Source organism: Paracoccus albus (assembly GCF_027913035.1).
GTDB classification, from domain to species: domain Bacteria; phylum Pseudomonadota; class Alphaproteobacteria; order Rhodobacterales; family Rhodobacteraceae; genus Paracoccus; species Paracoccus albus.
The window spans coordinates 114,177-168,463 of the sequence record NZ_CP115775.1; the positions used below are offsets into that span (position 1 = coordinate 114,177).

At 60.4% G+C, this 54,287-nt stretch carries 57 protein-coding genes, 3 tRNA genes and 1 riboswitch (2 of these 61 cut by a window edge); of the genes, 23 read left to right on the forward strand and 37 right to left on the reverse strand.

Annotated features, from left to right (window positions below):
* The 3 genes in view from PAF20_RS00540 to PAF20_RS00550 are tightly spaced (each overlapping or abutting the next) and all read right to left on the reverse strand, a layout consistent with a single transcriptional unit that may run on beyond the window.
* On the reverse strand, positions 1-619 hold the 5' portion of the coding sequence (locus PAF20_RS00540) for a lysophospholipid acyltransferase family protein (protein WP_271071818.1). Its footprint begins 197 nt before the window's first position; 619 of the gene's 816 nt are visible here — the first part of the coding sequence; it begins with the start codon at positions 617-619; its stop codon lies off the left edge, out of view.
* Positions 616-1,542 carry a cell division protein FtsX gene (locus PAF20_RS00545; protein ID WP_271071819.1) on the reverse strand — a complete coding sequence of 309 codons (927 nt, stop codon included), beginning with the start codon at positions 1,540-1,542 and terminating at the stop codon, positions 616-618. The genes PAF20_RS00540 and PAF20_RS00545 overlap by 4 nt, the downstream gene beginning before the upstream one ends.
* Complete coding sequence (locus PAF20_RS00550; protein ID WP_271073221.1) at positions 1,539-2,216, reverse strand: cell division ATP-binding protein FtsE; 678 nt, start codon at positions 2,214-2,216, stop codon at positions 1,539-1,541. The genes PAF20_RS00545 and PAF20_RS00550 overlap by 4 nt, the downstream gene beginning before the upstream one ends.
* A 111-nt stretch (positions 2,217-2,327) precedes the next feature.
* Here PAF20_RS00550 and PAF20_RS00555 point away from each other — a divergent pair, with 111 nt between their 5' ends.
* The 3 genes from PAF20_RS00555 to pheS all read left to right on the forward strand — a co-directional run bounded on the left by PAF20_RS00555 (position 2,328) and on the right by pheS (position 5,624).
* Positions 2,328-3,377 carry a zinc-ribbon domain-containing protein gene (locus PAF20_RS00555; RefSeq protein ID WP_271071820.1) on the forward strand — a complete coding sequence of 350 codons (1,050 nt, stop codon included), beginning with the start codon at positions 2,328-2,330 and terminating at the stop codon, positions 3,375-3,377.
* Entirely contained in the window at positions 3,377-4,474 is a 1,098-nt protein-coding gene (locus PAF20_RS00560) for a pyridoxal phosphate-dependent aminotransferase (protein ID WP_271071821.1), read from the forward strand. The genes PAF20_RS00555 and PAF20_RS00560 overlap by 1 nt, the downstream gene beginning before the upstream one ends.
* 67 nt (positions 4,475-4,541) lie before the next feature.
* Entirely contained in the window at positions 4,542-5,624 is a 1,083-nt protein-coding gene (gene pheS / locus PAF20_RS00565) for a phenylalanine--tRNA ligase subunit alpha (protein ID WP_271071822.1), read from the forward strand.
* A gap of 293 nt (positions 5,625-5,917) precedes the next feature.
* On the opposite strand, the gene PAF20_RS00570 is transcribed toward pheS, so the two are convergent.
* The 3 genes from PAF20_RS00570 to leuB all read right to left on the reverse strand — a co-directional run bounded on the left by PAF20_RS00570 (position 5,918) and on the right by leuB (position 8,158).
* Positions 5,918-5,994 (reverse strand) — tRNA-Pro (locus PAF20_RS00570).
* A gap of 67 nt (positions 5,995-6,061) precedes the next feature.
* Positions 6,062-7,036 carry a DMT family transporter gene (locus PAF20_RS00575; RefSeq protein WP_271071823.1) on the reverse strand — a complete coding sequence of 325 codons (975 nt, stop codon included), beginning with the start codon at positions 7,034-7,036 and terminating at the stop codon, positions 6,062-6,064.
* Positions 7,037-8,158 (reverse strand): 3-isopropylmalate dehydrogenase, encoded by a 1,122-nt coding sequence (gene leuB / locus PAF20_RS00580; RefSeq protein WP_271071824.1) that lies wholly within the window; start codon positions 8,156-8,158, stop codon positions 7,037-7,039.
* A 139-nt stretch (positions 8,159-8,297) separates the two neighbouring features.
* Between leuB and PAF20_RS00585 the strand changes: the two genes are divergently transcribed.
* Positions 8,298-8,702 carry a hypothetical protein gene (locus PAF20_RS00585; protein ID WP_271071825.1) on the forward strand — a complete coding sequence of 135 codons (405 nt, stop codon included), beginning with the start codon at positions 8,298-8,300 and terminating at the stop codon, positions 8,700-8,702.
* Between the two features lie 3 nt (positions 8,703-8,705).
* Here PAF20_RS00585 and PAF20_RS00590 read toward each other — a convergent pair whose 3' ends face one another.
* From PAF20_RS00590 to leuC, 3 genes are all read right to left on the reverse strand, one after another.
* A complete protein-coding gene (locus PAF20_RS00590) occupies positions 8,706-9,746 on the reverse strand; it encodes an endonuclease/exonuclease/phosphatase family protein (protein ID WP_271071826.1) in 1,041 nt (346 codons plus the stop codon).
* Complete coding sequence (gene leuD, locus PAF20_RS00595) at positions 9,737-10,342, reverse strand: 3-isopropylmalate dehydratase small subunit (protein ID WP_271071827.1); 606 nt, start codon at positions 10,340-10,342, stop codon at positions 9,737-9,739. Before leuD ends, PAF20_RS00590 begins: the two co-directional genes overlap by 10 nt.
* An 89-nt stretch (positions 10,343-10,431) precedes the next feature.
* Positions 10,432-11,877, reverse strand: a complete 1,446-nt coding sequence (gene leuC / locus PAF20_RS00600) for a 3-isopropylmalate dehydratase large subunit (RefSeq protein ID WP_271071828.1) — start codon at positions 11,875-11,877, stop codon at positions 10,432-10,434.
* A 424-nt stretch (positions 11,878-12,301) separates the two neighbouring features.
* Here leuC and PAF20_RS00605 point away from each other — a divergent pair, with 424 nt between their 5' ends.
* The 3 genes from PAF20_RS00605 (at position 12,302) to rpsO (ending at position 14,200) form a co-directional block, all read left to right on the forward strand.
* Positions 12,302-12,844, forward strand: coding sequence for a pseudouridine synthase (locus PAF20_RS00605; protein WP_271071829.1), 543 nt, complete (start codon positions 12,302-12,304; stop codon positions 12,842-12,844).
* Positions 12,845-12,916: 72 nt separating this feature from the next.
* A complete protein-coding gene (locus PAF20_RS00610; protein WP_271071830.1) occupies positions 12,917-13,786 on the forward strand; it encodes a calcium-binding protein in 870 nt (289 codons plus the stop codon).
* A 144-nt stretch (positions 13,787-13,930) separates the two neighbouring features.
* A complete protein-coding gene (gene rpsO, locus PAF20_RS00615; protein ID WP_271071831.1) occupies positions 13,931-14,200 on the forward strand; it encodes a 30S ribosomal protein S15 in 270 nt (89 codons plus the stop codon).
* Positions 14,201-14,310: 110 nt separating this feature from the next.
* Here rpsO and PAF20_RS00620 read toward each other — a convergent pair whose 3' ends face one another.
* Entirely contained in the window at positions 14,311-15,762 is a 1,452-nt protein-coding gene (locus PAF20_RS00620; protein ID WP_271071832.1) for an aldehyde dehydrogenase family protein, read from the reverse strand.
* A gap of 148 nt (positions 15,763-15,910) precedes the next feature.
* Here PAF20_RS00620 and PAF20_RS00625 point away from each other — a divergent pair, with 148 nt between their 5' ends.
* Positions 15,911-16,573, forward strand: a complete 663-nt coding sequence (locus PAF20_RS00625) for a peroxiredoxin (protein ID WP_271071833.1) — start codon at positions 15,911-15,913, stop codon at positions 16,571-16,573.
* 138 nt (positions 16,574-16,711) lie between these two features.
* Here the strand turns inward: PAF20_RS00625 and PAF20_RS00630 are convergent, their stop codons facing one another.
* The 3 genes from PAF20_RS00630 to pnp all read right to left on the reverse strand — a co-directional run bounded on the left by PAF20_RS00630 (position 16,712) and on the right by pnp (position 20,178).
* Positions 16,712-17,077 (reverse strand): cupin domain-containing protein, encoded by a 366-nt coding sequence (locus PAF20_RS00630; RefSeq protein WP_271071834.1) that lies wholly within the window; start codon positions 17,075-17,077, stop codon positions 16,712-16,714.
* 89 nt (positions 17,078-17,166) lie between these two features.
* Positions 17,167-17,964, reverse strand: coding sequence for a hypothetical protein (locus PAF20_RS00635; RefSeq protein ID WP_271071835.1), 798 nt, complete (start codon positions 17,962-17,964; stop codon positions 17,167-17,169).
* A 72-nt stretch (positions 17,965-18,036) separates the two neighbouring features.
* Positions 18,037-20,178, reverse strand: coding sequence for a polyribonucleotide nucleotidyltransferase (gene pnp, locus PAF20_RS00640; protein ID WP_271071836.1), 2,142 nt, complete (start codon positions 20,176-20,178; stop codon positions 18,037-18,039).
* A gap of 275 nt (positions 20,179-20,453) precedes the next feature.
* On the opposite strand from pnp, the gene PAF20_RS00645 reads away from it, so the two are divergent.
* Together PAF20_RS00645 and PAF20_RS00650 are read left to right on the forward strand one after the other, a co-directional pair.
* Positions 20,454-21,068: a YdeI/OmpD-associated family protein gene (locus tag PAF20_RS00645; RefSeq protein WP_271071837.1), complete on the forward strand. Its 615-nt coding sequence runs from the start codon at positions 20,454-20,456 to the stop codon at positions 21,066-21,068.
* 44 nt (positions 21,069-21,112) lie between these two features.
* Positions 21,113-21,484: a winged helix-turn-helix domain-containing protein gene (locus PAF20_RS00650; protein WP_271071838.1), complete on the forward strand. Its 372-nt coding sequence runs from the start codon at positions 21,113-21,115 to the stop codon at positions 21,482-21,484.
* Between the two features lie 383 nt (positions 21,485-21,867).
* On the opposite strand, the gene mutT is transcribed toward PAF20_RS00650, so the two are convergent.
* From mutT to PAF20_RS00665, 3 genes are all read right to left on the reverse strand, one after another.
* A complete protein-coding gene (mutT, locus tag PAF20_RS00655; RefSeq protein ID WP_271071839.1) occupies positions 21,868-22,266 on the reverse strand; it encodes an 8-oxo-dGTP diphosphatase MutT in 399 nt (132 codons plus the stop codon).
* Positions 22,267-22,309: 43 nt separating this feature from the next.
* Positions 22,310-23,545 (reverse strand): bifunctional glutamate N-acetyltransferase/amino-acid acetyltransferase ArgJ, encoded by a 1,236-nt coding sequence (gene argJ / locus PAF20_RS00660; RefSeq protein WP_271073222.1) that lies wholly within the window; start codon positions 23,543-23,545, stop codon positions 22,310-22,312.
* 113 nt (positions 23,546-23,658) lie between these two features.
* A complete protein-coding gene (locus tag PAF20_RS00665; RefSeq protein WP_271071840.1) occupies positions 23,659-24,513 on the reverse strand; it encodes a peptidylprolyl isomerase in 855 nt (284 codons plus the stop codon).
* A 202-nt stretch (positions 24,514-24,715) separates the two neighbouring features.
* Here PAF20_RS00665 and secA point away from each other — a divergent pair, with 202 nt between their 5' ends.
* Entirely contained in the window at positions 24,716-27,421 is a 2,706-nt protein-coding gene (secA, locus tag PAF20_RS00670) for a preprotein translocase subunit SecA (protein WP_271071841.1), read from the forward strand.
* Between the two features lie 21 nt (positions 27,422-27,442).
* On the opposite strand, the gene rimI is transcribed toward secA, so the two are convergent.
* The 4 genes from rimI to PAF20_RS00690 form a co-directional block, all read right to left on the reverse strand.
* Entirely contained in the window at positions 27,443-27,841 is a 399-nt protein-coding gene (rimI, locus tag PAF20_RS00675; RefSeq protein ID WP_271071842.1) for a ribosomal protein S18-alanine N-acetyltransferase, read from the reverse strand.
* Positions 27,838-28,413, reverse strand: a complete 576-nt coding sequence (tsaB, locus tag PAF20_RS00680) for a tRNA (adenosine(37)-N6)-threonylcarbamoyltransferase complex dimerization subunit type 1 TsaB (protein ID WP_271071843.1) — start codon at positions 28,411-28,413, stop codon at positions 27,838-27,840. The genes rimI and tsaB overlap by 4 nt, the downstream gene beginning before the upstream one ends.
* A gap of 7 nt (positions 28,414-28,420) precedes the next feature.
* The gene (locus PAF20_RS00685; protein ID WP_271071844.1) at positions 28,421-28,975 is read right to left on the reverse strand and encodes a NifU family protein; all 555 of its coding nucleotides are present in this window, start codon (positions 28,973-28,975) and stop codon (positions 28,421-28,423) included.
* Positions 28,976-29,059: 84 nt separating this feature from the next.
* Positions 29,060-29,515 (reverse strand): universal stress protein, encoded by a 456-nt coding sequence (locus tag PAF20_RS00690; RefSeq protein WP_271071845.1) that lies wholly within the window; start codon positions 29,513-29,515, stop codon positions 29,060-29,062.
* 158 nt (positions 29,516-29,673) lie between these two features.
* Here PAF20_RS00690 and PAF20_RS00695 point away from each other — a divergent pair, with 158 nt between their 5' ends.
* Positions 29,674-30,417 (forward strand): sugar transferase, encoded by a 744-nt coding sequence (locus tag PAF20_RS00695; RefSeq protein ID WP_271071846.1) that lies wholly within the window; start codon positions 29,674-29,676, stop codon positions 30,415-30,417.
* Between the two features lie 33 nt (positions 30,418-30,450).
* Here the strand turns inward: PAF20_RS00695 and PAF20_RS00700 are convergent, their stop codons facing one another.
* The 5 genes from PAF20_RS00700 to PAF20_RS00720 all read right to left on the reverse strand — a co-directional run bounded on the left by PAF20_RS00700 (position 30,451) and on the right by PAF20_RS00720 (position 35,178).
* Positions 30,451-30,912 (reverse strand): CreA family protein, encoded by a 462-nt coding sequence (locus PAF20_RS00700; protein WP_271071847.1) that lies wholly within the window; start codon positions 30,910-30,912, stop codon positions 30,451-30,453.
* Positions 30,913-30,923: 11 nt separating this feature from the next.
* On the reverse strand, positions 30,924-31,475 hold the full coding sequence (locus PAF20_RS00705; RefSeq protein ID WP_271071848.1) for a DUF2585 family protein: 552 nt from the start codon (positions 31,473-31,475) through the stop codon (positions 30,924-30,926).
* Positions 31,472-32,233 carry a metallophosphoesterase gene (locus PAF20_RS00710; protein ID WP_271071849.1) on the reverse strand — a complete coding sequence of 254 codons (762 nt, stop codon included), beginning with the start codon at positions 32,231-32,233 and terminating at the stop codon, positions 31,472-31,474. The genes PAF20_RS00705 and PAF20_RS00710 overlap by 4 nt, the downstream gene beginning before the upstream one ends.
* A gap of 106 nt (positions 32,234-32,339) precedes the next feature.
* Positions 32,340-33,929, reverse strand: coding sequence for a phosphoglycerate dehydrogenase (serA, locus tag PAF20_RS00715; protein WP_271071850.1), 1,590 nt, complete (start codon positions 33,927-33,929; stop codon positions 32,340-32,342).
* Positions 33,930-34,032: 103 nt separating this feature from the next.
* Positions 34,033-35,178 (reverse strand): phosphoserine transaminase, encoded by a 1,146-nt coding sequence (locus tag PAF20_RS00720; RefSeq protein ID WP_271071851.1) that lies wholly within the window; start codon positions 35,176-35,178, stop codon positions 34,033-34,035.
* Between the two features lie 186 nt (positions 35,179-35,364).
* Here PAF20_RS00720 and PAF20_RS00725 point away from each other — a divergent pair, with 186 nt between their 5' ends.
* Positions 35,365-35,706 carry a hypothetical protein gene (locus tag PAF20_RS00725; RefSeq protein ID WP_271071852.1) on the forward strand — a complete coding sequence of 114 codons (342 nt, stop codon included), beginning with the start codon at positions 35,365-35,367 and terminating at the stop codon, positions 35,704-35,706.
* Here PAF20_RS00725 and PAF20_RS00730 read toward each other — a convergent pair.
* The 8 genes from PAF20_RS00730 to PAF20_RS00765 form a co-directional block, all read right to left on the reverse strand.
* On the reverse strand, positions 35,703-37,514 hold the full coding sequence (locus PAF20_RS00730) for an ABC transporter transmembrane domain-containing protein (protein WP_271071853.1): 1,812 nt from the start codon (positions 37,512-37,514) through the stop codon (positions 35,703-35,705). The two genes, PAF20_RS00725 and PAF20_RS00730, sit on opposite strands and share 4 nt — an antisense overlap.
* A gap of 58 nt (positions 37,515-37,572) precedes the next feature.
* Positions 37,573-38,202, reverse strand: a complete 630-nt coding sequence (locus PAF20_RS00735; RefSeq protein ID WP_271071854.1) for a 5'-methylthioadenosine/S-adenosylhomocysteine nucleosidase — start codon at positions 38,200-38,202, stop codon at positions 37,573-37,575.
* A gap of 37 nt (positions 38,203-38,239) precedes the next feature.
* A tRNA-Leu gene (locus PAF20_RS00740) sits at positions 38,240-38,325 on the reverse strand.
* A gap of 105 nt (positions 38,326-38,430) precedes the next feature.
* Positions 38,431-39,414 (reverse strand): ABC transporter substrate-binding protein, encoded by a 984-nt coding sequence (locus PAF20_RS00745; protein WP_271071855.1) that lies wholly within the window; start codon positions 39,412-39,414, stop codon positions 38,431-38,433.
* Positions 39,415-39,417: 3 nt separating this feature from the next.
* Positions 39,418-40,158: an ABC transporter ATP-binding protein gene (locus PAF20_RS00750; protein WP_271071856.1), complete on the reverse strand. Its 741-nt coding sequence runs from the start codon at positions 40,156-40,158 to the stop codon at positions 39,418-39,420.
* Positions 40,151-40,942, reverse strand: coding sequence for an ABC transporter permease (locus PAF20_RS00755; protein WP_271071857.1), 792 nt, complete (start codon positions 40,940-40,942; stop codon positions 40,151-40,153). The genes PAF20_RS00750 and PAF20_RS00755 overlap by 8 nt, the downstream gene beginning before the upstream one ends.
* A 3-nt stretch (positions 40,943-40,945) precedes the next feature.
* Positions 40,946-41,557: a YkoF family thiamine/hydroxymethylpyrimidine-binding protein gene (locus PAF20_RS00760; RefSeq protein ID WP_271071858.1), complete on the reverse strand. Its 612-nt coding sequence runs from the start codon at positions 41,555-41,557 to the stop codon at positions 40,946-40,948.
* Positions 41,550-41,661: riboswitch (TPP riboswitch) on the reverse strand. (Overlaps the previous gene by 8 nt.)
* An 84-nt stretch (positions 41,662-41,745) precedes the next feature.
* Positions 41,746-43,362 (reverse strand): FGGY-family carbohydrate kinase, encoded by a 1,617-nt coding sequence (locus PAF20_RS00765; RefSeq protein ID WP_271071859.1) that lies wholly within the window; start codon positions 43,360-43,362, stop codon positions 41,746-41,748.
* Positions 43,363-43,536: 174 nt separating this feature from the next.
* On the opposite strand from PAF20_RS00765, the gene PAF20_RS00770 reads away from it, so the two are divergent.
* From PAF20_RS00770 to PAF20_RS00795, 6 genes are read left to right on the forward strand one after another with little or no spacing between them, the layout of a single operon-like run.
* Positions 43,537-45,021 (forward strand): ABC transporter substrate-binding protein, encoded by a 1,485-nt coding sequence (locus PAF20_RS00770; RefSeq protein ID WP_271071860.1) that lies wholly within the window; start codon positions 43,537-43,539, stop codon positions 45,019-45,021.
* 6 nt (positions 45,022-45,027) lie between these two features.
* Positions 45,028-45,990: an ABC transporter permease gene (locus PAF20_RS00775; RefSeq protein ID WP_271071861.1), complete on the forward strand. Its 963-nt coding sequence runs from the start codon at positions 45,028-45,030 to the stop codon at positions 45,988-45,990.
* Positions 45,987-46,820: an ABC transporter permease gene (locus PAF20_RS00780; protein ID WP_271071862.1), complete on the forward strand. Its 834-nt coding sequence runs from the start codon at positions 45,987-45,989 to the stop codon at positions 46,818-46,820. The genes PAF20_RS00775 and PAF20_RS00780 overlap by 4 nt, the downstream gene beginning before the upstream one ends.
* Positions 46,817-47,632 carry an ABC transporter ATP-binding protein gene (locus PAF20_RS00785; RefSeq protein ID WP_271071863.1) on the forward strand — a complete coding sequence of 272 codons (816 nt, stop codon included), beginning with the start codon at positions 46,817-46,819 and terminating at the stop codon, positions 47,630-47,632. The genes PAF20_RS00780 and PAF20_RS00785 overlap by 4 nt, the downstream gene beginning before the upstream one ends.
* Positions 47,629-48,393, forward strand: a complete 765-nt coding sequence (locus PAF20_RS00790) for an ABC transporter ATP-binding protein (protein ID WP_271071864.1) — start codon at positions 47,629-47,631, stop codon at positions 48,391-48,393. The genes PAF20_RS00785 and PAF20_RS00790 overlap by 4 nt, the downstream gene beginning before the upstream one ends.
* On the forward strand, positions 48,390-49,172 hold the full coding sequence (locus tag PAF20_RS00795) for a DUF1684 domain-containing protein (RefSeq protein WP_271071865.1): 783 nt from the start codon (positions 48,390-48,392) through the stop codon (positions 49,170-49,172). Before PAF20_RS00790 ends, PAF20_RS00795 begins: the two co-directional genes overlap by 4 nt.
* A gap of 86 nt (positions 49,173-49,258) precedes the next feature.
* Here the strand turns inward: PAF20_RS00795 and PAF20_RS00800 are convergent.
* The 4 genes from PAF20_RS00800 to def (PAF20_RS00815) form a co-directional block, all read right to left on the reverse strand.
* Positions 49,259-49,332 (reverse strand) — tRNA-Gly (locus PAF20_RS00800).
* Between the two features lie 52 nt (positions 49,333-49,384).
* The gene (fmt, locus tag PAF20_RS00805) at positions 49,385-50,278 is read right to left on the reverse strand and encodes a methionyl-tRNA formyltransferase (RefSeq protein ID WP_271071866.1); all 894 of its coding nucleotides are present in this window, start codon (positions 50,276-50,278) and stop codon (positions 49,385-49,387) included.
* A gap of 10 nt (positions 50,279-50,288) precedes the next feature.
* Positions 50,289-50,792, reverse strand: a complete 504-nt coding sequence (gene def / locus PAF20_RS00810) for a peptide deformylase (protein WP_271071867.1) — start codon at positions 50,790-50,792, stop codon at positions 50,289-50,291.
* A 50-nt stretch (positions 50,793-50,842) separates the two neighbouring features.
* On the reverse strand, positions 50,843-51,370 hold the full coding sequence (gene def / locus PAF20_RS00815; RefSeq protein ID WP_271071868.1) for a peptide deformylase: 528 nt from the start codon (positions 51,368-51,370) through the stop codon (positions 50,843-50,845).
* 71 nt (positions 51,371-51,441) lie between these two features.
* Here def (PAF20_RS00815) and PAF20_RS00820 point away from each other — a divergent pair, with 71 nt between their 5' ends.
* The 4 genes in view from PAF20_RS00820 to pgsA are tightly spaced (at most 39 nt apart) and all read left to right on the forward strand, a layout consistent with a single transcriptional unit that may run on beyond the window.
* Positions 51,442-52,623: a MalY/PatB family protein gene (locus PAF20_RS00820; protein WP_271071869.1), complete on the forward strand. Its 1,182-nt coding sequence runs from the start codon at positions 51,442-51,444 to the stop codon at positions 52,621-52,623.
* Between the two features lie 21 nt (positions 52,624-52,644).
* The gene (locus tag PAF20_RS00825; RefSeq protein WP_271071870.1) at positions 52,645-53,187 is read left to right on the forward strand and encodes a L,D-transpeptidase family protein; all 543 of its coding nucleotides are present in this window, start codon (positions 52,645-52,647) and stop codon (positions 53,185-53,187) included.
* 16 nt (positions 53,188-53,203) lie between these two features.
* Positions 53,204-53,668, forward strand: a complete 465-nt coding sequence (locus tag PAF20_RS00830; RefSeq protein WP_271071871.1) for a GNAT family N-acetyltransferase — start codon at positions 53,204-53,206, stop codon at positions 53,666-53,668.
* 39 nt (positions 53,669-53,707) lie between these two features.
* Positions 53,708-54,287: the 5' portion of a CDP-diacylglycerol--glycerol-3-phosphate 3-phosphatidyltransferase gene (gene pgsA / locus PAF20_RS00835; RefSeq protein WP_271071872.1), read on the forward strand. Its footprint extends 44 nt past the window's final position; the window shows 580 of its 624 coding nt (coding positions 1-580); the start codon lies at positions 53,708-53,710; the stop codon falls past the right edge of the window.

The window sequence follows — 54,287 nt, forward strand, 5'->3', positions numbered from 1 at the left end:
CTGGATAGACCGGAAGCCCGGTTTCAAGATGAATGGTCCCGACGCCATGTTTGTAGGGACGGTGTTCACCCGGCCGGGTCCGGGTCCCTTCGGGGTAGATAATCAGGTGGCCAAGCCCGTCATCCGTAGCCATGCGCGACCGAGCAGCACTGACGATCTGGCCCATTGCGTCGCGGCCCTTGCTGCGGTCGATCGGAATGGAACCGACCTCGCGCGCATACCAACCCATGATCGGCACACGCATGATTTCGCGTTTCATGACAAAGGCCCGCCGCTCGGCCGCGCAGGCAATGGCAAGGATGTCAAGAAAGCTTTGATGCTTTGCGGCAATCAGCACATCCTCACCGGCGCGGGGCGGGGTGCCGCGGACCTCGACCGCGACGCCCATATGCCAGCGGGCGGCGCGCAGGATGTAGGACACCCAGACCGATGCGACATGATTCGCCCCATGAAGTCCCTTGCGCAGCTGTGTCAGCAGGCCCCAAAGCCCCAACACGACAGTCGCAAGCGCAATGTGGATGTAATAGCTGATCGTTCTCAGATAGCTGAAGAATCCGCTCCTGCCGGGCTTGGGCGACAGGCTGAGGCCCTCTCCCGGCTTCAGCAGCGGCCCCTTCATGGAACTGCCTTCAGCATACGAAGCGCGGCCCAACGCGTTGCGAAAAAGCCGACTGCGGCTGCTATCAGCGGGATCAGCATTGGCCAAAGCCACCCCCAGCCCTGAAAGCCCAGACCAGTCAGAAATCCGCCCGCCTCTGTCATGTCAGGCAGAAGCGCAATCGCGATCATGCCGATCAGCGTTCCTGCCAATGCGCCGGTTGCCGCCCTTCGCGTGAAACGCCGGACGAAGGCCTGGGCAATCGTAACATCTCTTGCGCCGATCAGGCGCAACACGCGGATGACCTGACCATTTGCCGCCAGCGATGACTGGGCGGCAAGGATCATCATGGCCGTTCCCGCAGCGCCGATCAGTCCCAAAGAAATCACGCCCAGCATTTTCAGCCGGTTCGCTGCCGTCACCAGCGGTTGGCGCCAGCGGGTATGGTCGTCCAGAACAGCGCCGGGGACCTCTGCCTCCAGCCGCAATCGCAGGCTATCGGCGTCGAATTCGTCACCATCTTCGCGAATTTCCACAAGACGGGGAACGGGCAGAGCCTCGACCGGGACATCGGGCCCGAACCACGGGGTCAGAAGATCCTCTATCTCTTCCTCTGGCAGCATCCGGGCATCCGCAATTCCCGGTGTCTGATCCAGTATCGCCATGACTTTCGCGGTCTCACCCTCGATCTCGTCCAGCGGAGCCGCGACGCGCACCGTCACCGTTTGCGCCAGCGATGACGACCAACGCTCGGCCAGCCGACCGGTTGCGAGGCTGAGCGCCAGTGCGAATACGGCCAGAAAGGCCATTGCACCCGCCGTCAGCAGCGTCAGCTGCGCTGTGAAGCCGGTCGAAGGCACGATCCGGCCAGCCACACTGCCATCGCGTCCGATCAGGCCGCGCCAAAGGCTGCGCCAGTCCACATTGCGAAGATCGCGCTTCATAGGTCCGCCCCCGCCAGTTGCACACGTTTGCCTGAAATCCGCAGCACCCGCGCCTGCACATCCATCTGACGCGCGGCGCGGATCAGGTCCATGTCATGGGTGGCGATGAGGATCGTTTTGCCAGAGCGGTTCAACTCTACCAGCAACTGCAGAAGGCGCAGTGACATTTCCCAGTCAAGATTGCCCGTCGGTTCATCAGCCAACACGAAATCGGGTGACATGATGACGGCACGGGCAAGTGCGGCACGCTGCCTTTCACCACCCGACAGAGAGGGCGGCAACGCTCGGGCGTGGCTGCTCATCGCGACCCAGCCCAGCAATTCCTTCAGCGCCTTCATGTCGATGGGCTGGCCCGCCATCGTCAGCGGCATTGCGACGTTTTCGGCCACGGGCAGGTGGTCAAGAAACTGCGCATCCTGATGCAGCACGCCAATCTTGCGGCGCAGCATTGCGATACCGTCGCGCGACAGGCTGCCGACGTCATGGCCGAATGCATTCAGCTGGCCAGAGCTTGGCAGCAGATCGGCATAACACAGCCGCAGAAAACTCGTCTTGCCAGAGCCAGAGGGTCCGGTCAGGAAATGGAATGACCCGGCGGGCAGGCTGAGTGTCATGCCCGATAAAAGCGCTCCGCCTTCGCGATAGCCGAAGGTCACGTCCTGCATCTCGATCAAATCGGCCTCCATGGCATTCATGCTGCGCGGCGCTTGGAAGCCGGGCGTTGCGTTGATAGAACAGCCCGCGAAGGATTGCCAGAAACGGCGCAGCTTTTGACAGGACGACCCATGCGTCTGATTTGCCCGAAATGCAACGCACAGTACGAGATTGACCGTACAATGATCCCTGAGGAGGGGCGAGAGGTCGAATGTTCGGCCTGTGGCCATGTGTGGCTGCAGGCACCGTTGGCTGAGCCGAAAGAAGAGCCGCCTGCGATTCAGCCAGCAGCGGTCGCCACACAAGAACCGGCGAGAATCCGCTCTGCCACGCCGCGTGGTCTGTCTGGTGATCTGCTTGCCGCTGCAAAGGGTCGGCAGACAGAGGCGCCGGATCTGGGAGATGCGCCCATCCTGCAGCGTCCTTTGCCCGATGACGTCCTGTCCATTCTGCGCGAGGAAACAGCAAGAGAGCTTGGCGCGCGCAAACAGGCGAAAGTTGGCGCGACCAACGACGAGCCAGCCGCGGCGAAGCCGGCCCACGTTACCGAGGAAAAATCGGTCGCCAGCGATGAGGCTGCCCCCAACCCAGGCAAAGAGGTCGCAGCCGATCCATCCCCCGACTGGCCAGCAACCACCGTGACCCAGCCGGATCCAGTGTCTACAACAAAGAAGCATAAGGAGCCGGAGTCCGTTGCGCCTGCCTTCAGCCATGATGTGTCGGATACCGAGCCAGTTGAAAGGGTTTCAGCTGAAAGCGAGGCGCCCGCAAGTCCTGTCGTCACCCCCGTAGCCGCTGCGTCGGCGAATGTTGCGACGCCAGAGACGAAGCCTGCGGCTGGCACGTCCTTGCCCCGGCGACGCGTGACGCCCGGCCTTCCCGATGCAGAGAAGCTGGCCGGAACCATTCAAACCGCACAACTCGCGCCCCCTCCGATAGTACAGGAGCGGGAGCGTGAGGCCACCGCACCGCAGCCGCCATCCAGATCGGGCTATCGCTCTGGGCTGATACGCGGGCTGTCGGTCGCTGCGGCTTTGCTGCTGGCCTATGTCGCGGGCGCAGGCTGGGTTCAGACCGGGCAGGCCCCTGACGCCGTCGTTTCGTTGATCGGCGGCGTCGACAACGCCCGTGCAGGGCTGAGGGACGCGGTTGACTCGGTCCTCGGGCAAGGGGGGCAGTGATGCGCTTTGCCCCGATTCCTGAATCGCTGCCCGCAAGCGTTCCCTTTACCGGGCCCGAAACGCTGGAGCGGCGTCGTGGTTCGGCCTATGTGGCGCGGCTTGGTGCCAATGAAAATGGCTTCGGCCCGTCGCCGCTCGCCGTCGAGGCGATGGCAAAGGCCGCGGCTGAGTCGTGGAAATACGGCGATGCGGACAGCTACGACCTACGTCAGGCTCTGGCGGCGCATCACGGCATATCGCCGGATCATATCATGGTCGGCGAAGGGATAGATGGCCTGTTGGGCTTGTTGGTCCGCCTGATCGTCGGGCCGGGTGACGCCGTGGTCACATCAGACGGCGCATATCCGACATTCAACTATCACGTGGCGGGCTTTGGCGGGGTTCTTCACAAGGTGCCCTATCGCGATGATTGCGAGGACCCGGAGGCATTGCTGACCCGCGCCACAGAAACAGGCGCACGGCTGATCTATCTCGCCAACCCGGATAACCCGATGGGAAGCTGGCACGACGGTGCGGTGATCGAGGAGATGCTGAACCGTCTGCCGGATGATGCTTTGCTGGTTCTGGATGAGGCTTATGCCGAATTCGCCCCGCCCTCTGCCATACCGCGCATTGACCCTGCCGATCCGCGTGTCATCCGGATGCGCACATTTTCAAAGGCGTATGGGCTTGCCGGCGCAAGGATCGGCTATGCGATCGGTGCGACGGAGCTGATCGCGGGCTTCGACCGCATCCGAAACCATTTTGGTGTTAACCGGATTGCGCAGGCTGGTGCGCTCGCGGCACTGGCGGATAAGGACTGGCTGTCTGGTGTTCAGGCGAAAGTGGTCGCCGCGCGCCAACGCATCACGGAAATCGCGCAGGATAATGGTCTGACGGCATTGCCCTCGGCCACCAACTTCGTTGCGATTGATTGCGGGCGTGATGGCGAATTCGCGCGCGCGGTGCTGAGCGGGCTGGACCGTTCTGGCATCTTCGTCCGGATGCCGGGTGTCGCGCCGATGGATCGCTGCATCCGCGTGTCCTGCGGGCCAGAGGATGAACTGACCGCCTTTGCCGCCATGCTGCCAGAAGCCTTGTCCGCAGCGCGTGGCTAGGCGCGCCTGCCACTTTTCCCCCTGTCATTCCCGTGCTAAGCCGCGCGGATAACGCAGGATGACGCCGATGAACGATCTCGACACACTTCGCTCCACCTATCTGGCCCGAGTGGCCGATGCCTCCGATACCAATACGCTGGAGGAGGTCCGCCTGGCCGCGCTTGGCAAGAAGGGAGAGATCAGCCTGAAGATGCGCGAGCTGGGCAAGATGACCCCGGAGGAGCGTCAGACCACGGGCGCCGCGCTCAACCGTCTGCGCGATGAGATCGACACCGCCCTGCGCGCCAAGAAAACCCAGCTAGAGGATGAGGCGCTGAATGCCCGCCTGCGCGATGAATGGCTGGACGTCACGCTGCCGGGCCGTCCGCGCCCTGCCGGCACGATTCATCCCGTCAGTCAGGTGACGGAAGAAGTCACCGCAATCTTCGCCGATATGGGTTTTTCCGTTGCCGAAGGTCCGCAGATCGAAAGCGACTGGTTCAACTTTGACGCGCTGAACATCGCGCCTGAACATCCTGCCCGGCAAGAACACGACACCTTCTTCATGCATCGAGCCGAGGGCGACGACCGCCCGCCGCATGTGCTGCGCACCCATACCTCGCCCGTCCAGATCCGTGCCATGCAGGAACAGGGCGCCCCAATCCGCGTGATCGCACCCGGTCGCGTGTATCGTATGGACATGGACCAGACCCACGCACCGATGTTCCATCAGGTCGAAGGGCTGGCGATTGGCCGCGATATTTCGATGGCCAACCTGAAATGGACCCTTGAAGAGTTCTGCCGCGCGTTCTTCGAAGTGGACAATGTCGAACTGCGCTTCCGCGCCAGCCATTTCCCCTTCACGGAGCCTTCGGCAGAGGTCGATATCCGCTGCTCATGGGAAGGCGGCAAACTGCAGATCGGCGCAGGCGATTCATGGATGGAGATCCTCGGCTCTGGCATGGTTCACCCCAAGGTGCTGGAGGCCGCAGGCGTCGACCCGACCGAATGGCAGGGCTTTGCCTTTGGCATGGGCATCGACCGGCTCGCCATGCTGAAATACGGTATCCCCGACCTGCGCGCCTTTTTCGACAGCGACCTTCGCTGGCTGCGCCATTACGGCTTTGCGGCAGGCGATGTGCCGAGCGTGAGCGGCGGGTTGAGCCGGTAGTCGGGCTTAATCGCCGTTTACTTCCGATTGAGGCTGCGATTTCCATTCTCGTCGGGATAAATCGGCGACTGTATTGTGAAGCACGCTCTGGATCGCCTTCCCAGACTTCGAGTCGGGCCTGCTTCAGCACGGGTCAGTGCTTGGCGGGCAGTAGCGAAGTTTCTCGGGACGGAAAACGGATTGTGGAATCCGGAAAAAGGATGGTGGGGCAGAATCAGAAATTACCCAATGAAATCAAAGGTAAATTTTCCCGATTTGGAAATGCGGTGCTGTGACCTACAATATCGGGAAATTGGTCGGAGCGAGAGGATTCGAACCTCCGACCCCCTGCTCCCGAAGCAGGTGCGCTACCAGGCTGCGCTACGCTCCGACCGTAGGAGGGGCAGGTAGCGCGACCCGCGTGGGAATGCAAGGGGGATTGCTCGGGAATTCAGCTGTCAGTGCCGTGAATTGCTGCGGCCGGTGAGGATCCTGTTCAGCAATGTCGCCTTGGGTGTGGTGACGGTATCAACGCGCAAACGGGAAACGATCACCGGGCGGATTGTGTCGCTGCCGCGACTGCTCTCTCGCCAAACGATGTACAGGCCCGATGTGATAATCACACCGGCACCTATGATGGTTGGTCTGTCCAGGCCCTCGCCAAAGATGAACCAACCATAGATTGTCGCCCAGATGATCTGCGAATATTGCATCGGCGCGACGATTGCGGCCTCTCCCGCACGGTAGGCGAGAATGGACAGGAAGCCGCCGCACAATCCGAGCACTGCGATCATTCCTGCCATTGCCAGATGCGACAGTTGCATGGGCGCATATGCAAGGCTCAGGCTGGCACCTGTCAGGACCAGGTTGCCCAGCATCGGCCACATGAGCAGCACCAGCGGACGTTCGTTGCCGCCGAGCTTTCGCGTGATCACCGCGGCCGAGGCGCTGCACAAGGCAGCAAGAAGGGCTGCGAGATGACCGATTGACAAAGATTCGCCTGATCCGGGGCGCAGAACGATCAGGACACCGCACAGACCGAGCGCTACGGCCGCCCAGCGATGGATGCCGACGCGTTCGCCAAGGATGGGAATAGAAAGCAGCGTAATCAGCAGCGGCGAGGCAAACAGGATCGCGTAAACCTGCGCGAGCGGCAGCATGGAGAATGCAAAGAAGCCGCAAATCCCGGCCGTCATCGCAAGGCCGGTGCGTGCGGCGACCCAGCCGGGTCTGTTTGGCCTTAGCGTGCCCGGCGTACGAGCTTGCAGCAAGATAAGCGAGACCAGCGGGAAGGACAGCAGCGAGGAAAAGAACAGGACCTGGAGCGACGGGTAATGTGCACCGAGCAGCTTGATAATGACATCATGCGTTGCGAAGACGCCCATCGACGCCAACGCATAGGTGATGCCACGCAGATTGCTCGGTGCGGGCACTCAGCGCCCCGACAGCGCCGCGACGATCAGGTCGCCCATTTCCGATGTCGAGACCGGCTTGCCGCCCTCTGGGCCCATCAGATCGGCGGTGCGGACACCATCGGCCAGCACCTTTTCAACCGCCTTTTCCAGATCGTCAGCGGCCTGACCTTCGTTGAAGGAATAACGCAGCGCCATCGCGAAGCTGAGGATACAGGCAATCGGGTTTGCTTTGCCCTGACCTGCAATATCGGGAGCAGAGCCGTGAACAGGCTCATACAGTGCTTTCGGGCGGCCGTTATTCATCGGCGCACCAAGCGAGGCAGAGGGCAGCATCCCCAGCGATCCGGTCAGCATGGCTGCCAGATCCGACAGAAGGTCGCCGAACAGGTTGTCGGTCACGATGACGTCAAACTGCCGCGGTGCGCGGGTCAGCTGCATGGCGCCCGCATCGGCATACATATGCGACAGCTCCACGTCCGGATACTCGTTGTCGTGGACCCACTGGACCTCCTCACGCCAGAGGATGCCGGATTCCATGACATTGGCCTTCTCCATCGAGCAGACCTTGTTGCCGCGCTTCTGCGCCAGTTCGAAAGCGGCGCGGGCGACGCGACGGATTTCGCCGCTGGTGTAGCGCTGCGTATTGATGCCGACGCGACCACCTTCGTTATCGGGGCTATTGCTGTCGTCATGGATGCCGCGCGGTTCGCCGAAATAGACGCCCGAGGTCAGTTCGCGCACGATCAGGATATCCAGACCGGCGACGATATCTCGCTTCAGGGACGAAAAATCTGCAAGTGCGTCAAAGCATTGGGCGGGGCGCAGGTTGGCATAAAGATCCATTTCCTTGCGCAGACGCAGCAGGCCGCGTTCGGGTTTAAGGCTGAAATCGAGATTGTCGTATTTTGGCCCGCCCACGGCGCCCAGCAGGACAGCGTCGACTTCCTGTGCCTTTGCCATCGTCTCATCGGCCAGCGGCACACCGTGCTTGTCATAGGCGCAACCGCCGACGAGATCTTCGCTGACATCGAATGTCATGCCGCGGTTGACCTGGAACCAGTCGATGACCTTGCGGACTTCGGTCATGACCTCGGGGCCGATGCCGTCGCCCGGCAGGATCAGAAGCGAATAAGCGGACATGATTTCCCTCGTGTTTGCGGTGTCGCCGCAGGCGTAGCGCTGCGGTGACACTTGGTCAAGTTCACGGTGAAGTGGCTTGCGATTCGGGGTGGGATAAGGACTCATGGCAGACACACGGAAGAACCCGGAGATCCTTGGAATGACCCGAATCATCGCCGCATTTCTGGCTGCGGTGCTTTCTATGCCTTTTACCGGCGCCGTGGCTGCGGCGGATGGCAAGGTCATGGTGCCGCTGCCCGACCTTCAGGGTATTTCGGATGAGGATGCGGAAAAGCTGATCGCGGCGCTCGCGCAGGTGAATGTCATCGCATCCAACTGCCCCGATTATCATATCACGGACGGCGAATGGACTTTGCTGGTCGGCACGGGCGATATGCTGGCCAAGGGTCTGGGCATGGACCCGGAAACCTACGATCAGAAATATTACGGCCAGGCTTTCCGTATGCTGGAAGACCCCGGTGCCTGCGACCGCATAGGTCCGCGAGCGCGCCCCATTATAGATGATCTGATCAAGATGGGTGGCGGAACGGAACCGCTGCGCTGACACTCAGTTATCGAGCTCAAGATCAACCCAGACCAAGCGATGGGGCGATGCTGCTGCAACGGCGCCGGCCAGGGGCTCGCCCGGGGCGGGCCAGAATGTCCCTGCCGCCGACGTATCAATCTTTGCAGAGGGCAGGATGTAGGTGACACGCAGATTTCCCGGCGCGTCATCCGGCCAATCGGCTGTATCCTGCGCGGGATCGCCAAGATGATTGGGGTCGGCGGCTTCTGATGCGCCGGCGCTTTGCGGTTCGGGATCTTGCAGGCGCGGGTCATTCAGCAGGGCCGCTATCGCCTCATGCCGTCCCTCGCCATCCACCGGGTCAAGGTTGGCATTGCCTGCCAGAACGAAAGGTGCGTCGGGAAGATGCGAAAGCCAGAAGATGTTTTCGTCATGATTGCGACGGCCATTGCGGTCTTCTGGGCCATCAAATACTGGCGGTGTTGCGGAATAGGCCAGCAAATGCAGGGGCGGGCTGGTCAGGACCTCAACATCCCAATGGCCTGTATTCGACAGGCGCTGCACCTCGGCCGCTTCTGGTGAAAGCGTGTCACCGATCATGTTTCCGGGCAGGTCTTTCCACAGCATTTCGCTGTAATCCGTGACCTCGCCAATCGGAAAACGCGACAGGATGGCCATGCCGTTCTGCCCCGTGAAACTGCCCCAACCCTGCGAATCCTCGGGCTCGCCCAACCTTCCGTCGCCATCCAGATCGGCGCCGCTTTTCATGCCGCTGTTCGGTTGCAAGGCAAGGCGATGAGGGTAGTTCGTTCCGCCACGCGCCAGAAGCTGAGCGAAGGCGCGAAGGGCAGCAAGGTCGTGATCCCAGTCGATTCCCGTCAGAAGCAGAATATCGGCATCCGCTTCCGCAATCACAAGCGCAGCGGCAAGGACCTGTTCGTCCTTGCCTGACATGATATCGCGCAGCAGCAGCCCCGGCCCTTTGCGGGTCAGGTTGGGGTCATAGCTGGCAACGCGAATGGTGTCGGCTGCCGCGGGTGCGGCGGCCAGACCGGCGCAAAGTGCAAGGTGCCTCAGACCCAAGGGCGGGACTGGCCTGACTGCGCCTCGAACGCGTCGATGGCGGCACTTTTTTCCAGCGTTTGTCCGATATCGTCCAGACCGTTCAGCAGGTTGTGCTTGCGGGTCGGGTCGATGTCGAAATGATATTCTGTCCCGTCGGGAGAGGTCACCTTCTGCGCCTCCAGATCGACAGTCAGTTTGGCATTGGCACCGTTGCGCGCGTCGTCCATCAGGGCATCGACGGCCTCTTGCGGAAGCTTGATGGGCAGAATGCCGTTCTTGAAGCAGTTGTTATAGAAGATGTCAGCAAAGCTGGTCGAAATCACGCAGCGAATGCCGAAATCCAGCAACGCCCAGGGCGCGTGCTCTCGCGAGGAACCACAGCCGAAGTTATCGCCCGCGACGATGATTTCCGCGTTCCGGTAGGCAGGCTGGTTCAGAACGAAATCCTCGACCTCGTTGCCTTCGCGGTCATAGCGCATTTCGTCGAACAGGTTCTTGCCGAGACCCGAGCGGTGGATCGTTTTCAGGAACTGCTTGGGGATGATCATATCGGTGTCGATATTCACGAGCGGCATGGGCGCCGCGACGCCGGTGAGTTTGGTGAATTTTTCCATGTCCTAGAATCCTGTCTGGGGACGCGTATGGAACCCGTATATATGCCGTATATAATGCGTATATATCGCGTCGATACGCGCCAGCCTCATCATGCCTCTGCTTCGGCGCCCATCACATCGCGCACATCGACCAGATGCCCCGCGACCGCGGCGGCGGCGGCCATGGCCGGGCTCATCAGATGGGTGCGGCCCTTATAGCCCTGGCGCCCCTCGAAATTGCGGTTTGATGTGGCGGCGCAGCGCTCCTCTGGCGCAAGCTGGTCGGGGTTCATGCCAAGGCACATGGAGCAACCTGCCATGCGCCATTCGAAACCGGCATCGGTGAAGATCTTGTCCAGACCCTCTTCCTCGGCCTGGGCGCGGACAAGGCCCGAGCCGGGGACGACCATGCCGCGCACGCCGTCGGCCAGCTTTTGGCCTTTGACAATCTCGGCGGCGGCGCGGAGATCCTCGATCCGGCCGTTGGTGCAAGAGCCGATGAACACCGCGTCGATGGCGATATCGGTCAGCTTGGTGCCGGGCTTGAGGCCCATATAGTCCAGAGAGCGCCGCGCGGCCTCGACCTTGCCGCCGGTGAAGTCTTCCGGGGCAGGGACGGTTTCAGTGATCGGCAGCACATCCTCGGGAGAGGTGCCCCAGGTAACCACGGGCGCGATATCTTCGCCGCGGATCGTTACCACCTTATCGAAGTGGGCGCCTTCATCGGTTTTCAGCGTTTTCCACCACGTAAGCGCCGCTTCCCATGCGGCGCCTTTCGGCGCGTGGGGACGGCCCTTCACATAGTCGAAGGTCTTTTCGTCGGGCGCGATCAGACCGGCGCGGGCACCGCCTTCGATGGCCATGTTACAGACCGTCATGCGGCCTTCCATGGACAGGTCGCGGATCGCCTCGCCGCAATATTCGATGACATGGCCATTGCCGCCCGCCGTGCCGGTCTTGCCGATCACCGCAAGGGTAATGTCCTTGGCCGTCACACCGGGGCGCAGCTTGCCGGTGATTTCGACCTTCATATTCTTCGATTTTGACTGGATCAGCGTCTGGGTGGCCAGAACATGTTCCACCTCGGACGTGCCGATGCCGTGGGCGAGCGCGCCGAACGCGCCATGCGTCGCGGTGTGGCTGTCGCCGCAGACCACAGTCATGCCGGGCAGGGTCCAGCCCTGTTCGGGGCCAACGATATGCACGATGCCCTGGCGGATATCGTTCATCGCATAGTAATTCGGCAGGCCGAACTCCTTCGCGTTCTTGTCCAGTTCAGCGACCTGAATGCGGCCCTCGGGGTTTTCGATGCCGTTCACACGGTCGGGCGTGGTCGGCACGTTATGGTCGGGAACCGCGATGGTCTGGTCCGGGCGGCGGACCTTGCGGCCCGACATGCGCAGCCCCTCGAAGGCCTGCGGGCTGGTCACTTCGTGGACCAGATGGCGGTCGATATACAGGATCGTGGTGCCGTCATCGGTGACATCGACGACATGGGCGTCCCAGATTTTATCGTAAAGCGTGCGGGGTGCGCCCGCGTTGGTGGTGCCGGTCATGGCTGTTCTCTTTTCAAGGAATGGCTTCAGAGGGTGATCGGATGGCACCGGATCACAGTCGTGCAGTCACGGACAGGCTTTCGCCGTAGAAGCGGCCCGGCAGGCGGGCGCGGTCGTGAATGTTGAAATAGCGCATCATGGGCGGGGAAGTTACGCCTGTGAGGCAGCATAGGCAAGGGATTCGGGGCGGGGTCTGCCAATCCGGCCCGGAACAAGGGGCGCAGCCCCGCCGGGCCAGCGTCCGGCCGCCCCCTCGGGCGGACGCTTTGGTGCCGGTCCGCGCCGGGCGACCGTTCGGCGGGTTGGCGGCATAAAGCGCGTCGCGGAGATGCGGCCAGCGTCCACCCGCGGCCGGACCCTGGCCCTTTGTCGGCCGCCGCCCGGCGGCCTTGCGTTGCCGGTTGGCGCTTGTCACAAGCGGGTCATGCTGATCCTGCTGAACAAACCCTTCGGCGTGCTGCCGCAATTCACCGATAATTCGGCCAATCCGCGACCGACTCTCGCGGATTATGTCGATGTGAAGGGCGTTTATCCCGCCGGGCGGCTGGATATGGACAGCGAAGGGCTGATGCTTTTGACGGATGACGGGCGGCTGCAGGCAAAGATCGCCGATCCGAAGCACAAGATGGAAAAAACCTATCTGGTGCAGGTCGAAGGGATCGCCGCTGAAGAACAACTTGCGGCGCTTCGGCAGGGTATCACGCTGAAGGACGGCCCGACGCGGCCCGCGAAGGCCGAGGGCATTGCCCCGCCTTCGCTGTGGGAGCGCGATCCACCGATCCGGGTGCGCAAATCGGTTCCCGACAGCTGGATTCGCCTGACCATCCGAGAGGGGCGGAACCGGCAGGTTCGGCGTATGACGGCGGCGGTCGGGCTGCCGACGCTGAGGCTGGTTCGCTGGCAGGTCGGGCCCTGGACTCTGGATGGGTTGGAACCGGGACGTTGGCGTGAGGCTCGCCCGCGTTAACGCTTTCTTCAGATTAGCGAATGAAAACTTAGCGTTTGCGTTATGTTCCGACTCGGGTTGACGAGGTGGAACATGCTCATTCTTGCGGGGATACTTGGCGCTTTGGCTGCGGGCGCAACGGTCGGTTTGATGGATGGTGACGAGGATGAGAGCGATGCCGCCGATGCTGAACAGTCGGACAAGCCTAAGCAGGCCGAACAGGTCGCAGGGGGGCAGGGGGACTTGCCGGGGCAGGTTCTGTCCGGTGATGGCGTGCTTGTCGGCGGCGAAGGTCACGATGCCCTGACCGGGGGGGATGGGCAGGACGATCTGACCGGCGGCGGTGGCGATGATAGGCTGTGGGGCATGGGTGGTGACGACATCCTGTTTGGCGATGACGCACCGGATGCGGCGGGCGCTGACCTGTTGAACGGCGGCGGTGGTGACGACACTCTGGCCGGGAATGGCGGGGCGGACCGCCTGTCTGGCGCGGCAGGGGATGACAAGCTGTTCGGGGGTGACGGTGACGACACTCTGCTGGGCGGAGGTGGTGCGGATGAACTGGTGGGCAGCGCGGGTGATGACATCCTGTCCGGCGGGGCGGGCGATGATGATCTGTCAGGCGGGGCAGGCGATGACAGCCTTGCCGGAGGCGCGGGGGCCAATAACCTGCATGGGGGTAAAGGCGACGATACGCTGATCGGCACCGATGGTGACTGGCTCGACGGAAATGAGGGCGACGATCTGTTCCGCGTTGAGCCTGACGATGGCGGCGTGGTGACCATCGGCGATTTCGAACTGGGCGACCGGATCGAGATTCTGGTGGACAATGCGGATGCGCAGCTACGGATCCTTCGCGATGACGAAGGGACGGCGGTGTTGCAAATTGACGGTGTGCCCGTGGCGCGGATAGCCGACGCGGATGCGATGACCGCGGACGATATCCGGCTGATTACGGGCTGATCCGGGTTAGCCCTTTCATTTTACGGCAGATTTGCGTATATGCGCCCGTCCGCTGGTGTGAACCTATGCGGCACCCTCCATGGGCCAGTGCTGGACGACATCCCGGCCTGTGCCATAACCCCTTGATTCCGAAAGGAGACCCCGATGTCGATCACTGTCGAAGAAAAGAATCGCCTGATGAAGGAATACGCGACGAAGGAAGGCGACACCGGTTCGCCCGAAGTTCAGGTCGCGATCCTGACCTCGCGCATTTCCACGCTGACCGAGCATTTCAAGACCCACAAGAAGGACAACCACAGCCGTCGTGGCCTTCTGAAGCTGGTCGCACAGCGCCGCAAGCTGCTGGACTATCTGAAAGGCAAGGAAGAGGCCCGTTACACGGATCTCATCAAGCGTCTGGGTATCCGCCGCTAAGGTGATGCCGGGCCGCAAGGCCTTTGGAACGACAGCGCCCGCAGCCTTGGCCGCGGGCGTTTTTATTTGTGTGGTGAAGCGCCCCGTTTCAGGGGCGCTTTCGGGCAAGGTCAGGCGTCGGTGTCCCAGCCGCTGATGGCTTTGGAATCCATGAACTCCTCGATCCCCCAGACGCCGCCTTCGCGCGCGCGACCCGAACGACCGATACCGCCGAAGAAGGCACCGGGGCCGCGACCCTCGCCATTGGTTTCCACCATACCGGCGCGAAGTTTGCGGGCCATGCGGTTGCGGCGTTCCCCATCCTGCGTCTGGACGTAATTGGTCAGGCCGTAGTCTGTGTCATTGGCGATGCGCACGGCCTCTTCCTCATCCTCGAAGGGGATGATGGACAGGACCGGGCCGAAGATTTCTTCCTGCGCGATGGTCATGTCGTTATTCACATCGGCGAAGACGGTCGGGCGCACATAGTAGCCGCGGTTCATCCCCTCGGGCAGGCCGGGGCCGCCGGCGACAAGGCGCGCGCCTTCGCTGATACCCTTTTCGATCAGGCCCTGAATCTTGTCCCATTGCGCCTTGGAGACGACCGGCCCGATATGGCGGCCGCTTTCGTGACCACTGGCAACGGCGGTCTTTTCGGCAACTTCTTTTGCGGTTTCGACGGCACGGTCATAGATGTCGCGCTGCACCAGCATCCGGGTCGGTGCGTTGCAACTCTGGCCCGAGTTGTTGAACACGTGCCGCGCACCACGCACCACTGCCTTTTCGTCGGCATCGGAAAAGATCACATTCGCACCCTTCCCGCCAAGTTCCAGCGCGACCTTCTTCAGACTGTCGGCCGCCGCCTTGGAAATGGCGATGCCTGCGCGGGTAGAGCCGGTGAAGCTGATCATCTCGACATCGGGATGGGTGGAAAGCTGGGTGCCGACACCAACACCATCACCGTTTACCAGATTGAACACACCCGCGGGGACGCCCGCCTCATCCACGATCTCGGCAAAGACCATCGAGGACAGCGGCGCGATTTCGGATGGCTTCAACACCATCGTATCGCCGGCCAGCAGCGCAGGGATGACCTTCAGCGTGACCTGATTCATCGGCCAGTTCCACGGCGTGATCAGCCCGACGACGCCGATCGGTTCCCATGCAATCATTGTCGAGGGTGAATTCGCGTTCAGCGGGCGGATGAATTCAAAATCGCGGAAGGCGTCGATGAAATTCTGCGTGTGATATGCGCCCGCACCCACCTGGTCATTGACTGACATATCGGTCGGCGCACCCATTTCATGGGTGATGGCCCAAGCCATGTCGCTGGCACGGCGTTTGTAGATTTCCAGAATTTTCTCGGCATAGGCCAGACGCTCTGCCGGTGGGGTTTCCGACCATGCGGGGAAGGCACGTTTCGCGGCAGCGACCGCAGCATCGGTATCGGCCTGATCACCAAGCGAGATTACCGCAACCGGATCCTCGGTCGAGGGGTCGATGACCTCCAGATCGTTTGCGGCAACGGGGTCAACCCATTTGCCGTCGATGTAGAATTTTCGCTTGTCCAGAAGCTCGCTCATCCTGAGTCCTCCATTCGTTGACCGAATGGTCGCATTTAGGCGTGCCGGACGCAAGCTGGTGCAGCATGGAGAATGCTGTCCAAAAAGGGGCCTGGAACTTGCTTTAAGACGCCTATGTTTCGCCAGAGGTTAACCGAAAGGACCCGATATGACCCTGCGTATCAACGACACTGCTCCGGATTTCACGGCAAATTCGACCGAGGGCGAAATTAAATTCCACGAATGGGCTGGTGACGACTACGTTGTTCTGTTTTCCCACCCTCGTGACTTTACGCCGGTCTGCACCACGGAATTTGGCGCCGTTGCCCAACTGGTTCCCGAATTCGAGAAGCGCGGCACGAAGGTGCTGGGCGTTTCTGTTGATTCGGTAGAGGACCATGGGAAATGGAAGGGTGATATCGAAAAAGTTGCCGGCTGCCCGGCTAATTTTCCGATGATCGACGACACCGATCTGAAGGTCGCGAAGGCCTTCGACATGCTGCCGGCGGACTATTATCTGCCGACCGAAGGTCGCACCCCGGCGCATACCGCGACGGTCCGCACGGTCTATATCATCGGGCCGGACAAGAAGGTCCGCATCGCCATGACCTATCCGATGTCGGTTGGCCGCAACTTCGCCGAAATTATCCGGGCGCTGGATGCGGTGCAGGAAACCGACGGCTTGCCGCTGGCCACCCCTGCGAACTGGATGCCGGGGCAGGATGTGATCGTGGCGCTGTCGCTGGATGATGCTGCCGCAGAGGAGAAGTACGGCAAGCTGGAAAAGAAACTGCCCTATCTGCGCTTTGCCAAGGACCCGAAACACGGGTGATATCGCAGGAAGGCCGCGCCTTTGGGTGCGGCCTTTTCGTTTTGTAGCGAACGCCTGGCGGGCGAAACGGAGCTGAGCCGAGCAATCGCGAACGTCCACACAGCTTTTCAGACAAATACAGTCTGCTTGGTGCCTCTGCTATTCGTATTGTATGATCACTGAAAGAAAGTCTTCTTCACTCGTGACGACGGTGTGATGACCTTTGCCGTGCTTGTCTTCCATGTGCCAAACATCACCAGGGCCAATATCCCTATACTCTCCGTCGCTTGCAGTCACACGCACTTTACCGGAAAGGCATACGAGCTTCTGGACGACGGGCGTTGGATGAACCGGCTCATCCCAGCCCGACTTCAGCCTCAGAAACATTGTTTGCTTGACTCTTTCGCCCCGTGAAACTTCGATTGCCTTTGCAGGCGGCGCAAAGTTCCGTTCTTCCAGCTCAACATCTATATCTTCCCAATGGCTCTCGCCCTGAGCATCGGAATACAGCTTCTGAAATCTCAATTTTATGTCCTTCCAGGGGGGCCGCGACACCCTACCGCGAAAATTCGCTCAGAGCGCGGAAAATTTCGAGCTGGGCACTAAGCAACAACTCACAAAAATCCCGCCGCCTTTGCCCGTGCCACGTGATATCCCAGAAAGCTGTCCTCGGGTATCTCGCCACCGTTTTCCTTGGCCAGCAGCTTGTTGATATTGCTGGCCGTCAGGTGAACTGCGCGGCTCTTGGGTCCGAAGCTGGCGTCGGTCAGGTCTCTGGGGGTCACGAAGCGGCGGCAGTCTTTGGTCAGGATCGGATAGAGGACCTCCAGCGGGAGGGCATATCGAAGCTCATCATGCTTACGCAGGAAGGCTGTCAATGCGCGGGGGCCGGTTGAACCCCAGGGCCAGTTTTCAATCGGCACGCCGCGGCCAAGGGTTTTGATCTGGTATTTCAGCCGCCGTGCGCCCTGAATATGCGGCGCGATGCCGCGTGTGTCCGGACCCAACTTAGACAGGTCCGCCAGAACCGGCGAATCCTTAGGCAGGCGCAGCACGGCGCAATTCACCTGATCGGGTTTTTCATAGCCGTAAATGCGCTCGCCGGTAAATTCGAACGGTTGCAGCGCGATCATGTCCAGGTCGACCCATGTTTGATCGGTGTTCCGCATCAGCGCGAAACGGAAGAAATTGGAATGAAGCGAGGGTGAGCCTTCGCGGGCATAGGTCGAGATCTTGCGGGCGGGGTAGACCTCATTCGCGTCGCGGCCCTCGACCCCCGGCGGCAGGTTCTGAATGGGGCCGTAGCTATAGACGGTCAGCGGGTTGCCCATGCGCAGGAAGCTGGCGGCAGAGGCCAGTTCAATCGGGCCAAGCCGATCGCCCACCCAAAGGGTTGCCAGTGTATTGCGCATCGGTTTCTCCAACTGAAAGGCCGGCCCGAGGATTCCCCGGACCGGCCTGATTTTACAAGAAGCCTTGCCGAATTATTCGGCGGCTTCTTCTTTTGACTCCGTGATTTCCTCGCCGGTTTCCTGATCGACCATCTTCATGCCAAGGCGGACCTTGCCACGGTCGTCAAAGCCCAGAAGCTTAACCTTCACTTCCTGACCTTCTTTCAGCTCATCCGAGGGGTGACCCAGACGCTTATTGGCGATCTGGCTGACATGGACCAGCCCGTCGCGCTTGCCGAAGAAGTTCACGAAGGCACCGAAATCGACCAGCTTAACGACCTTGCCGGTGTAGATCTGGCCTTCTTCGGGTTCGGCGACGATCGAGTGGATCATCTCGTAAGCCTTCTTGATCGACTCACCATTGGCGGATGCGATCTTGATGACGCCGTCGTCGTTGATGTCGACCTTCGCACCCGAAACCTCGACGATTTCGCGGATAACCTTACCGCCAGAGCCGATGACTTCGCGGATCTTGTCGGTCGGGATCTGCATCGTCTCGATGCGCGGCGCGTGTTCGCTGAACTCACGACGACCCTCGGTCAGGGCTTTGCCCATCTCGGCCAGAATATGCATCCGGCCATCTTTGGCCTGTGCCAGAGCCTGCTGCATGATTTCCGGCGTGATGCCCGCAACCTTGATGTCCATCTGAAGGCTGGTGATGCCGTTCTCGGTACCCGCAACCTTGAAGTCCATGTCGCCCAGGTGATCTTCATCGCCCAGAATGTCGGTCAGAACCGCATACTGGCCGTCTTCCTGAAGGATCAGACCCATTGCGACACCGGCCACCGGCGCTTTCAGCGGAACGCCCGCATCCATCATCGACAGCGAGCCGCCGCAGACAGACGCCATCGAGGACGAGCCGTTGGATTCCGTGATCTCGGACACGACACGGATGGTATAGGGGAAGTCCGTCGCGGCGGGCAAAACCGCCTGAAGCGCACGCCATGCCAGCTTGCCGTGGCCGATTTCGCGGCGACCGGGCGAACCCACACGGCCAACTTCGCCAACCGAATAGGGCGGGAAGTTATAGTGCAGCAGGAAGTTAGACCGGAAATTGCCATGCAGCGCATCGATGATCTGTTCGTCATCGCCGGTACCGAGCGTGGTCACAACCAGACCCTGCGTCTCACCACGGGTGAACAGCGCCGAACCATGCGTGCGCGGCAGGAAGCCGACTTCGCATTCGATCGGACGAACGGTCTTGGTGTCGCGGCCGTCGATCCGGGCGCCGCCGGCGATCACGTCGCCGCGCAGGATGTCGGATTCCAGCTTTTTCAGGGCAGAGCCGAGATTGGGATCTTCCAGCTCTTCCTCGGACAGTTCGGCGACGATCTTCTCGCGGACCTCCTGAATGGCATCGCGGCGGTCGCTTTTGTCCTTGATCTGATAGGCGGCGCGCATGCCGTCTTCACCCAGCGACTTCACGCGGCCGGCAAGTGCGCTGTATTCCGGCGACTGGAAGTCGAACGGCTCTTTCGCGGCGGATTCAGCCAGTTCGATAATCAGGTCGATGACCGGCTGCATCTGTTCGTGACCGAACTTCACTGCGCCGAGCATTTCTTCCTCGGTCAGCTCGTAAGCTTCCGATTCGACCATCATCACGGCGTCTTTGGTGCCGGCGACAACCAGATCGAGGCGCTGCTCGGGGTTGTTGCGCAGCTGGTCCATATCCTGAACTTCGGGGTTCAGAACATAGTCGCCATCGGCAAAACCAACGCGGGCCGCACCAATGGGCCCCATGAAGGGAACGCCCGAAATGGTCAGCGCGGCGGAGGCGGCGATCATGGCGACGATGTCCGGATCGTTGACCAGATCGTGCGACAGCACGGTGCACATGACCAGAACTTCGTTCTTGAAGCCCGGCGCAAACAGCGGGCGGCAGGGACGGTCGATCAGACGCGCGGTCAGCGTCTCTTTCTCGGTCGGGCGCGCCTCGCGCTTGAAGAAGCCGCCCGGAATTTTACCGGCGGCATAGTATTTTTCCTGATAGTGAACCGTCAGCGGGAAAAAGTCCTGACCCGGCTTTGGTTCCTTGGCGAAGGTCACGTTGGCCATGACGCTGGTTTCGCCAAGGGTGGCGATGACCGAGCCGTCGGCCTGACGGGCAACCTTGCCAGTTTCCAGGGTAAGCGTTTCCTGCCCCCACTGGATTGATTTCTTTACTTCTTGAAACATCTGATTTCCTCTCGGGACGTGCCGGCCCTCCGGTCGTCCCTCATGTCATATGGCGGCCCCATTGCCGCCGCCCCTATCCTTATGCGTCGCCCCGGGGCCGGGCATCACGTCACAGATTGGGGGGCCATACAGGAAAATGTGAGAGTTGGGAAGTGGTCAGGGGCTGGGCCGAATATGCGAAACCGGGCGCGGGCTTCGTGTGTTCCGGGCAAAAGGTCTGTGAAGGCAAAAGACCGCTCTGCTAAACTGGCGGCGCAGAAGGGCAGGAGGCAAAAATGACCGACAAGCAATCAAAGAAAGCAAAGCCGTCGGACCAGGTGCGTCTTGACGCGTTTTTCTCGGACCTCAAGGATTGGCGGGAAGAGCTGCTGGCCCTGCGCGAAATTGTTCTGGATTGCGGTCTGGTCGAGACATTCAAGTGGTCGTCGCCCGTTTACACGTGGGAGGGCGCGAATGTTGCTATCATCTGGGGTTTCAAGGATCGTGCGGCACTCGGTTTTTTCAAAGGGGTTCTGCTGAAGGACCCTGACGGCGTTCTTGAAGCACCGGGTGAGAATTCCCGTTCGTCTCGGGTAGCCAATTTCATCAGTCCGGCAGAGGTCCAGAAGGCCGAGGCTACGCTTCGAAAATATGTTGCAGAGGCGATTGAGGTCGAAAAGAAGGGCTTGAGCGTCGATCTGCCAAAGAACGATCTGGACTATCCGGAGGAGTTGGTCGCGAAGCTTGATGAGGATGACGCGTTCAGGACAGCCTTTGAAGGTCTCACCCCCGGTCGCAGGCGCGGTTGGGTCTTGCACTTCTCGGGTGCGAAACAGTCTAAAACACGAGCGGGTCGGATCGAGAAGGCGGCGCCTGCAATTCTTGAGGGCAAGGGGATGCATGATCGTTAGGCCGACAGCTTGCCGCCCCGCAATCCGCGCGGCATGATCGGCCAATGTCGCACCCGCCCTTTCATGACCCGGACCACTATCCCCGCCTTCAGGTCAGGCTTTATCTGGCTCCGGATGCGTGGCTTGGGCCGGGTAAGGCGGATCTGCTGGAGCTTATAGATAGGACCGGGTCAATATCCGAAGCGGGCCGGCAGATCGGTATGAGCTACAAGCGCGCCTGGTCGTTGGTAGAGGAGTTGAACCGGATCTTTTCCACCCCATTGGTAGAACGGGTTCGCGGCGGTGCTGGTGGCGGTGGCGCATGCCTGACGGCAGAGGGTCGCGAGGTGTTGGAAATATTCCGGCGTATTGTTTCGGGCGCAGGCTATGTAACCGCCAATGATGCAGCTCGGCTTATGGCGATGCGAGAGGCATGAGCCCTGTCGTTACAATGACGGCCGGTTCGCCGTGCTTAAGTGCAATTCTTGAGTTCAATCATTCCGGGAATTACAAAAGGGCGCCGCGTGACTTGTTGGGCGCCCTTTATAGTTGTTTAGATTTTTAGTGCTGGAGTCCGTCTTATCGGATTACTGGCTTGCCCTGATAGGTCTTTTCGCCAACGCGGATAACAATTTCACCTGTTTCGGTCGTACGCTCAAACAAGCCCTGGACCGAAATGTAACTACCTATGGTAATTGTACGAATCATTTCGCGCCTCCCTAAGAGACTCAAATACTAGTTAACTTTCTAAAAAATAGGTTAAGAAACTGACGGCCGCGGACACCTTTAACGAGTGTCGCGAAAACCCGTGATAAAAATATCACAGCCAAGCCTGAATCATCGGTATCAGCGGTAAATCTGCCGGTGGCATCTGGTATTTGCGCAAATCTTGGGCACTTGCCCATGCAAGACGCTGGTTCTCCATCGGTCGCGGGACACCCTTCCAACGTCGGCAGGCAAACAGCGGCATCAGCAGGTGAAAGCTCTCATAGCTGTGGCTGGCGAAGGTAAGCGGCGCGAGGCAAGAGGTTTCGGTGTCGATGCCCAGTTCTTCGTGCAACTCTCGGATCAGCGCGGCCTCAGGCGTTTCGCCGGGTTCGACCTTGCCGCCCGGAAACTCCCACAGGCCGGCCATGGACTTGCCTTCGGGGCGTTGGGCCAGAAGAATACGGCCATCCGCATCGATCAGCGCGACAGCGGCGACGAGAACGGTCTTCATCTGTCATTCCTTGCTGTGCCTGCGGGGTCGTTCCCCGCGCAGGTCATGAGCGGTAATCGGCGTTGATGTCGATATAGCGATGCGTCAGGTCGCAGGTCCAGACCGTGCGCGAGGCCGTGCCAAGCCCAAGATCGACGCCGATCACCAGCCGGTCGCCCTTCATATAGGCGCTTGTTTCGGCCTCGTCATAGGACGGCGCGCGCCAGCCGTTTTCAGCCACGACAATATCGCCGAAACGGATGGTCAGGCGGTCGCGGTCTGCCTTTGCGCCGGATTTGCCCACTGCCATGACGACGCGGCCCCAATTTGCGTCCTCGCCAGCTATAGCGGTCTTGACCAGCGGCGAATTTGCGATGGACATGGCGACTTTGTGTGCATCGGCTGCGGTTTCCGCGCCGGTAACCTGCACCTCGATGAATTTGGTGGCACCTTCGCCGTCCATGACCACCTGCTGCGCAAGATCAAGCATGACAACGCCAAGCGCGTCGGCAAAGGCACGCGCATCCTTGGATCGCATGTCTTCCAGCGGTGCGGCCTTCGACTGGCCCGTTGCCGCAAGGATCAGCGCATCAGAGGTGGAGGTATCGCTGTCCACGGTAATTGCATTGAATGTCTCATCAACCTGGCGGGACAGAAGCTTTTGCAGGTTGGCGGCGGAAATCTTTGCATCTGTGAAAAGATAGACCAGCATAGTCGCCATATCCGGCGCAATCATGCCCGAGCCCTTGGCGATGCCGCTTATATGGATCGGCCCGGATTCCGTATTGACGGTCGCGCTCGCGCCCTTCGGGAAGGTGTCGGTCGTCATGATAGCGCGGGCGGCATCGGCTGCGCCGCCTGCATCCAGTCGCGCTGCCGCATCGCCCAGAATCCCGGTGATACGTTCCCACGGCAAGGGCTCACCAATGACGCCGGTTGATGACGTGAATACGCGCGAGGCCGGGACCGAAAGCGCCTGTGCGGCGGCTTCGGCAACCTTATCGACGGCCATCTGGCCCGCCGCACCCGTAAAGGCGTTGGCATTGCCGGAATTGACGACAATCGCCGCGCCCTGACTGCTGTCCTGTTTGCCAGAAAGCTTTGCCTGACAGTCAAGAACGCAGGCGGCGCGGGTCGTGGACCGCGTGAAAGCACCGGCAATGGCGGTGCCGGGGGCGAGGCGCACCAACATGACGTCGGTGCGGCCCTTGTATTTGACCCCTGCCGCAGCAGAGGCAAATTCAGCTCCCGCGATTTGCGGCAGATCCGGAAAAGCAGCAGGCGCAAGCGGTGAGATCATCGGGCCGGGACTGATGTCAGTTGCCTGCTTTTCAGCCTTCGCGAGCTTCTTATCCCTGGCCTTGCCCGATTTTTTGCCCTTCTTGTCCTTCTTCTTTTCCTTGTCTTTTGCCATCAGTTCGGAATCTCCAGGATGTTCTGATCGAGAACGGCGGGGTCAATGCCTTCGGTACGTTCTACCGTCGCCTCGCCGGCAATGCGCTCTATTTCCTCGGCGACCTTTTGACGACGGATTTGCTGAACGAGCGTTTCACGCACGTCGGCCATCTCCGGCGCGGTCATGTCGCGCGTTTCATTCAGTTTGATGACGTGGAAGCCGAACTGCGACTGAACGGGGGCTTCGGACGTTGTGCCCGGCTCCATCGCGACGACGGCTTCGCTGAATTCCGGCACCATGCGGTCAGCGGTGAACCAGCCAAGGTCGCCGCCGCTCTGTGCCGAACCCGTATCGACCGAACGTTCCTCTGCCAGTGCAGCAAAGTCACCGCCGTTGTTCAGTTCTTCGATGACGGCGTTTGCGGCTTCTTCGGTCTCCAGCAGGATATGGTCGGCATCATATTCCTGTATCGGCTCATCCGAGGGGAAAGCCGCTGCATATGCTGCCTGAACCTCTTCGTCGGTCGGCTCGAAATCGGCGACACGTTCCATCACGGCACGCACAAGATAGTCGCGGCGCTGATTGGCAAGGAATGCGCGGTCAAGGGCGGTCAGCTCTTCCTCGCCTGTGTTGGCAAGGGCTGCCTGACGGACCATTTCATCCAGCAGAAGGTCCCACATCTCATTGGCGGGGACCTGCGCCATGTCGGGCGGCATGGACAATTTCATCGCAGCCATCTGGCCAAGGGTGATTTCGGTGCCATCGACCGTTGCAACAACGGTGTCCGGATCAGCGGTGGTGTCCTGCGCAAAAGCCGGTGCGGCAATCATTGCGGCAGCGAGTGCCAAGGCGGAGACAGTACGGTTGAACATGAAATTTCCTTCAAACTGGGCCCCTTCGTCTTGCAACAGAAAGGGGCAAGCGTTGACACTGCATGGACGCGAGCCTACATCCGGCGCAACCGAAAAGGCGCGCCCGCGCCGTTTTTTCCCTGGCCGTGATACGGCAGGACGGACGGTCCGGGCAAGGGGCCGCGCGCCCAGCCTTTCCCGAAACAGAGTGGCCGGAGTGATCATGCTGGGTCTAGGCAATATGGCGAAGAAGGTCTTTGGTACGCCCAACGACCGCAAGGTAAAATCGGTCCGCCCGCTGGTGGCGAAGATCAATGCACTGGAAGCAGAGGCGCAGGCACGCTCTGACGAAGAGTTGATCGCCAAAACCCGTGATCTTCAGGCCCGTGCGCAGGGCGGCGAGGATCTGAACAAACTTCTGCCAGAGGCATTTGCCAATTGCCGAGAAGCCGCGCGGCGTGCGCTTGGTCTGCGGGCGTTCGATACGCAGTTGATGGGCGGGATCTTCCTGCACGAAGGCAATATTGCCGAAATGAAGACGGGCGAAGGCAAGACCCTTGTGGCGACCTTCCCTGCCTATCTGAACGCGCTTGCCGGCAAGGGTGTGCATGTCGTCACCGTCAACGACTATCTCGCCAAGCGCGATGCCGAGTGGATGGGCAAGGTCTTTGCGCAGCTTGGTATGACGACGGGCGTCGTCTATCCGTTCCAGCAGGATGATGAAAAGCGGCAGGCCTATCAGGCCGATGTTACCTATGCGACGAATAACGAGCTGGGCTTTGATTATCTGCGCGACAATATGAAGGGCTCGGTCGAGCAGATGGTGCAGCGCGACCATTTCTACGCCATCGTGGACGAAGTCGACTCGATCCTGATCGACGAGGCGCGGACGCCGCTGATCATCTCTGGCCCCTCGCAGGACCGCAGCGAGCTTTATGTGACGCTGAACGAATTCATTCCGCAGCTTACCGAAGAAGATTACAAGCTGGACGAAAAGGCCCGCAATGCCACCTTCACGGAAGAGGGCAACGAGAAGATGGAACAGCTTCTAAGCCAGGCTGGCATCCTGCCCGAGGGTCAGACCCTGTACGATCCGGAATCGACGACCATCGTTCACCACGCCAACCAGGCGCTGCGTGCCCATAAGCTGTTCATGCGCGACCAGAACTATATGGTTCAGAATGGCGAAGTCGTGCTGATCGACGAATTCACGGGGCGCGCGATGAAAGGCCGCCGTCTGTCGGACGGTCTGCATCAGGCGATTGAGGCGAAGGAAGGCGTGAAGATCCAGCCGGAAAACGTCACGCTGGCCAGCGTGACCTTCCAGAACTACTTCCGCCTTTACAACAAGCTGGGCGGCATGACCGGGACCGCTGCCACAGAGGCAGAGGAATTCGCCGATATCTACAAGCTGGGCGTGGTCGAGGTTCCGACCAACAAGCCGATTGCGCGGGTTGACGAACATGACCGCGTCTATCGCACGGGCAGCGAAAAATACGCCGCCGTGATCGAGGCGATTCAGGAAGCCAATGCCAAGGGTCAGCCGACGCTTGTCGGCACCACCAGCGTCGAGAAATCGGAAATGCTGTCGCAGATGCTGCAAAAGGCGGGGATCAAGCACAACGTGCTGAATGCCCGTCAACACGAGCAGGAGGCAAATATCGTGGCCGAGGCCGGCAAGCCCGGCGCTGTGACCATCGCCACCAACATGGCCGGTCGTGGGACGGATATTCAGCTGGGCGGCAATGTCGAGATGAAGGTGATGCAGGCGCTTGCCGCCGATCCAGAGGCCAACCCCGATGAGCTTCGTGCAGAAATCGAAGCCGAACATGCCGCTGACAAGGAAAAGGTCCTGGGTGCTGGCGGGTTGTTCGTGCTGGCGACGGAACGTCACGAAAGCCGCCGGATCGACAACCAGCTGCGCGGTCGTTCAGGCCGTCAGGGCGATCCGGGACGGTCGCTGTTCTTCCTGTCGCTGGAAGACGATCTGATGAGGATTTTCGGATCGGAACGGCTGGATTCGGTGCTGTCCAAACTGGGCATGAAAGAAGGCGAAGCGATCGTTCACCCCTGGGTAAACAAATCGCTGGAGCGGGCGCAGGCGAAAGTCGAAGGCCGCAACTTCGATATTCGTAAACAGCTTCTGAAGTTCGACGATGTGATGAACGATCAGCGTAAGGCTATCTTCAGTCAGCGCCGCGAAATCATGGACAGCGAAGAGGTGGGCGAGGTTTCTGCTGATATGCGCCATCAGGTCATCGAGGATCTGGTTGACGAATATATGCCGCCGCGCACCTATGCCGAACAATGGGATGTCGAGGGTCTGGCGGCTGCCAGCGTCGAGCGGCTGAACATGAACCTGCCCATCGCTGAGTGGGCGGCCGAAGACGGTGTCGATCAGGAAACCGTGGTAGAGCGGATGATTGAGGCGACAGACAAATATATGGCCCAGAAAGAGCAGGATTTCGGGCCAGAAACGATGCGCCAGATCGAAAAGCAGATCCTGCTGCAATCTATCGACCAGAAATGGCGCGATCACCTGCTGACACTGGAGCATTTGCGTTCTGTTGTGGGCTTCCGGGGCTATGCACAGCGCGACCCGCTGTCGGAATACAAAACCGAGGGGTTCCAGCTTTTCGAATCGATGCTGGACGGTCTGCGCTCTGACGTGACGCAGCAGCTTGGTCGTATACGCCCGCTGACCGATGAAGAGCGTGAACAGATGATGCGCCAGTATCAGGATCAGCAGGCGCAACAGCAGCAGGGAATGCGTGCCGAGCATGAGGAAGCCGGGGGCGGCGAGGCATCAGCCGAGGCAACCGGGTTCAACGAAAATGACCCGGCAACATGGGGAAATCCGTCGCGCAACGATGCCTGCCCATGCGGATCGGGCAAGAAGTTTAAACATTGCCACGGCGCACTCGTCTGAAGCTGACGGCGACCGTCTGTGCTATAACGACTTGCGCATGACGGCGGCATCCGCGCCGTCGCCGTAATAATTTCGGCGGCGACCGGCATTCTGCCATCCTGCGCCGGAATACAGTTGCAATGCAGCGACATTGTCTGCGGCGACCTCAAGAAATGCGGTAGCGGTACCGCGACGCGCGGCCTCTGCCTCGAACCGCGACAGGAGGGTTTGGCCGATGCCTTGCCGTCGCGCCGCTTGCGCGACAGCGATTGTCAGCAATTCGGCCTCATCGCTTACTGATCGTCCAAGGACGAAGCCGTGATCTTCTGTGATCAGAAAGCACGTGCCGTCGGTGAGAAGGGCAGTAAATTCTGCCTCCGACCAGGGGCGTGGCCGCGAGAAGCTGGCAGCGTGGAGCGCGGCGAGTTCGGCTGCGGTCACGGCAGGATGACCGGGCCGCTGTCACGCGGCGGCGCTGCATCGGCGGGGCGCAGGTAGATTGGGGCAGGACGCGGTTGCGGGGTCTGCGCGCGTTCCAGGGCGATCCGGGCAATCCCTTCGGCAATTCCGACAACAGGCTGAGTGACCGGTGGGCCCGGCGGAAGCTCTTGCAGCGGGCATTGCTGCGGCCCGCTTTCGCCGGCCCCGAAATCCTGCCAGATTGCCATATCTCTTTTACCGGGGATTACGATACGGCACGGTCGCGCAATGCCATAGGCAAGTGCCTCGGTTGCGCCAACACCAATGGCCGGGACGCCAAGGGAAAGGGCCAGCCCACGCGCAGCAGCAACGGAAATACGGATACCCGTAAAGTTGCCCGGTCCGGTCCCGACGCCGATCAGCTTCAGGTCGCGCCAACTGACGCCCGCGCCCGCAAGCATTTCCTCTATCAGCGGCATCAGACGTTCTGCCTGACCCTTGGCCATGTCTTCCTGCCGGGATGCGAGCAGCTTGCCACCCGACAGCAAAGCGGCCGCGCAATGCGCGGCCGATGTGTCAAAGCCAAGTGTCAACAACTGGTCAGGCAATAGGGCGAACCTCTGTCACTTCGGGAATGTAGTGACGCAGCAGGTTCTCGATCCCCATTTTCAGGGTCATGGTCGAAGAGGGGCAGCCGGCGCAGGCCCCTTGCATATGGAGGTAAACGACGCCCTTGTCGAAGCCGTGGAACGTAATGTCGCCGCCGTCCTGCGCGACGGCGGGGCGAACGCGGGTGTCCAGCAGTTCCTTGATCTGGCCGACGATCTCACCATCTTCGCCCTCATGCTCGGCATGGGCGGCCTGAGCCGTGCCCTCCATCACCGGGGCGCCGGACTGGAAATGCTCCATGATGGCGCCCAGAAGCGCAGGCTTCAGATGATCCCAATGGACCGCATCGGCCTTGGTCACGGTCACGAAGTCAGAGCCGAGGAACACACCCGTCACCCCGTCAATTCCGAATATGCGTGTCGCCAGCGGCGAAACCGCCGCAGCTTCGGCAGAGGTGAAATCAGCGGTACCCTGATCCAGAACCGCGCGTCCGGGCAGGAATTTCAGCGTGGCGGGGTTCGGCGTCGTTTCAGTCTGGATGAACATGGCGGTGCTCCTTTGACATTCATATGGGCTGTCAGCGGCTTTCGGTCAAGCATTGCCGGGCCGATTCGCGTGGCGTTTCAACGCCTAAGAAATCGCTTCAAGCCGGTCGCGTGACAGGTCGCCGGGGATAAGCGTGACAGGACATGGCAGGCCCGACACGTCGCGCAGCAGACGGCTGACCAGGGGACCGGGTCCGTCCTTGCCGGAACTTGCGCCCAACACGAGGACGCCGATCTCCGGATCGCTGGTGATCTGATCCAGAAGCTGCGCGGCGGGGTCGCCTTCGCGGATCACCAGTTCCGGCTCTACCCCCTGACTGTCCCGCATCCATCGCGCAAAGATCTGATACTGCGACGTGATTCGATCCTCTGCCTCTTGCCGCATCAGTTCGGCAACACCGATCCCGTGCTGAATCGCGTCCGGCGGGATGATCGACAGCACGACCACCCCGCCATTCGTCCGCGATGCGCGCATAGCCGCAAAACGCATCGCATTCTGGCATTCTGGCGATTCATCCAGCACAACCAAAAACTTACGCATATTCATAGCCTCATCGGTCGGCGGATTCTTGCGTAGAGATTGCCGCATTTGCGCTAAAGCAGCAACAGGTTGGAACCCAGTGCTGTCTGGGCGGTTTCTTCGGCTGGCGCTTATGCTATCAAATCAATGCACTTCCACGTTTCCTAGGGGGCCGATCTTTGACGCTCTACCAAGATTGGGACAAGATCGAGACCAGCCGTGCCCTTACCGAGGCGGAGCTTTGGGCGCAGGATATCAGGCCCGAAGACCATAGTTTCTATCGGAAAAAAGGTAAACGTGTCGTAGACATCATGCTTGCCGTTCTGCTGATAGCGATCCTTGCGGTGCCGATGCTGATCGTGGCGGCGGTGTTGCTGGCAACACAAGGCCGACCGCTGATCTATTCCGGTGCAAGGATGAAGTCACCCGACCAGCCATTTCGACAGTACAAGTTTCGCACCATGCTGCGCGTCGATGAAGACAGCGGTGCGACCGGTGCGCACAAGCACTGGCGCATCACGCCGTTGGGTAGCTTTTTACGCCGCTCCCGGCTGGATGAACTGCCTCAGCTTTTCAATATCCTCGTCGGGGATATGAGCTTTGTCGGGCCGCGTCCTCCGCTGCCCGAATATGTCGAGCGGTTCCCCTCGCTTTATTCGACTATTCTGCGGTCTCGTCCCGGTGTGACCGGCCTTGCGACGTTGATCTACCATCGCCACGAGGACAGGATTATGGCGAAGTGTAAGACAGCTGAGGAAACCGAACGCGCCTATTACGCGCGCTGCCTGCCGACCAAGCTGCGGATTGAACTGGTTTATCGTCGGGCTGCGACCCCGTTCCTTGACCTGTGGATCATGTGGAAGACCTTTGTCGCGGTCATTCCGGGTTTCGATCGCCCGCGCCGGAAGCGCCGCGGGCTTTAACGAGGTCCAACCAACTATCTCGCCATTACGGGCTCACTCGGTCGCTGGTTGTGCGGGCTGCCTGACCGGCACGGTCGAAATCGCCATCTTGGCCGAACCTTCCGTCAATTCACTGGCGTGGGCCAGGTAAATCAGCACCTGATTTTCTTCATCGTAAATTCGCCGCACACGCAGCGATTTAAAGACCAATGAGCGTCCCTCACTGAAGACTTCCTCTCCATCCTCGCTGTCGGACACGTCGCCGATACGGATCGGACCGGTCTGGCTGCATTCGATGGCGCTGTTGGACGGGTCTTCGAACCAGTTTCCCTGACTCAACCGGTCGATCATCGAACGAGAGAAATAGGCGAGGTGACAGGTCACGCCTTCAACCTTCGGATCGTGAATGGCTTCGATCACGATATCATTGCCAACCCAGTCCACGCCAACCTCGGCCACTTCTTCGGCGAGCGCCGGGCTGGCAGCAAGAATCATCGCTGTGACAAGTTTTTTCATCTTTTTCCCCTTTATCCTGCTGATTGCCAGTTCCGGACCGCCTCCAGCGGCCAGAGCAGCATCAACACATTCAACAACAACCCGTCGCGGATAAAATAGATCGTAACGGCCTCGGCAACAAAGAACAGGGCGATCGACAACCAGACGGGCAATATGCGGGCCAGCCAGAAGCCGAACAACATGGCCAGCATGTCCGCGACCGAATTGACGATACTGTCGCCAAAATAGTCGAGCGAGATCGTCGTTGTCCTATAGCGTTCAATGATGGTGGGAGAGTTTTCGACAATCTCCCATATCGCCTCAACAGCGGTTGCGATGACAAGGCGTGTGCCAAGCGAAAGACGCCGCGCCACCAGCCATAGCAAGGCGTAAAACAGTAACCCATGCAGAACATGAGACGGCGTATACCAGTCGGTCAGATGCTGCGAGTTTTCGCTGCTCATACTGTCGCCATGCCACAGCTTCACATAGCCACATTCGCAGATCGGCAGCCGGTCCATCGCGAAAAGGATCGTGGCGGCAGCGGCGATAATCAGCAGAGAGATCAGGATGGACCATTTCACTGCGGTGCCTCCGGTCGAAGCTGCACCGGCCCGTTTTCCGTCAGGTGCCAAGCCCCTTCGCTGTCCAGCCTGACGGCGGTAGCGGGGCGGCCGTAACCCGCACCGCTGTCGATATTCAGCCGGTTTCCGTAATGCGTCGGCTTTCGGATGGCCGTGTGGCCGTGAACCACCAGAACACCGTGATCGGCACCGGATTCAAGGAACGGCTTGCGTATCCACATCAGGTCTACCGGCGACTGCGCCGACAGATCGACGCCCGGCACAATCCCGGCATGAACAAACAGGAAACCACCCGGATGCAGGAAATAGGGCGCAAGCCCGTCCAGCCAGACAGCATGTTCACGCGGGATCTTTTTCAGCGCTTCCTCATGCACATCTTCCAGCGGACGGATTTCCGCATCGGCGACGCCATAGGAGAGCAGGGTTGCGCCCGCCCCGTTGCGCTCATCCCCCGTCCAGGTAAAGCCCGAACGCGTGCCTGGATCTATCCAGCCGGGGTCCTCCAGAAAGCGGGGCAGCTTGTTGTCGTGATTGCCTTTGACCACCTGCCAGCTGCGGCCCTGTCCCATGCCATTCATCAGGTGGTCGATCACCGCCGGAGAATCTGGCCCGCGATCAATCAGATCGCCCAGATGGATGATATGCGCATCGGTCCCGCCGTCCTGGGCAATCAGACGATGGGTGTCGCGCAGCGCGTCCATGCGCCCGTGAATGTCGCCGATGGCGTAAACTGGTTCGAAAGCGGAACTGCCGGACATCGTGACCCTCGCATGAGATACAGGCGAAACGACAGGAAAGCAGGCGGAATGACAAGGGCCCGGCGCGGTATGCGCCGGGCCCTGTGATTTAATTGCTCGCGAAGGATCAGACGTCGAAGCGAAGTGCGCGCGCCTGAAGGAACTTGCCGGTGCCTTCAAGGGCCGCCAGCACTTCGGGTGAAATCGCCTCATCCAGATACAGGATCGCAATCGCGTCCTCGCCCGTGGCAGAGCGGCCAAGCTGGAAGTTGGCGATGTTCACGCCCATCTCACCCAATGTGCTGCCAAGCGCACCAATGACACCCGGCACGTCCTTGTTGCGGGTATACAGCATATGTTCACCGATTTCGGCATCGACATTGATGCTGCGGATCTGGATGAAGCGCGGCTTGCCATCGCTGAAGACGGTGCCGGCGATGGAACGCTCGCGCTCCTCGGTGACGACCGAGACCTTGATATAGCCGTCATAGACGCCCCCGGCTTCTTGACGCGTGGTCGCGACCTGAATGCCGCGATCCTTGGCGATGGCCGGGGCGGACACCATATTCACTTCCGGGTTCGACGCCTTCATGACACCTGCGATGACCGAGGCGTTGAGCGCATTGACGTTCATTTCCGACACGACGCCGTCATAGAGGATGTTGATCGACTTGATCGCATCATCGGTCATCTGGCCGATGAAGCTGCCCAGTTGACCGGCCAGCTTGATCCACGGCCCCATAACCTTGGCTTCTTCCGCGGTCACAGAGGGCATGTTCAACGCGTTGGACACCGCCCCGGTCAGTAGATAGTCGGACATCTGCTCGGCCACCTGCAGCGCCACATTTTCCTGCGCTTCGCTGGTCGAGGCACCCAGATGCGGCGTCACGACGACGTTCGGCAGGTTGAACAGCGGGCTCTCCGTCGCGGGTTCGGTCGCGAAGACGTCAAGTGCTGCGCCAGCGACATGGCCCGATTGCAGTGCCTCTGCCAGGGCGTCCTCGTCGACCAGACCGCCACGCGCGGCGTTGACGATGCGCACGCCCTTTTTGGTCTTGGCAAGGTTCTCGCGCGACAGGATATTGCGCGTCTTGTCGGTCAGCGGCACATGCATGGTGATGAAATCCGCCTTGCCGAGCAGTTCGTCCAGTTCGACCTTCTTTACACCCAGCTGATCGGCGCGTTCTTCCGACAGGAAGGGGTCATAGGCCAGCACCTTCATCTTCAGCCCAAGCGCACGGTCGGCGACGATGGAGCCGATATTACCCGCCCCGATCAGGCCGAGCGTCTTGTTGAAGACCTCCACCCCCATGAAGCGGTTCTTTTCCCATTTGCCGGCATGGGTCGAAACGGAAGCCTCGGGCAGTTGGCGGGCAACCGCGAACATCAGCGCAATGGCATGTTCGGCGGTGGTAACGCTGTTGCCGAAAGGTGTGTTCATCACGATCACGCCCTTCTTGGACGCGGCCGGAATATCGACATTGTCGACACCGATCCCGGCGCGGCCGATCACCTTCAGATTGGCGGCATTTTCCAGCAGCTTTTCTGTAACTTTAGTGGCCGACCGAATGGCCAGACCGTCATATTGACCGATCACCTCGGCCAGCTTTTCCTTGTCCTTGCCAAGCTCCGGCATGAAATCCACATCAATCCCGCGGTCGCGGAAAATCTGGACGGCGGTTTCCGACAGCTTATCGGATACGAGAACCTTGGGCATGTGATGCTCCTCTCAGCAGATGCGCGGGGCAATCGCCTCCATGCGCGTCTTTGGTGTAAAAATACCTCGGGGGTCCGGGGGCGGAGCCCCCGGTTCCTAACGATCAAGCCTGCGCGGCGATCTCTTCGTTGAACGCCCATTCGATCCAGGGCAGCAGCGCCTGAACGTCGGCGGTTTCAACGGTCGATCCGCACCAGATCCGCAGACCCGCAGGCGCATCGCGATAAGCACCGATATCCAGTGCCACGCTTTCCTTCTCCAGCCGCTTTGCAACGGCCTTGGCGAAGGCTGACCCGTCCTTGATGCGGTCATCGGTGAATTTCAGGCAGACGCTGGTGGTCGAGGCCGTCGCCGGATCCTCTGCCAGGTTGGCAATCCAGTCGCGGCTGGCGCAGAAATCCCAGACCGCCTGCGCATTTGCCGTCGCACGGTCTTCGAGACCTTTCTGCCCGCCAACCGACTTCGCCCATTCCAGCGAGACAAGATAGTCCTCAACACACAGCATAGACGGCGTGTTGATCGTTTCGCCCTTGAAGATGCCCTCGATCAGCTTGCCGCCCTTGGTCATGCGGAAGATCTTCGGCAGCGGCCATGGGGGTGTATAGCTTTCCAGCCTCTCCACGGCGCGGGGCGACAGGATCAGGACCCCATGCCCGCCTTCGCCGCCCAGCACCTTCTGCCAGGAGAAGGTCACCACATCCAGCTTGTCGAAAGGCAGCTCCATCGCAAACGCGGCCGAGGTCGCGTCGCAGATTGTCAGCCCAGCCCGATCCGCCGGGATCGCGTCGCCATTCGGCAGCCGCACGCCCGAGGTCGTGCCGTTCCAGGTGAACACCACGTCGCGGTCGAAATCGACCGACGCGAAATCCACGATCTGGCCATATTCGGCGGTCTGCACCTTCGCATCCAGCTTGAGCTGCTTGACCACATCCGTGACCCAGCCTGCGCCGAAACTCTCCCATGCCAGCATCTCGACCGGGCGCTCGCCCAGCAGCGACCACATCGCCATCTCGACCGCACCGGTATCAGATGCTGGAACGATGCCGATACGATAGTCCGACGGAACCCCAAGGATTTCGCGCGTCATCTCAATCGCCTTGGCAAGTTTTTCCTTGCCGATTGCGGCGCGATGCGAGCGGCCAAGCGGCGCGTCGGACAGCATATCCAGATTGTAATTGGGAATCTTGGCGCAAGGGCCAGAAGAAAAGCGCGGATTAGCCGGACGCGCAGCCGGTTGCGTATTCGCCATAACGTTACCCTTCCAGGCAAAAGCCCCTCGTTGGGGAGGGGTGTCCCGCTGCGGGGCATACTCCCATCAACAAAGATTCGGCAAGGGAAAATTTTGACAACGATCGATCCGGGGATCGTGAGTTGGTCCGAAGAATGGTTTGGTGTAACGCTTTGACAGGTTCAAACTACGCAGCAGGGTGTCATCATGCGCGTTCTTATCGTTACGTTCTTTCTGGCATTGTCGGCCTGTGTTCCCGAAACGACGACAGGGGTCGATTCTGACGCCCGACCCGGCGCGATGAATGCGCAGGAGCGCGCTGAATGTCAGGCCAAAGGCGGCGAGGTTGTGCAGGGACTGGGGCCAGCGGTATGTGCGACGCCCGCACCGGATGCCGGGAAATCCTGTCAAAGCGGCAGCGAGTGCAGCGGCGGGCTTTGTCTTGCAAAGCAAGAGGGGCCGGTCGGTCAATGCGCGCCGTCGTCAGCCACTTTTGGTTGCATGAGTGTCATGGAGAACGGCGAGAAGGCGATGATCTGTATCGACTAAGCCGAAACCGCTTCGTCAGCTGATTGGACAGGCACTCCGTCAGTAAATTGCAGCCTTGCAAGCCGTGAATACAGGCCGCCTTCCGCGATCAGTTCCTCGTGCTTGCCGGTTGCGACGATCTGTCCGCGGTCGAATACGACAATACGATCCGCTTGTTTCACGGTCGCCAGCCGGTGCGCGACAACGATTGTCGTGCGGCCTTCTGCCAGTCTTTCGACGGCCCGCTGAACCGCGTATTCCGATTCCGCATCAAGCGCCGATGTCGCCTCGTCCAGCAGCAATACTGGCGCGTTGCGCAGGATTGCGCGGGCAATGGCGATGCGTTGCTTCTGCCCGCCCGACAGCATGACGCCACGCTCGCCGACCTGACTGTCATAACCATCGGGAAGTGCGGTCAGGAACTCATGGGCATTGGCTGATCGCGCGGCTTCCTCGACTTCTGCATCGGTGGCGTCAGGGCGTCCGAAGCGGATGTTCTCTCTCGCGGTCGTGGCGAAGATCACCGGGTCCTGTGGAACAAGCGCGATCTGGCTGCGAAAATCGTGGCGGGCCATCTTGCGCAGGTCGATGCCATCCAGCGTGACACGTCCCTGTTGAGGGTCCCAGAAACGCTGCACCAACTGGACGACGGTCGTCTTGCCCGCGCCGGATGGACCGACAAGCGCAACCGTCTCGCCGGGCCGGACCGTCAGCGCGACGTCACGAAGGGCAGAATGGCCGGGACGCGACGGATAGCTGAAGGTCACATCCTCCAGCCGGATCTCGCCTCGAACCGGATCGGGCAGCGCTTTCGGTTGAGCGGGATCGGTCAGACTGTCTTCGGCAGACAGCAATTCCGCCAGCCTTTCTGTGGCGCCGGCTGCACGCTGAAGCTCTCCCCAGATTTCGGACAGCGCGCCGACTGCACCGGCGACCAGCACAGCGTAAATGACGAACTGCACCAGTTCCCCGACGCTCATCAAACCGGCGTCGACATCACGCGCGCCGATCCAGAGCACGCCGATGATACCGGCGCAGATCAGGAAAATGACAATCACCGTCAGCGCCGCCCGTGTGCCGATCCGGCGTTTGGCCGAACGATAGCTTTCCTCTGTCAGCTGGGCGAAATCGGCGCGGGTGGCACTTTCGTGGGTGAATGCCTGCACGGTCTGGGCCGCCTGAAGGGCTTCGGATGCCGCACCGGAAGACGCGGCGATCCAGTCCTGATTTTCGCGCGCAAGCAGGCGCAGCCTGCGACCCAGCCCGATGATTGGGATCAGGATCAACGGCACCAGAAGCAGCACCAACCCAGTCAGCTTGGCCGAGGTCAGGAACAGCATGAACAGCCCGCCGATCATCAGCAGGATATTCCGAAGCGCAACGGAAACGGATGATCCGACCACCGACTGAATGACGGTCGTGTCCGTTGTAATCCTGCTGAGGATTTCGCCGGTCAGGATGCGTTCGAAGAAGGCTGGTGACAAGGACAGCACGCGATCGAAAACGGCTTTGCGAATATCGGCCACGACACGCTCGCCCAGTCTGGTGACGAGGTAGTATCGCAGACCGGTTCCGACCGCCAAAAGCGCAACGATGATCATGGCCGCGCGGAAATATTCGTCCAGCAGAACAGAGCCGATGTCGAACCCGTCCACAACGCGGCGCACCGCCACGGGCAGAACAAGGCTGATGGTCGCGGTCGTTATCAGCGCAAGAAGTGCGGCAAACGCCATGCCGCGATATGGCCGCACAAAGGGCCACAGCGCAGCCAATGCGCTGACGCGGCGACTGGATGGTCGGTCGGAAGCTTGTTTTGGTGCGCGTGCCATGCGTGCCTGCAGGGATTGATCGCCTCGGTTTAGGCGGCTTGTGCCAAAGCGACAACCTTCAAAGGCTTATCCGACCGGATGACAAATGGTCGCGCAGCAGGTCGACGGCATCCGCAAGCTTCTGGTCGACCACATGCAGCAGCCTTGTCCAGTCATCCAGATGATGCAATTCCTCGACACCGTCAGAGATGCCACGCAGGGCAATAAGCGGCAGGCCGAATTTCTGACAGGCTCTCAGGATGGCGAAGCTTTCCATATCGACCATATCTTCGGCGATTTTGTCGTATTCAGCACCGGAAACCACATTGCTGCCTGTCGAAAGGCTGGCCGCGGGGATGCCCGGAATCAGAATACCCAGCGGAAGGGTTGAGGGAAGGTCAAGAAGCGGCGTGGTCCCTTTCTCGAATCCAAGGACTGAGGCGTCGATATCGCGCCAGCTGACCGAGACGGCCTGATAAACCGCCGTCTGCTCCAGCTTTGCGGACCCTGCCGATCCCAGCGACACCACGAGTTTCGGCAGTTGGCCGGCGGAATTTAGTTGCGAAAGGGCGATACCGGTTTCAATTCCAGCCTCAACCGGACCAATCCCGGTCATTAGCGGTTTGATACGTGATCGCAGGGCAGGACCGTATTCGGCCTCTGCCGCCATGATGAACAGTGTCGGCACACCGCCGAAATCCGTGATCATCCCCTCTTTTCGCCGATCTCTCACTGATGGGTCGATGTGGTGCGGGCCGCGGGACTCGAACCCGCACGGCCTTGCGGCCCAAAGATTTTAAGTCTCATGCGTCTACCATTCCGCCACGCCCGCAACCTGCTGAAAAGTTGATAAATTCCCTTTCAGTCGATGAAATCTATCATGTGTTGCGCCGAGGGCAAGGCGTTCGCCCGGAATTAGAGGTGAACGCCGCGGCCGCTAACGGGCAAGATAGTCGTTGTTGAACCAGCCGGTCATATCCGGCATTTCCGTTAGCGTGTTGCCGGTTTCGTCGCGCAGACCCTGTGCGTCAAGCATAAAGGCGGTGCTCTCTTTCAGCATCTGGGGGTCGATCAGACCGACAGGCTCACCCTCGTCTTTGAGGTAGCCGCCCTCGACCAATGCCGCCATCGAACCGTGGACAAGCTGTTCATCAGGCAGCATGCCATCCGTGGCTTCGATCAGAATGTCGGCGGCCTCTGCCGGGTTTTCCAGAGCAAAGGCATAGCCACGCTGCGTCGCTTTTATCAGCGCCTCTGCCGCCTCCGGGTGGTTTTCGATCCAGCTTTGATTCCCGCCTATCAGCGTGGTCTGCTGATCCGGGACACCATAATCTGCATATCTGAAGGATCGCTGCGGACGGTTCAGCAATTCGGCGTTCACGCCTTCCCATGTCAGGATTTCCAGGGTGAAATCGACGGTGCCATTCGCCAGTGCCTCATAAGCAGAGGTGCCCAGTGTCACGGTTTCAAATGTACCTTCCGCACCATCATGGCGGATCATGGTCGAAATCAGGGCGCTTTCCCATTCGGTGCCGAACCCGGCATAAGTCTTGCCATCAAGATCGGCGGGTCGTTGTATGGCCTCATTGTCGCCATTGACGACAAGCTGACCGGTTTCATGCTGGGTCACGGCCATGACAAGTTGCAGATCGGCACCTGCCGACCTTTGCGTAATAAATCCGATGATGCCAACAATCCCGAATTGCGCGACGCCCGACGCCACCAGCGTTCCAGCGGATGTGTCGGAATAGGGCAGAATATCGACGTCCAGGCCGGCTTCCTCGTACCAGCCTTTTTCTTGCGCGACATAGAGCCCGATGTGGTTTGTATTCGGCGTCCAGTCGAGCGCGACGGAAATCTGCTCTTGCGCAAAGGCGGAATAGGGCAGGCCGCTTATCAAAAGCGCGATCAGTTTCTTCATGGTTCAGTCTCCGGAGTGATTGAGAAGGAGGTCGAGGATGTGCCCTTCGATGTCATGGGCGGACTGGGGCAGGGGCCTGCCCAGCCTGGGTCGTGGCGCGCTCACCTCGATCTCGGCGATGACGCGGGCAGGCCGGGGTGACAGGATGTAGATGCGGTCCGACAGCGCCACCGCCTCGCGCACGTCATGGGTCACCAGCAGGGTGGTCCATCCGGCATTACGCCAGCGTTTCTCCAGCCATTTCTGAAGGCGGGCGCGGGTCAGCGCGTCAAGTGCGCCAAAAGGCTCATCCAGAAGCTGGATCGGGCGACCCTGTATGACCGTTCGCAGAAGCGCTGCACGTTGCCGCATGCCGCCCGAAAGTTGCGCCGGATAGTGCTTTTCGAACCCGGAAAGTCCGAATTCCGACAGCATCGGCACCGAAATTGACCGGGCTTCCGCGCGGCCCATCCCCTGAACCTCCAGCCCCAGCGTGATATTGTCGATGATCCGCCGCCAGGGCAGCAGCGCATCACGCTGTGGCATGAAGGCAAAGGCATTTCGCGGCTTTTTGCCGTCCAGCAGGATGGAGCCCCGGTCGGTGCTGATTTCATTGGTCAGCAACCGGAACAGGGTGGATTTACCGCAGCCCGATGGACCGAGGATGGACACGAACTCTCCCGCGCGGACAGTCAGTGATAGCCGGTCGAGGATTTGTATGCCGCCCATCTTCAGGGACACGTCGCTGATGGTCAGCTCAGACATTGCCGGCCCCTTGATAACGCCACCTCATGGCAAGGAACTGGGCAAGGACCACCAACCCGAAAAGCAGCAGTGTCAGCGCAGAACTGAACACGACGGCGGCAAGCATCAGGTCTGGGCGAAAGCTGTTCTTTGCGTTCAGAATGACGATACCGATGCCCGACCGCGCGCCGGCATATTCCGCGAATATGGCTGCGACGACCGCGTAGGTTACCGAAATGCGCAATCCTGAGAAGAAAAAGGGCATTGCGGAGGGCAGTCTAGCCCGGCGGAAAACTGTCCCGCGCGTCGCGCCCATGGAGCGCAGCAGTGCCTCGATCTCCGGCTCTGTCGAGTCGTATCCGTCGACAAGCGCCACCAGCATCGGAAAGAACGTCACCAACGCGACCAGCAGAATCTTGGGTGTCAGGTCAAAGCCGAACCACAGCACCATAAGCGGCGCGATTGCAACGAGTGGCAGGGTCTGGCTGATGACGAAGATCGGGAACAGCGCCTTGCGAAGCCGTGGAATGAAATCCAGCAGGACCGAAAACAGGAAAGCCACCGTGATCGAAAATGCGAAGCCAAGCAGTGTCGCCCGCAGCGTTGGAAGCAGGTTCCGGAAAAGTAATTCTCGGTTCGCCAGTATCTGTGCGCCGACCCGTGACGGCGCGGGCAGCACTTGTGGCGAAATGCCCGACAGACGGACATAGCCCTCCCACAGCAGAAGGGCGGCGGTAACGCTGAGAATTGCCGGCAGCGCGCGCGCAATTGCGACGCGGCCCCTCGACAGCATTTGAGCAGGCATGGATCAGTCCGTGACAGAGGGGCTGTTGGCCGAAACTGTCAGGTCCATTGTCACATGGCCCTCTGGCGGACCGAAGCGGCAGAAAGCCTGCTCAATCGTCGCAAAGACCGGACCGGCATCACCCTTGATCCGCGTGCAGAAATTCTTCGTACGATCAAAGCAGCCGCTTTGCTTTAAGAAGTCGATACAGCCGTAGATCTCTTCCATGTGGTCGCCGTCCCCCATCACATAGAGGGAGAACTGGGCGCGGGCGATTTCGCCTTTCTGCTGGGCGGCGGAAACGGCTTTCAGCGCTGCTGATTGACGGTTTGCCAGCGGCGTATCCGGTGCCGACAAGGCTTTGGTGGCGCATATCCGGTCGTCCGCCTCTCCGGGGCAGCCACGCGACAGGGTGCAACGCAGGACGATGTGATGCCGTGTTGATGCCGCAGCCGTGTACAGATCGCGCAGGGCGGGAAACAGCACCTCTGGCGCGCCAACCAGAAGAGTTGAAATGTCGTCTGTTTCCATGCGCAACTGATCGCGCCAGGGTCCGAGTGCCTCAAGCGATGACGTGATGACGGATACGAAGTCGTCCGTCATGGGATAAAGAGAAATCTGTGCGCCGATGAACATATGTCCTCCTTGCTACGCTGGCATGATCCAGATCAGCTTTGAGGGTCCGAGGGCCTGCGCCCCCATCTCAGCCACGGCAATACGCGGCACCCCTGGGTAATGGCTTAACACCACGCGGCGATGAGACTGTCAATAGGAGCCTTACGCTGGGGCAGCGCGGAGCTGCCGAGCGTTATGGTCAGCTCGCCTCAGACCTGCGTCGCCTTGCGCGCAATGGACTGAAGATCCTCCCATATACGAAATCGCTTGTCGTGTTTCGCGGCGACGGTTCCGCCCTTTGGGGGATAATGTGCGCTCAGCCGCGACATGTTGCCCATTGCCGTTGCAAGATCAGGATAGATGCCGCCCGCCACCGCGCCAAGCATCGCAGAGCCAAGCAATACCGGCTCTTCGCCTTCTGTTGCTGCGAACTCTATCGCCGATGCGTCGGCCAGCAATTGACGGATGAAATCCGACCGGCCAGCCCCGCCGCTGATGACGACGCGACCGACTGGCGCACCGGCCTTGGCCTGCGCCGCAACGATCTGCCGCAAGCCATAGCCGATACCGCATATGCCCGCGACATAAAGCGCGATCAGACTGTTCAGCCCACGCGACATACCCAGCCCGGCAATAACGGCGCGCGTGTCGGGATCGGCATGGGGCGATCGGTTGCCCATGAATTCCGGAACGATGTGAAGACCCTTGGCCAGATCAACGGGGTCCGCATCTTTGGCAAGCTCTTCCGCCTCTGACGCAAGCCACGCGGGCAGAGACATGCCCGCAGCCTTCGCCAGCTTCTGCGCCTCGGGCGTGAAAGGATGCAGGTCAAGCAATTGGTCGATTGCCGCGCCGGCGGCGGATTGCCCGCCTTCGTTCAGCCACATGCCGGGCACCATCGCGGAAAAATAAGGCCCCCAGACGCCGGGTGCAAAGACAGGCTCCGCTGTCGAGGTCAACATGCAGGATGAAGTGCCGAAGACGTAGCCCAGATTGGTTCGCGCACCGCCGCCTCCCTTAGCGCCGACGGTTCCGACACCGCCCGCATGTGCATCAATCAGGCCGGTGCCGACAGGCGTGCCGCGCAGCAGGCCCAACTCTTCTGCAGCGCGGTCAGTCAGGCCGCTGCCAAGCGGGCTGCCTGCCTCGCGAATTTGCGTGCCGATACGACTGAAGCCTTCTTCCGCCAGTTCGCCAAGCCCGATCTCATGGAAATAGGAGCTATCCCAGCCCCCTTCATGCGCAAGATAGGTCCACTTGCAGGTGACGGTGCAGACCGAACGCGACAGATCACCCGTTGCCTTCCATGTCAGGAAGTCGGTCAGATCCATGAACTGCCACGCGCGGTCAAAGACCTCCGGCCGGTTTTCTTTCAGCCAGAGCAGCTTTGGTGTTTCCATCTCTGGTGAAATGCGTCCGCCGACGAAATCGAGCACGCGATGACCAGTTTGGTTGATGCGCTTTGCCTGTTCGCGCGCCCTGTGGTCCATCCACACCATGATGTTGCGCTCGGGGTAAGCGGGGTCGCCGACCGGCATTGGTTCGCCGCTTGCGCCAAGCACGACCAGCGAACATGTCGCATCGAAGCTGATGCCCGCGATGTCCTCGGCGGCGACGCCAGCGGCGCGGACAGCCCCTTGCACGGCACTGGCCACCGCGGTCCAGATGTCGTCGCTGGATTGTTCAACGATATTGCCGCTTTCGCGATACATTTGGATATCGTGCCTGGCGGTTCCCTGAAGATAGCCCTGAGTGTCGAATACGCCCGCGCGTGCGCTGCCGGTTCCAACATCGACACCCACCAGATACCTGCTGCGATCCGCCATCCTGTCCCCATCGCGCTTTGCAGCATGTTTAGCATGGGCGCATCTGACTGCACCACTTCTGACAACGTGGCGGGCACCGAATTGTATCCACATGAATTAACCCCCGCCCCTCTCGTAAACCGGTGTGAACGTGACTAGTCTGGGTGCACATCACAATTCGGAAGGCCTCCTGCGATGAAACTTGTCCCGACCTTTGTCCTGGCCCTTGGTGCCGCAACGGTGCCCTTTGCCAGTGCCGCGCTTGCGCAAGCCAATCCTGATGCGATCATTCGGATCGGCTCGCTGTATGAACCGCAGAATCTGGATAACACGGCGGGCGCAGGGCAGGGCATTAACGAGGCATTCAATGACAATGTCTACGAGGCGCTGTTCCGCCTGAATGATGATGGCTCTGTCGAGCCCGTTCTGGCCGCCGATCACACGGTTTCAGATGACGGGCTGACGCACACATTTACGCTTCAGGATGGCGTTACCTTCCATTCCGGCGATCCGCTGACGGCGGCGGATGTGAAATATTCGATTGAGCGCGTGACGGCGGAATCGTCCAAGTCGTCGCGCAAAAGCAGCCTTGCCAGCATCGCCAGCATCGAGGCGCCTGACGACAAGACGGTCGTGGTCACGCTGGATTCCCGGTCAATTTCTCTGCCCTACAATCTCAGCTATGTCTGGATCGTTAACGATGCTGCCGGCGATATTTCCGCGACAGAGGATGGCACCGGCCCCTATGTCCTGAACGGCTGGCGTCGCGGTTCAGCGATTTCGTTGCGGGCTTTTGAAGATTATTGGGGCGAGGCGCCGAAGAACGGCGGCGCGGATATCAGCTATTTTACCGAAGCCGCTGCTTTGGACAACGCGCTGCTGACCGACGCGCTTGATCTTATCACCACGATCCAAAGTCCCGATGCCCTCGCACAGTTCGAGGACCCGTCACGCTATACGATTGCCGAGGGGAATTCGACGGTCAAACAGATCATGGCCTATAACGACCGAGAGGCCCCCTTTGACAATATTCAGGTCCGCAAAGCCCTGGCGCGTGGTATCGACAAGCAAAAGCTGCTGGAGGCGATCTGGGGTGATCGCGGCATGGTACTGGGCAGCTTCGTGCCGCCAACCGATCCGTGGTACGAAGACCTGACCGGCGTCGACGCTTACGATCCGGAAAGCGCCAAGGCCCTTTTGGCAGAGGCTGGATATCCGGACGGGTTCACCTTCACGCTTGATACGCCGAACTACGATCCCCACCCCATCACCGCAGAGTTTATCAAGGCAGAGCTTGCGAAGATCGGTGTGACGGTGAACATCAACATCATCACCGCGAATGAATGGTACACCAAGATTTATCAGGCGCATGATTTTGATGCGACGCTGCAAGAGCATGTCAATCACCGCGATATCGTCTTTTACGGCAACCCGGATTTCTATTGGGGTTATGACAATGCCGATGTCACGCGCCTGATCAAAGAGGCAGAGCAGAGCGGCACCGAAGAAGAGCAGACAGAAAAACTTCGCGAGGCGAATGCCATCATCGCGGAAGAAGCGGCATCCAACTGGTTCTTCCTTTATCCGCAGATCGTCGTATCGGCGGCCAATGTTACCGGCTATCCGCTGAACGGCCTGAACTCTCAGTTCTTCCTGCGCGATATAGAGAAAGCAGAATAAGCCCTGATGCGTCGCTATCTGCTGCGCCGGACAATCGTGCTGGCCCTGTCGCTGATCGCGGCGGGGCTGGTTCTGTTTGTGCTGCTGCGGCTGCTGCCGGGTGATCCGGCGGCTGCGCTGTTGGGCGTTGGCGCGGATGAGGCGCAGATCGCCGCCGCCAGAGAGCAGGTCGGTTCGGATCAGCCGATATTTGTGCAGCTTGGCCGGTTTCTGTCGGATCTGGCCCGTTTCGATCTGGGCAATTCTTTCGTCTCGAACCAGCCGGTGCTGCCCGAGATACTGACGCGGCTGACGATCACCCTGCCGCTGACGCTCGCGTCCTTTCTGCTGGCGATCTGTCTGGCGGTTCCGCTGGGGATCATCGCCGCTGTGCGCGGTGACCGCTGGTATGGGGCTATGATTTCGACGGTTTCGCAGCTTGGCATAGCCGTTCCGGTCTTCTGGATCGGCATTCTGCTTGTGTGGCTGGTCGCGATAGAGTGGCGGCTGCTGCCTGCCAGCGGCTTTCCGATTGCCGGTTGGCGTGACCCGCTGGAGGCCATTCGTGCTTTGATCCTGCCAGTGGTTACCATTGGCATCGTCATGGGGGCATCGCTTCTGCGCTATGTCCGCTCGGCCACGCTGGACGTTGTCGGGGCGGATTATCTTCGCAACGCACGCGCCCTTGGCGAAAGCTTTCCGCAGGCGATGATGCGGCATGGTATCCGCAACGGCTCTGTGCCCGTGATTTCCATTCTGGGGATTGAGCTTGCCTCGACTCTGTTGGGTGCGGTCGTTGTAGAGCGTGTGTTCAATCTGCCCGGTCTCGGTTCCATGCTTCTGACGGCGATTCAACAGAGAGATTATCCCAGCGTTCAGGGCGTCTTGCTGATCACCACCCTGCTGGTGCTGCTGATCGGCTTTGCCGCCGATGTGGTGCAGCGGTTGATTGATCCGCGCCTGCGCGAACCGGCGGCGGTAAGGCGATGAACAGGTCTACTCGGAACCTGTATATAGGCATTGTTCTGGTCGGGCTGAATGCGTTTGTCGCACTCCTGACCTTTTTCTGGCTGCCATATGATCCGACGGCTATGGCAGGGGGCCGACTGTCGCCGCCGTCATGGGCTCATCCGGCTGGCACGGATCGGCTGGGGCGCGACTACCTGACACAAGTGATGATCGGTGCGCGTATCGCGATGACGGTGGGGATCGGTGCCGCCCTGCTTGGCGGTATAATAGGGACCACCATTGGCGTTCTGTCTGCCTTTGCGCGGCGGGGGCTGGATGATGCACTGGCCGCGACGCTGGATATTCTGATTGCCTTCCCGACGCTGCTGCTAGCCATGCTGGTCGTGGCAGCCAGTGAAGGGGCAAGCCTGTGGACGGCAATTCTTGCCATCGGGCTGGCCATGTCCGCCATCATCGCCCGCTTGGTTCGCATCCTGACGAAGCGGGTTCTGGCACAGGATTTTATCACCGCAGCCCGCTGTTCGGGTCTTGGCTGGGTACGGATCACCATCAACCACATTCTGCCGAATATCTTCCCGACCATACTTGTTATCGTGGCGCTTCAGTTCGGCCTTGCCGTCATTGCCGAGGCATCGCTGTCCTATCTGGGCCTTGGCACGCCGCCGCCGAACGCGTCATGGGGGCAGCTGCTTCAGCAGGCGCAATCAACGGTGTTTCGTGCGCCGATGGGGGTTATCGCGCCCGGTCTGGCGCTGATGTCGCTGGTTCTGGGTATCAACTTTCTGGCGGACGGTCTGCGCGATCTCATTGATGCCGATCCGGTCGGCACGCCGGAGGAGGTCGAGGCATGAGCCTTCTGAGCGTCTCGGACCTTTCGGTATCCGCACCGGGCAGAGAATTGGTGCACGGCGTCAGCTTCGAACTTGCCGCGGGTGAACGTTTGGGACTGGTTGGTGAAAGCGGTTCCGGCAAATCGCTGACGGCGATGGCTATTGTTGGGCTGTTGGCACCGGGGCTGGTCGCGGACGGGTCGGTTGTGCTGGATGGTCATCAGGTGATCGGGCGCCCTGACCGAGAGATGACGGCAATGCGTGGCGCGACCGCCGCTGTGGTCTTTCAGGATTCGCGTGCGGCGCTTGATCCGCTGATGCGGCTTGGCGATCAGCTTGCCGCGCCGATCCGCCGCCGGGCGCGGCGAGAGGGGCGACGCCTGTCAGACAGTGCCATGCGCGACGAACAGATCCGCTGGCTGGAACGTGTATCTATACCCGAGCCGGCACGCATCCTGCGCTCATGGCCGCACGAGGTATCCGGCGGACAGCGCCAGCGTTTTGCCATAGCGATGGCGCTGTCCTGCGCGCCCCGGCTGCTTATCGCGGATGAACCGACGACCGCACTTGATGTCTCGACGCAGGCGGAGGTGCTGTCGATGCTCGACCGTTTGGTAAAAGATGAGGGACTGTCGCTGCTGTTCATCAGCCACGATCTGCCGGTCGTGTCGCGCGTGGCGGATCGAGTGCTGGTGATGCGAAAGGGCCGCATGGTGGAGCGTGGTCCGACAGACCGGGTCTTCACCGAACCTCAGCATGACTATACGCAGGGTCTCGTTGCCGCTGCACGGCGGTTGCAGGATGCCCTGGATGGCGAGGGGGGCGGCGCATGAGCCTGTTTTCCCTGCGCGACGTGACCTATGGCTACGACCGCCGAAAGCCCGTGCTGCATGATATTTCCTTTGACCTGACAGCGGGGCAGAACCTTGGCATTCTAGGTGAAAGCGGGTCGGGTAAATCTACAGTTCTGCGCCTGATGCTGGGGCTTGCCGAACCCGACGAGGGACAGTTGGTGGCCGACGGCACGCGGCTTGATACCCGCTCCGCTGCGCGAATGCGGGACCATCGACGATTCGCGCAGCCCGTCTTTCAGGACCCTTACGGCTCGCTCGATCCGCGTATGCGCATTGGAAAGGCGCTGACCGAGCCGCATTCGGCACTCGGCCTGCCCGGCGATGCCCGAACCGAGGCCGCCCGCGTGCTGTCCGAGGTTGGTTTGCCGGAAGACAGTATTCACCGGCGCCCACGATCTTTTTCCGGCGGTCAAAGGCAGCGCATAGCAATCGGGCGCGCGCTGATCGCACGGCCCCGTGTGCTGCTGGCGGATGAGCCGGTCAGCGCGCTTGATCTGTCAACGCGGGTGCGGGTGATTGATCTGCTCGACACGCTGTCGCGGGATCTGACGCTGGTGCTGGTTTCTCATGATATTGCAATTGTGGCGGCGCTTTGCCCGCAACTGCTCGTTTTGCAGCACGGCCGCATTGTCGAAGCTGGCCTTACACGAGAGATCCTGCGCGATCCGCAGGATGACTATACCCGCACATTGCTGAACAGCCTGCCGCGGCTGCCTGAACCCAAGGAGCAGAGCCGATGAACGATGCATACAGCGACTCAATCGCAAAGTGGCGTGATGAACGCCTGGCCGCTTTGACAGCCGAGGACGGATGGCTGAACCTGACTGATCGGGTGGCGATTGTTCCGGGGCGGATGACGATCGGATCGGATCCGCAGAATGATGTTCAGATTTCCGCTGGCCCCGGCCATCTGGGCACGCTGGAGCTTTCAGCCGATGGTAACGCGACGTTTGATGACGGTCAGGCGCAGCATCAGTTTCAGCGCGTGCCTGACAATCCGCCAAGGCTGAAGACAGGCGGTCTGCTGCTGGAAGTGACGCAGGTCGAAGGCGCCTTTGCCTTACGCGTGCGCGACATCGGCGCTGCCTCACGCAAGGCGTTTCCGGGAATAGAGTCCTATTCGACTGACCCGGAATGGCGCATCGAAGCCGACTGGATCCCGCTGGATGAACCACAGGATGTGGAGATCGATCTTGTGACAGGCGCCCGTGACCGCGTGCGCATTACTCATCAGGCGGAGTTCACGCATGAGGGTCAGGTGGTCACACTTTTGCCGACCCATGAAAAATCGGGCAAGCCGATGTTTGTCATCCGTGATCGCACCGCGGGCCGTGAGACCTATGGCGCAGCACGGTTCCTGATCGGAGAGGTCAGCGGCGACAAGGTCGTGCTGGACTTTAACAAGGCATTCAGCCCGCCCTGTGCTTTTACTGAATTCGCAGTCTGCCCACTTCCCGTCGCGCAAAATATCATGCCCTTCGAAATTCGCGCGGGTGAGAAGAAGCCGGCGGATCATTAAGGCGGACGGCCAACGGCGAAAAAGCGGTCAGTCGGTTCCGCCGCGCGGCAAAAGCTGCGCCCCGGTTTCTCTGCTTTCAGGGAATTTGGAGCGGGTGATGGGAATCGAACCCACGTATTCAGCTTGGAAGGCTGCTGCTCTACCATTGAGCTACACCCGCGACCCGATCCTTTTAGGGCGAGACGTCGCGCTGCGCAAGTCGATCCGGCTGCTCAGTCCAGATGGGCAGGCAGGGACATGCCGCGCAATATTTCTGCGGCGAGCATAGGGCGTTTGCCGGCACGCTGTGCCTCCAGCACCTCAACAGCGCCCATCCCACATGCGATGCGGAACCCTCCCAGCACCTGGCCAGGATTGCCAGAGCCCTCTGCGATTCGTGAACGAAGCAGTTTGACCCTTTCGCCAGCGATATCGCACCACGCGCCGGGGAATGGCGACAGACCCCTGATCTGACGATCAACCTCGTTGGCTGGACGTGACCAGTCTATGCGGGCCTCGGTCTTGTCGATCTTGGCGGCATAGGTGACGCCGGTATCTGGCTGAGCTACGGCTTTGGCGGGCAGGCGGTCGAGCGTTTCAACGACCAGATCCGCCCCCATCGCGGCCAGCCGGTCATGCAGATCGGCCGTCGTAAGGTCGGACGTGATCGGTGTGCGGCGTTCCGCCAGCACCGGGCCGGTATCCAGCCCGGCCTCCATCTGCATGATTGATACGCCGGTTTCGTCATCGCCCGCCATGATGGCACGGTGGATCGGTGCGGCCCCACGCCAGCGTGGCAAAAGCGACGCATGGATATTGACGCAACCCAGGCGCGGCGCATCCAAAACGGGTTGGGGCAGGATCAGACCATAGGCAACGACGACGGCGACATCCGCATTAAGGGCTGCAAACTCCGTCTGCTCTGCCGCAGCTTTCAGGCTGCGGGGATAGCGAACCTCCAGCCCCATTTCATCAGCGGCTTTGTGAACCGGGGTCGGTCGCGATTTCTGCCCACGTCCGGCCTGGCGCGGCGGTTGCGTGTACACGCAGACGACCTCGTGCACCGCTGCGATGGCGCGCAGCGCAGGTACGGAAAAATCAGGCGTTCCCATGAAGATGACCCGCAAGATGCCCTCCTTATCCGCGCTTTGCCAGCTTCGCGGCCTTGGCGACCAGCATCTTGCGGCGCAACGGCGACAGGTGATCGACATACATTTTGCCATTCAGGTGGTCGATCTGATGCTGCACAGATGTTGCCCAGAGGCTGACGAAATCCCTGTCTTCGATTTCACCGCTCTCGTTCAGGTAGCGAACCGTTACGGCGCGGGGGCGGGTTATCCGCGCCGATACGCCGGGCAGGTTCGGACTGGCTTCCTCATAATCGCGGAACTGGACCGATTCATGCAGGATTTCTGGGTTGGCCATTCTGATGGCCTGACCGCGCTTTTCTGACGCATCTACCACGGCGAGGCGCAGCATGATCCCGATTTGCGGCGCGGCAAGGCCGACGCCGGGCATAGCCTCCATCGTGTCGATCATGTCATCCCAGACCATCCGGACAGCTTCCGTAACTGCTTCCACCGGTTGGGCCGGTGTGTGAAGGCGCTTGTCGGCGTAGGGCAGGAAAGGTCTGACGGTCATTTGTTCAACAGAAGCCTTTGAGTGGCTGGCGCATCGACGCGCATGGCGGTCTACGCCTGCTCACGGGCGCGTTCGCGTTTCAGCTTCACCATCTTGCGGGTAATCATCTGGCGGCGCATTGCGCTGATATGGTCGATGAACAGGACCCCATCCAGATGGTCGATCTCATGCTGGGCGCAGGTGGCCCACAGCCCGTCGAAATCTTCCTGATGTTGTTTGCCGTCCAGACCCAGCCAGCTCACTTTGACCTGAGAAGGCCGCGTCACCTCGGCATATTGTTCAGGGATCGACAGGCACCCTTCCTCATAGATGTTCTGTTCGTCTGATTCCCAGGTGATCTCGGGGTTCAGCAGAACCATCGGCTTGCGCTCTGCCTCGGGGTCGCGGTTGGCGTCCATCACGAATATCCGCTGCAGAACACCGACCTGCGGCGCCGCGAGCCCGATGCCGGGTGCGTCATACATGGTTGCCACCATGTCGGCTGCCAGCGTTTCCACATCGGGCGTGATGCGTGCGACGGGCTCGGCGACTTTTTTCAGGCGCGGGTCAGGATGAATCAGGATCGGGCGTATTGTCATGGTTTTGATCTAGGCCAAGGCTTGGCGCGGCGCAATAAGCCGCCTATCCATATCCCCGACAGGAGGCCCAAATGACCACACCCGACTTTGACGAAATCATCGAACGCCGCGGAACCAACTGCAACAAATGGGACGATATGGAGGCGATCTATGGCGTTCCCGCCGATCAGGGTCTGGCGATGTGGGTCGCGGATATGGACTTCAGGCCTCCCGCGCCGGTGCAGGCCGCCGTTGAAAAACTGGCAGCCCATGGTGTCTATGGCTATCCCGCGCAGAACCCGGATTATCTTCCCGCAATCCGGTGGTGGATGAAAAACCGTCACGGCTGGCAGATAGAGGCAGACTGGATCGTTACGGCGCTTGGCCTTGTCAACGGCACGGCGCTTGCCATTTCCGCCTTCACCGATCCGGGCGACCGCGTGATTCTGATGACGCCCGTCTATCATGCGTTCTCACGTGTGATTCGCGCTCAGGGGCGAGAGGTTGCCGAGTTTCCTCTGGCGCAGAACGATGGGCGCTATGTCTTTGATTGGCCGACGTGGGAAGGGCTGCTGACCGGCCAGGAAAAAATGCTGATTCTGTGCAGCCCGCACAATCCGGGCGGTCGCGTCTGGTCGGCGCAGGAACTGCGCGAGGTGGCAGATTTCTGCGCAGCGCACGATCTGGTGCTGGTAAGCGATGAGATCCATCATGATCTTGTCATGCCGGGTTTCAAACATACCGTTATGGCCGACGCCGCGCCGGATATAACTGACCGTCTCATCACGCTGACCGCTGCGACAAAGACATTCAACATTGCCGGCGCGCATGTCGGCAATGCAATCATCGCCGACCCGAAGCTGCGTTCCGCCTACAAAGCAAAGATGGCGGGACTTGGTCTGTCGACCGGGATGTTCGGAACAGATATGGTAGCCGCTGCCTATTCCCCTGAGGGTGCATCCTGGGTGGATGCGCTCGTGTCCTATCTCGACGAAAACCGCCGACTGTTTGACGAAGGGGTGAACGCGCTTCCGGGGCTGTCATCCATGCCGCTGGAGGCGACCTATCTGTCATGGGTCGATTTCAACGGCACCGGTATGTCTGCGGAAGAGGTAAGGGCAAGGGTTGCGAAGGATGCGAAGATCGCTGCGAATGCCGGTGAGACCTTCGGTCTTGGCGGGGAAGGGTTCCTGCGCTTCAACCTCGCGACGCCACGCAGCAATGTCGAATCCGCGGTCAGCCGCCTTCGCGCTGCCTTCGCTGATCTGCAATAGGCTCGGGAATTGGTGCCGGTCGTGTTCATCGTTTTTCTCGGCTGGATCCTGTGGTCGCTTTTCGGACCGACCGGCCTGGCTCCACCCGGTGGCGTCGACACGACGCGCCCACCGCCGCGGCCTGAACTGAGCCTACCGCTTCAGGGCGACATCGACCGCATCCTGATCGAAAAAGAGGCCCGGCGGCTGAGCGTTTACCAGCAGGGCAAGCTGGTCCGCGAGTATCGGATCGCGCTAGGCTTTGCGCCAGAGGGCGACAAGCTGATGCAAGGCGACGGCAAGACGCCCGAAGGTGTTTTCAAGGTTGACCGCCGCAATGACAAAAGTCAGTTTCATCTGTCGCTCGGCATTGACTATCCGAAATCCGACGACCGTAGGCGGGCGCGCGATGGCGGTTACGATCCGGGGGGCGATATCTTTATTCACGGGCAGCCCAACCAGATCGAAGACGGCTTTCGGGTCAAAGGCGACTGGACCGACGGCTGTATTGCCATCGACAATCACCAGATCGCCGAACTGTTTGCCGCCACCCGCATCGGCACCGAGGTTGAGATACGGCCGTGATCAGTTGGGGACAAAGATGGCAGAGATAACTCTGCGCCAGGCGCAGCCAGATGATGCCGGGGGCATGGCAGAGGTTCAGAACGCGATTTTTGACGCAGGTTTGCGTAAAACAGCCGTCGACGAAGATAAAATGCGCTCTTTGTATCTGGAGCATCCCAATACTCTTCGTCTGACCATTGCCGAGGGCGAGGGCGAAATCCTGGGCTTTCAGTGGCTGGGTGTCGCATGGCCAGACAATGAGTATGGCGTCGCCACCGGCTGGGGCATGATCGGAACCCATATACGGCCGGATGCCGGGCGCATCGGGATCGGGCGGAGACTGTTTGCAAAAACGCTGCAGGCCGCGCGAATTGCGCGGCTTGCCCATATCGACGCAAGCATCGGCGACGATAATGCGGCCGGCCTTGCTTATTACCAGGCGATGGGCTTTCGGCCCTATCGCAAATCTGAGGGGCGGACGCCGCACCGTCTCGACCTTTGACCCCTTCCCGATATGCGAGATTAACACTAGTTATACGCTATGACCTGGACCATTCCGAATATCCTCACCATTTTGCGCCTTCTCGCCGCACCGGGCGTCCCGGTTATGTTTCTGTATTTTCATCGTCCGTGGGCCGATTGGGCTGCGCTGACGCTGTTTCTGCTGGCGGCGATTACCGATTGGTTTGATGGCTATCTGGCAAGGCTGTGGAACCAGCAAAGCCGCTTTGGCGCCGCGATGGACCCGATTGCGGATAAGGCGATGGTCGTGATCGCTCTGGTGGTTATCACGGGCTATTCGGGCATGAACCCGTGGCTGATCCTGCCCGCCACCGTGATCCTGTTCCGAGAGGTTTTCGTGTCCGGCCTGCGCGAGTCGTTAGGCGATAAAGCGACGCAACTTGCGGTAACCAAGGTCGCGAAATGGAAAACCACGACACAGATGGTTGCGATATCCGTTCTGTTTCTGGGAACGGGGCTTGCCTATGTCGAATATGGTCGCCCCCCGCTGGTGGGTGAGGCAGAATTGCCCGGTGATGCGAAATGGTCCTCTCTTGCGACGTTCCTGGGCCTGTTTCTGATCTGGGTTGCGGCAGCGCTGACGGCGTGGACCGGGTGGG

What these genes read in the sequence shown, in the direction of transcription:
- PAF20_RS00585 (WP_271071825.1), top strand. Translation starts at nt 8,298, where the DNA reads ATGACCCGAATCATCGCCGCATTTCTGGCTGCGGTGCTTTCTATGCCT.
- PAF20_RS00725 (WP_271071852.1), top strand. Translation starts at nt 35,365, where the DNA reads ATGCGCGTTCTTATCGTTACGTTCTTTCTGGCATTGTCGGCCTGTGTT.
- leuB (WP_271071824.1), bottom strand. Translation starts at nt 8,158, where the DNA reads ATGTCCGCTTATTCGCTTCTGATCCTGCCGGGCGACGGCATCGGCCCC.
- PAF20_RS00610 (WP_271071830.1), top strand. Translation starts at nt 12,917, where the DNA reads ATGCTCATTCTTGCGGGGATACTTGGCGCTTTGGCTGCGGGCGCAACG.
- PAF20_RS00770 (WP_271071860.1), top strand. Translation starts at nt 43,537, where the DNA reads ATGAAACTTGTCCCGACCTTTGTCCTGGCCCTTGGTGCCGCAACGGTG.
- PAF20_RS00720 (WP_271071851.1), bottom strand. Translation starts at nt 35,178, where the DNA reads ATGGCGAATACGCAACCGGCTGCGCGTCCGGCTAATCCGCGCTTTTCT.
- PAF20_RS00730 (WP_271071853.1), bottom strand. Translation starts at nt 37,514, where the DNA reads ATGGCACGCGCACCAAAACAAGCTTCCGACCGACCATCCAGTCGCCGC.
- PAF20_RS00755 (WP_271071857.1), bottom strand. Translation starts at nt 40,942, where the DNA reads ATGCCTGCTCAAATGCTGTCGAGGGGCCGCGTCGCAATTGCGCGCGCG.
- mutT (WP_271071839.1), bottom strand. Translation starts at nt 22,266, where the DNA reads ATGAAGACCGTTCTCGTCGCCGCTGTCGCGCTGATCGATGCGGATGGC.
- PAF20_RS00560 (WP_271071821.1), top strand. Translation starts at nt 3,377, where the DNA reads ATGCGCTTTGCCCCGATTCCTGAATCGCTGCCCGCAAGCGTTCCCTTT.
- PAF20_RS00765 (WP_271071859.1), bottom strand. Translation starts at nt 43,362, where the DNA reads ATGGCGGATCGCAGCAGGTATCTGGTGGGTGTCGATGTTGGAACCGGC.
- secA (WP_271071841.1), top strand. Translation starts at nt 24,716, where the DNA reads ATGCTGGGTCTAGGCAATATGGCGAAGAAGGTCTTTGGTACGCCCAAC.
- leuC (WP_271071828.1), bottom strand. Translation starts at nt 11,877, where the DNA reads ATGACCGGCACCACCAACGCGGGCGCACCCCGCACGCTTTACGATAAA.
- def (WP_271071867.1), bottom strand. Translation starts at nt 50,792, where the DNA reads ATGACCGTCAGACCTTTCCTGCCCTACGCCGACAAGCGCCTTCACACA.
- PAF20_RS00785 (WP_271071863.1), top strand. Translation starts at nt 46,817, where the DNA reads ATGAGCCTTCTGAGCGTCTCGGACCTTTCGGTATCCGCACCGGGCAGA.
- PAF20_RS00790 (WP_271071864.1), top strand. Translation starts at nt 47,629, where the DNA reads ATGAGCCTGTTTTCCCTGCGCGACGTGACCTATGGCTACGACCGCCGA.
- PAF20_RS00650 (WP_271071838.1), top strand. Translation starts at nt 21,113, where the DNA reads ATGTCGCACCCGCCCTTTCATGACCCGGACCACTATCCCCGCCTTCAG.
- PAF20_RS00625 (WP_271071833.1), top strand. Translation starts at nt 15,911, where the DNA reads ATGACCCTGCGTATCAACGACACTGCTCCGGATTTCACGGCAAATTCG.
- PAF20_RS00830 (WP_271071871.1), top strand. Translation starts at nt 53,204, where the DNA reads ATGGCAGAGATAACTCTGCGCCAGGCGCAGCCAGATGATGCCGGGGGC.
- PAF20_RS00700 (WP_271071847.1), bottom strand. Translation starts at nt 30,912, where the DNA reads ATGAAAAAACTTGTCACAGCGATGATTCTTGCTGCCAGCCCGGCGCTC.
- PAF20_RS00605 (WP_271071829.1), top strand. Translation starts at nt 12,302, where the DNA reads ATGCTGATCCTGCTGAACAAACCCTTCGGCGTGCTGCCGCAATTCACC.
- PAF20_RS00645 (WP_271071837.1), top strand. Translation starts at nt 20,454, where the DNA reads ATGACCGACAAGCAATCAAAGAAAGCAAAGCCGTCGGACCAGGTGCGT.
- PAF20_RS00780 (WP_271071862.1), top strand. Translation starts at nt 45,987, where the DNA reads ATGAACAGGTCTACTCGGAACCTGTATATAGGCATTGTTCTGGTCGGG.
- leuD (WP_271071827.1), bottom strand. Translation starts at nt 10,342, where the DNA reads ATGGAAAAATTCACCAAACTCACCGGCGTCGCGGCGCCCATGCCGCTC.
- PAF20_RS00665 (WP_271071840.1), bottom strand. Translation starts at nt 24,513, where the DNA reads ATGTTCAACCGTACTGTCTCCGCCTTGGCACTCGCTGCCGCAATGATT.
- PAF20_RS00735 (WP_271071854.1), bottom strand. Translation starts at nt 38,202, where the DNA reads ATGATCACGGATTTCGGCGGTGTGCCGACACTGTTCATCATGGCGGCA.
- PAF20_RS00775 (WP_271071861.1), top strand. Translation starts at nt 45,028, where the DNA reads ATGCGTCGCTATCTGCTGCGCCGGACAATCGTGCTGGCCCTGTCGCTG.
- def (WP_271071868.1), bottom strand. Translation starts at nt 51,370, where the DNA reads ATGACAATACGCCCGATCCTGATTCATCCTGACCCGCGCCTGAAAAAA.
- PAF20_RS00750 (WP_271071856.1), bottom strand. Translation starts at nt 40,158, where the DNA reads ATGTCTGAGCTGACCATCAGCGACGTGTCCCTGAAGATGGGCGGCATA.
- PAF20_RS00820 (WP_271071869.1), top strand. Translation starts at nt 51,442, where the DNA reads ATGACCACACCCGACTTTGACGAAATCATCGAACGCCGCGGAACCAAC.
- PAF20_RS00795 (WP_271071865.1), top strand. Translation starts at nt 48,390, where the DNA reads ATGAACGATGCATACAGCGACTCAATCGCAAAGTGGCGTGATGAACGC.
- pheS (WP_271071822.1), top strand. Translation starts at nt 4,542, where the DNA reads ATGAACGATCTCGACACACTTCGCTCCACCTATCTGGCCCGAGTGGCC.
- PAF20_RS00685 (WP_271071844.1), bottom strand. Translation starts at nt 28,975, where the DNA reads ATGTTCATCCAGACTGAAACGACGCCGAACCCCGCCACGCTGAAATTC.
- PAF20_RS00620 (WP_271071832.1), bottom strand. Translation starts at nt 15,762, where the DNA reads ATGAGCGAGCTTCTGGACAAGCGAAAATTCTACATCGACGGCAAATGG.
- rpsO (WP_271071831.1), top strand. Translation starts at nt 13,931, where the DNA reads ATGTCGATCACTGTCGAAGAAAAGAATCGCCTGATGAAGGAATACGCG.
- pnp (WP_271071836.1), bottom strand. Translation starts at nt 20,178, where the DNA reads ATGTTTCAAGAAGTAAAGAAATCAATCCAGTGGGGGCAGGAAACGCTT.
- serA (WP_271071850.1), bottom strand. Translation starts at nt 33,929, where the DNA reads ATGCCCAAGGTTCTCGTATCCGATAAGCTGTCGGAAACCGCCGTCCAG.
- PAF20_RS00555 (WP_271071820.1), top strand. Translation starts at nt 2,328, where the DNA reads ATGCGTCTGATTTGCCCGAAATGCAACGCACAGTACGAGATTGACCGT.
- PAF20_RS00690 (WP_271071845.1), bottom strand. Translation starts at nt 29,515, where the DNA reads ATGCGTAAGTTTTTGGTTGTGCTGGATGAATCGCCAGAATGCCAGAAT.
- PAF20_RS00545 (WP_271071819.1), bottom strand. Translation starts at nt 1,542, where the DNA reads ATGAAGCGCGATCTTCGCAATGTGGACTGGCGCAGCCTTTGGCGCGGC.
- PAF20_RS00635 (WP_271071835.1), bottom strand. Translation starts at nt 17,964, where the DNA reads ATGCGCAATACACTGGCAACCCTTTGGGTGGGCGATCGGCTTGGCCCG.
- PAF20_RS00745 (WP_271071855.1), bottom strand. Translation starts at nt 39,414, where the DNA reads ATGAAGAAACTGATCGCGCTTTTGATAAGCGGCCTGCCCTATTCCGCC.
- PAF20_RS00760 (WP_271071858.1), bottom strand. Translation starts at nt 41,557, where the DNA reads ATGTTCATCGGCGCACAGATTTCTCTTTATCCCATGACGGACGACTTC.
- PAF20_RS00710 (WP_271071849.1), bottom strand. Translation starts at nt 32,233, where the DNA reads ATGTCCGGCAGTTCCGCTTTCGAACCAGTTTACGCCATCGGCGACATT.
- argJ (WP_271073222.1), bottom strand. Translation starts at nt 23,545, where the DNA reads ATGATCTCACCGCTTGCGCCTGCTGCTTTTCCGGATCTGCCGCAAATC.